We start from the raw sequence: 57,671 nt of genomic DNA on the forward strand, positions 1-57,671 counted from the left end.
GTTTGTATGGAATTTGAGTTATCCTTCGGTTGAGAGGATTGACGGCATGATTCTCTGGAATGGAAATGTAAGCGGTCCGAAAGCCGTTCCGGGAAATTATAAAGCGGTTGTTAAGTATGGAGCAGATTCCTCTGAAGTGAATTTTACTATTAAGGCCGATCCCAATTATAAAATATCTCAGTCGGATTATCAGGAACAGTTCAATTTTTTATCACAGGTTAAAGATAAATTTTCGGAAACCCAAAAGGGAATTAAAGAGATCAGGAATATTCGTTTGCAACTGAACAGATTTACTGAGCGTGGAAAAGATCTTCCAAAACAACTGAAAGACAAAGCTGCCGAAATCAATAAAAAGATCACAAGCATAGAAGAAACGCTTTATCAAACCAAATCCCGAAGCGGGCAGGATGTACTTAATTATCCGATCAGGCTTAACGATAAACTTTCGGGAGTTTTTGATACCGCAAATTCTGGATTTGCAGCGCCAAGCAAACAAGTTAAAGAAGTGTATGCGGAACTGTCCAAACAGATAGATGTGGAGTTATCCAAGCTCAAGGCTGTCAAGGAAACTGATCTCAAACAATTTAATGAACTGGTTATAGCTAAAGCAGTTCCCGCAATAACTGTTAATTAGATATAAAAAATATGCACATAAAAAAACCGGCATCAATTGATACCGGTTTTTTTGTTTAAACTAAAATAGTTTTATAGATGAATTACTTCTCCATAAGCATCAGCAGCAGCTTCCATAATGGCTTCGCTCATGGTTGGATGAGGATGAACAGATTTAACAATATCCATTCCGGTAGTTTCAAGTTTGCGGGCTACCACAATTTCAGCAATCATCTCGGTAACATTTGCTCCGATCATGTGAGCTCCTAAAAATTCACCGTATTTAGCATCGAAAATTACTTTTACAAAACCATCTTTTGTGCCGGCAGCACTGGCTTTACCTGATGCTGAAAATGGGAATTTTCCAACTTTAATTTCATATCCGGCTTCTTTTGCAGCTTTTTCTGTATAACCAACCGAAGCAATTTCAGGAGTGCAATACGTGCATCCGGGAATGTTATTATAATCTAAAGGATCAGGGTGATGACCAGCAATTTTTTCAACACAAATAATTCCCTCTGCTGATGCTACGTGAGCAAGCGCCTGGCCTTTAACAATATCTCCAATAGCGAACACGCCATCGATATTTGTTTTATAATAATCATCAACTACAACCCGGCCTTTGTCTGTTTTTACTCCAACTTCTTCTAAGCCTAAATTTTCTAAATTGGCAGTTACACCAACTGCTGATAATACAATATCACATTCTAAAGTTTCTGTGCTGTTTGCAGTTTTTACCTGCACCTTACAGCCACTGCCAGAAGTGTCAACTGATTCAACATTGGCACCAGTCATTATAGTTATACCGGCTTTCTTTAAACTGCGAAGCAATTGCTTGGATATATCTTCGTCTTCGACAGGAACTATATTATTTAAATATTCTACTATGGTAACCTTGGTGCCAATGGAGTTATAGAAATAGGCAAACTCAACGCCTATTGCACCTGATCCAACAACAACTAAAGACTTTGGCTGCTCCGGCAATGACATCGCCTGACGGTAACCAATAACCTTTTTACCATCCTGTTTAAGGTTAGGTAACTCACGTGAGCGACCGCCGGTTGCAAGAATTGTATTGGTGGCTGAATATTCTTTTATTGATCCATCAGAACCTTTAACTTCTACTTTACCGCCTTTTTTAATTTTGGCAGTTCCCATAATCACGTCAATTTTGTTCTTTTTCATCAGAAACTGGATCCCTTTGCTCATACCATCAGCAACATCGCGACTTCTTTTTATAATGCTATTAAAATCTACTTCTGCACTCTGGACTTTAATTCCATAATCGGCAGCATGAGTTATATATTCAAAAACATTTGCGCTCTTTATTAAAGCTTTAGTTGGAATACATCCCCAGTTTAAGCAAATGCCGCCTAAAGATTCGCGTTCTACAATGGCAACTTTAAGTCCCAACTGAGCCGCACGTATGGCTGCAACATAACCACCGGGTCCGCTTCCTATAACAATGATGTCGTAATTCATATAATTAATGAGTAATAGAACAAAATAATTGAGCGCCAAATCTAAGAAAATAGAATTCTAACAAGAAATGTTTAAGCGCATAAGCCTGTTTAAATTACAAAAATGAAGTTTTTATGGAAATGTCTAAAAATAAGCGCATTGTTAACATTAAGTTAACATGATATACCTTCTTTTTTTGAAAAACCTGATTATCTTTGCCGAAATTATAAAAACCCACAGGTAGATTTAAATCTAACAAACAAAAAACAACATGAAGAAAATTTTACTCTCTACGCTTGTTTTGTTATTGACGGCATTTAGCATGTATGCCCAGGTAACAACAAGTAGTTTAACCGGTACGGTGTCTGATGAAAGAGGCGAATCCTTACCTGGTGCAACAGTAATAGCAGTTCACAATCCATCTGGAAGCCGCTATTCTACTTCAACAAATGTTCAGGGAAAATATACTGTTCCCGGCATGCGTGTTGGTGGTCCTTATACTATTACTGTAAAGTTTATAGGTTACAAAGATCGCGTAATTGAGAATGTGAGTTTAACTTTAGGAACAGCTTCTACTGTTAATGCGAAGTTAGATCCGACTACCACTGAATTAGTTGAAGTTATGGTAACGGCTAGTCCTAAGAATGCAATTATTTCTTCAGACAGAACAGGAGCAGCTACTAACATTGGCCGTGAAGCAATTGCAAGTCTTCCAACTATCGGAAGAACAATCAATGATTTTACACGGTTAACTCCCCAGGCAAATGGTCAGTCATTTGGTGGACAGGATAACCGTTTAAATAGTATCACTGTTGATGGTTCATTATTCAATAACTCTTTTGGATTATCCGGACAGCCGGGTGGCCGTACAGGTGTTGCGCCAATTTCTTTGGATGCAATTGATCAGATTCAGGTTAACATCGCACCATTTGACGTTCGTCAGTCTGGTTTCGTAGGAGCCGGTGTGAATGCGGTTACTAAATCAGGAACTAATAATGTAACCGGTACGTTTTTTTACAATGTTCAATCAGAGCAGTTTGTAGGTGATAAAACAAAAGAGGTTAACCTGGTAAAACAAAACTTTAACTCTACGCAGTTCGGTTTGAGTTTAGGTGGCCCTATCGTAAAAAACAAATTGTTTTTCTTCGTAAATGCTGAGAAACAAAAAAACAGCACGCCAGCATCTTCTTTCTTCGCACGTGAAGCAGGACAGACAGCCGGAAATAATATTTCTTCAGTTTCTTCTTCGGAACTAGCTTTGGTAAGTAACCAGTTAGCATCTTTAGGTTACGAAACAGGAATTTATCAGGCATATAATTTTCAGACTAAAGGTGATCGTTTCATCAGCCGTTTAGATTGGAATATAAATGATAAGAACAAATTCTCTATTCGCTATAACTATTTGAATTCATCTGATGATAAGCCGGTTTCTAATTCATCTTCTTTAGGTTTTGGTAATCGTTTTAACGGATCAAGATCAATGAGTTTCCGTAATTCTAACTACAGTCAGAACGAAAAAATTCATTCAGTAGTAGGAGAGTTAAACTCAACTTTCGGTAAATTTTCAAATACTTTTATAGCTGGTTACACTTACCAGAATGAAGATCGTGGATCTGCAGGAAATCTTTTCCCATTAATTGAAATACAAAATGGAGGATCTACCTATATTACTGCGGGAACTGAGCCTTTCACACCAAACAATAAATTAAGTTACAGTACCTATCAGGCATCAAATAACTTAACTTACTATGCTAACAAACACACGTTAACGGGTGGTATCAGTGTAGAGCGCTTAGAGTTTGCAAACGTATTTTTCCCGGGTTCACAGAGTGTTTACGTATTTAACAGTCTTAATGATTTTAATACTGCTATTAATTCTTATAAAGCCAATAATAGCTTAACTACTTCACCTGTATCTTTAAGACGTTTCCAATTACGTTTTTCAGCTTTACCAGGTGGTGCAGAGCCAGTTCAGGAAACCAAAGTTTGGTATACAGGAGCGTATGTTCAGGATGAATTCCAGGCAAATGAAAATTTCAAAGTAACCGCAGGATTAAGAGCCGATATTCCGGTTTTCGATAAAACAGGTTACTTCAATGCAAATGTTACTCCTTTAACATTTAAAAATGGTGCTGGTGAAAACGTACAGGTTAGTACTGATGAATTGCCGGCTTCTAAATTATTATTATCTCCAAGAGTTGGTTTCAACTACAATGTAAAAGGAGAAAGTGATCTTCAAATTCGTGGTGGATCCGGATTATTTACCGGTCGTCCTGCTTTCGTTTGGATCTCTAATCAAATCGGAAATAACGGTGTATTATCAGGATTTGAATCTATCGACAATACTACAAATCGTCCTTTCAGTCCAAATCCTGCTCAATATATCCCGGCAAATCCTTCAGCTGGTTTACCAACCACATATGAGCTAAACGTTACTGATCCTAATTTTAAATTCCCACAGGTTTGGAGAAGTAACTTAGCATTTGACAAAAAATTATTTGCCGGTTTAGTAGGTACAGCTGAGTTCTTATACTCAAAAGATATCAACGCTGTTGATTACGAGAATATCAATCAGGAATCTTCAACTGGTTCATTTGCCGGTCCTGATGCTCGTCCAACCTACCCGGGTTTAGGATTAAGCAGTACAGCATTTAATAATGCATCAAGAATTAATGATAACATTACCGCTTTATATTATTTAACAAATACAGACGAAGGATATTCTTATTCTGCAACTGCTGCAATTGAACGTCCTTACAGAAAAGGTGTTTATTTCAAAGCTGCTTACACTTACGGAAAATCTAAAAACGTACTTAATGCAGGAAGTAACGCAAGTGGTTCTTACAACAACAACGCAATTGTTTATGATGCAAATAATGCTCCATTAGCATTTGCTGCTGACGATCAGCGTCACCGCGTAATTGCTACCGCTTCTTATAAAAAATCTTATAAAATCGGTTCTTCTGAAATATCTGTTTTCGGCGAAGGTCGTCAGTCAGGTAACTTCAGTTACATTTACTCAGGAGATTTAAACGGTGATGGTAACACAAATGATTTAGTTTACATTCCAAACAATGCATCTGAATTAAGATTTGTTCCAAGAACTGTTACTGTAGGCTCTGGTGCAAATGCGGTTTCACGTACTTTTACTGCTGATGAGCAAGCTCAATTATTTGATCAGTATATCAGCCAGGATGATTATTTAAGCAAAAATCGTGGTAAATATGCAGAACGTAATGGTGCTTTGTTCCCATGGTATTACAGAGCTGATGCTGCATTCATCCAGGAATTCAACATCCGTGATAACGGTAAAAACAATATTTTGCAATTCCGTGTGGATGTGTTCAACGTTACCAATATGATCAACAAAGATTGGGGTGGTGGTAAATTTGTAAATCAGTCTAGAATCTTATCACCACGTGGTACTGATGCTTCCGGAAACCCAACTTACCAGTATAACAACTTTTCAGGAACAACTCCTGTAACTTCAACTTTTGGAAATACTACTTCAATTGGTGCTGATACTTACCGTGCTCAATTTGGATTCCGTTATATTTTCAATTAATTAATATCAACTAATTTGAAACCCGCTTCAATTATTGAAGCGGGTTTTTTTATGGCTTAAAAATTGACTAGTTGTGTAATCAAATACATTCATTGTTATCTTTGTTAAACATTAAATTATCAGCATGAGAAAAATGAAATTAATAGCCCTCTGGGCTATCGCTTTTGTACTGCTAACCGGCAACATGGTTAAGGCAGACGAAGGAATGTGGCTTCCGATGCTTATCGGAAAAAACTATGAACAAATGAAAAAGGCGGGATTTAAATTAACTCCCGAGGATTTGTATAGTGTAAACAAAGCCAGTTTGAAAGATGCCATCGTATCGTTTGGAGGATTTTGTACTGGTGAAATTGTATCTAAAAATGGATTAATTTTCACTAATCATCACTGCGGATATGATGCCGTAGCTTCTAATTCAACTCCGGAAAACAATATGCTGGATAGTGGTTTCTACGCTAAATCATACGCACAGGAAAAGCCTATCCCTGGATTATTTGTTCGTTTCCTGGTTCGTATGGAAGATGTAACTCCTAAAGTTATGGCAGCCATTAAGGGTGTTCCCGAAGCAGAAAAAGCGGCTAAGATTGCAGAGGTATCCAAGCAAATTGCAGCCGAAGCAATGGGTGGAACTACCCAGGAAGCAGAGGTAAAAGATATTTATAAAGCCAATCAATATCTTCTGTTTGTTTACAATCGTTTTAATGATGTTCGTTTGGTAGGAGTTCCTCCTCAGTCAATCGGCAAATTTGGTGGCGACACTGATAACTGGGAATGGCCCCGTCATACCGGAGATTTTTCAATCTTTCGCGTATATGCTGACGCAGAAAACAAAGCGGCCGCATATTCAGTAAATAACAAACCATATACTCCTAAAAAATCTCTTCCGGTTTCTATCAAAGGCGTTAAGAATGGCGATTTTGCTATGGTTTACGGATATCCGGGCAGAACAGATCGTTTTTTAACATCTTACGGAGTTCAGGTTGCCACAGATAAAACGAATCCGGCAATCGTAAAACTCAGAGATATTCGTTTAAAAGCCTGGAAAGAAGAAATGGATAAAAGTGTGGATACACGTTTAAAGCTTTCTTCGCAATATGCTAATATTGCCAATTACTGGAAATATTACATCGGGCAAACCGAGCAGTTGAAAAGACTTAAAATTTACGAAGAGAAGCAAAAACAGGAAATGGCTTTTACAAATTCTGTAAAGGGTAATCCCGAGTATGCTAATTTATTAAATAATTATAAGACTGCTTATGCTGCTTATGAACCTTATGCGGTACACAGCATATATGCCGGCAGCAATGGTTTGTTAGCGTCAACCTGGGTTCGGAACGCAAATAATTTTTCAAGAGCTTTAAGCAGTATATCAGCCAGAAAAGATGATCAGGCGTATGCTTCTCAGGTAAATGCTACCGTTAAAAATATACTGGCTGATTATGAAAATACGTATAACGAAATTGCAGATAAAAAGATCTTTGCAGGAATATTAACCGCATTTTATAATGATGTTCCTAAATCTCAGCATCCGAAATTTATTACTCTGATTGTTGAAGATTACTGGAAAGGAACACCTGAAGCTACTTTTTCTAATTATGCAAATTACCTGTGGGATAAAAGTGTTTTGATAAAACCTGCTTCTCTCAAAACTTTCTGGGAAAAACCAAGTCAGGAGATTTTAGAAAAAGATCCGGGATATTTATTTGCCAAAAACCTGAACTCTGCTGATTATGTAAAAGCCAATTTCGGTTCAATTTTATCTGATTTTGAAACTGCTAAAAATAAATTGGACAATATCTATTTGAAAGCACTTTTAGAAAACAATAAAGGTAAGTTGATGTATCCGGATGCTAATTCTACAATGCGGATTACATACGGACAGGTTCAAAATTATTCTCCTAAAGATGGAATTACATATGATATTTCCACAAATATTGACGGAATGGTTGCTAAGTATCAAAAGGGTGATGATGAATTTGATCTTCCGCAGTCTTTATTAGATGCGTATGCAAAACGTGATTTCAGAGAATATGGAGAAAACGGAACTCTTCCAGTCGGATTTATTTCTAACAATGACATTACCGGTGGTAATTCAGGTTCTCCGGTTATCAACGGAAATGGCGAACTTATTGGTCTTGCTTTTGACGGTAACTGGGAAGCTATGAGTGGGGATATTGCATTTGATAAAAACTACAAACGCACTATTTCAGTTGATGCCCGTTTTGTTTTATGGTGTATAGATGTTTTGGGAGGCGCTAAGAATATTATCAATGAACTTGATATTCGTCGTGATAACATGGTTGCAAAACCTAACAAGTCTACTTTGAAAATGAAAAAATAATTGAGATAGTTTTAATGAAAAAATCCTCTTTAGTATTTAGCTAAAGAGGATTTTTTTTTGATGAATGTTGATTTAGTGATAGACAAATTCTCCATATTCAGAAAGTATGGTTACCTGTTTTTTATCCGCCTTTTCTACACGCCCAACTATTTGAGCATCAATATTAAAACCTTGGGAAATACGAATAATCTCATCAGCAATCTCAGCAGGAACATAAAATTCCAAACGATGACCCATGTTAAATACTTTATACATTTCTTCCCAGGAGGTGTCAGACTGGTCTTTAATCAGCCCGAACAGGGGAGGAACAGGGAATAAATTGTCTTTAATTATATGTAGGTTATCAATAAAATGCAGAATTTTAGTTTGTGCACCGCCGCTGCAATGCACCATTCCATGAATTTGATTCCGGTAATTTTGCAGTATAGCTTTTACAACAGGAGCATATGTTCTTGTAGGTGAAAGAACCAGCTTACCAGCTGTAATTTCGGTATGATTATCAATTTGTATTGTATCAGTAAGTTTTTTATTTCCGGCAAAAACTAATTCATACGGAACAGAGGGATCATAACTCTCAGGATATTTTTCGGCCACATATTTATGAAAAACATCATGCCTTGCGGAGGTAAGTCCATTAGATCCCATCCCTCCGTTATATTCCTTTTCGTAAGTTGATTTGCCGTATGAAGCCAGCCCAACAATTACATCTCCTGGTTTGATATGATCATTAGAAATTATATCCTCCCGTTTCATTCGGCAGGTTACGGTAGAATCTACAATAATGGTGCGTACCAGATCGCCAACATCGGCAGTCTCACCCCCTGTTGAATAAATGCCGATTCCGGCTTCTCTTAGCTCAGATAATATGTCTTCTGTTCCATTAATAATTTCAGCAATTACTTCAGCAGGAATCAAATTTTTATTCCGGCCAATGGTTGATGATAAAAGTATGTTATCAGTTGCTCCAACACATAAAAGGTCATCCAGATTCATGATAATTGCATCCTGTGCAATTCCACGCCATACAGATAAATCCCCGGTTTCTTTCCAGTAAACGTATGCGAGAGATGATTTTGTACCAGCTCCGTCTGCATGCATAATATTACAATAATGATCATCGCCCCCTAAAATATCCGGAATGATTTTGCAAAATGCTTGTGGGAAAATGCCTTTATCTATATTCTTAATGGCATTATGTACATCTTCTTTATCGGCAGAAACGCCGCGTTGATTGTATTTGGAATTAGACATGGGGGCAAAGTTAAGTTTTAGATTCGAAATTGGGATTTGAGATTTGGCTTAAAACGACAAATTTCCGTCTGGACGGAAATTTGTCGAATTCAAATAAAATTCTGATATGATTTTATGGATCTCTGGGATCTATTTTATAAATAACATTTCTCTGAATTTTGGTAAAGGCCACTGTGCGTCATCAACTAATTGCTCCAATTTATCAACGTGATAGCGAATCGGGTCGAAATATGTTTTAACAATTTCGTCATAAGCGATAGATTTATCTCTTACATCTTCCAACTTATTGGCTTTTTTACGTTCTTCAATCATTTCATCTACATTGCTTTTAATAAAGTTGATATGCTTGGAAAGATCATTGATTATTTCCATCTGACCTTTATAAGAATCGGCATTCATTCCCAGATCTTTCAATCCGCGAACGTTTTCTACCAGTTTACTTTGGTAAGATATAGCAGCAGGAATAATTACGCTGTTAACCAACTCACCCATAATACGGGCTTCAATCTGAAGTTTCTTATAAAAGCTCTCCATTCTGATCTCATAACGGGCATGAGCTTCGCGATGGTTAAATACACCTGTTCTTTCAAACAACTGCATTGTTTTTTCAGCAATATCAATATCCAAAGCTTTTGGAGTAGTTTTAATATTGGATAAACCACGTGATTCGGCTTCTTTTTCCCATTCCTCACTATAGCCATTTCCTTCAAAACGGATATCTTTTGATTCCTTAATATATTTTTTCAGAATGATCAGAATAGCGATATCCTTTTTCTCTCCTTTTTTAATTAATTTATCAACCTCTGCTTTGAATTTAACAAGCTGATCTGCAACAATAGTATTTAAAACGGTCATTGCTGCCGATGAATTTGCAGAAGAACCTACTGCTCTGAATTCGAATTTATTTCCAGTAAAAGCAAAAGGAGAGGTACGGTTACGGTCGGTATTATCTAATAGGATCTGAGGTATTTTAGGAATTCCTAACCATAGTGAATTATCTTCCTTTATTTTTTTACTGATTCTTGAGGTTTCCACTTCATCAAGCACATCACTTAACTGACTTCCAAGAAAAGTTGAAATAATAGCAGGAGGAGCTTCATTGGCGCCTAATCGATGATCATTGCTAACGGATGAAATAGAGGAACGTAAAAGATCTGAATGCTCATATACAGCTCTTATTGTGTTAACAAAAAATGTAAGAAACATCAGATTGTTTTTCGGGGTTTTACCCGGCGATAATAAGTTTTTACCTGTATTGGTAATTATGCTCCAGTTATTATGTTTTCCTGAACCGTTAATTCCCGCATATGGTTTTTCGTGAAGTAAAACCTTAAAATTGTGACGTTTGGCAATTTTGTCCATCAAATCCATAAGCAATTGGTTATGATCAATTGCAAGGTTGATCTCTTCATAAATTGGTGCACACTCAAACTGTGAAGGTGCCACTTCATTATGACGGGTTTTTAAAGGAATACCTAATTTCAATGCTTCGGTTTCAAAATCAAGCATGTAAGCATACACTCTTTCTGGAATAGTTCCAAAATAATGATCTTCAAGCTGCTGTCCTTTGGCAGACATATGACCGAATAAAGTACGACCTGTCATTAACAAATCCGGACGTGCATTATATAAAGCCAGATCTACTAAAAAGTATTCCTGCTCAATACCCAGGGAAGCCGTAACTTTAGTAATAGATTTATCAAAATAACCGCAAACATCTACAGCAGCTTTGTCTAAAGCAGAAAGTGCTTTTAATAATGGAGCTTTGTAATCTAAAGCCTCACCTGTATAGGATACAAAAACGGTAGGAATACATAACGTTTTACCGGATTTACTTTCCATTATAAAAGCAGGCGAAGATGGATCCCATGCGGTGTAACCACGTGCTTCGAACGTATTTCTGATTCCGCCGCTTGGGAAACTGGATGCATCCGGCTCTTGCTGAACTAACGCATCTCCTGAAAAATGCTCAATAGCAGAACCATCTACTGTAGGCTCAAAAAATGAATCGTGCTTTTCAGCAGTAGTACCGGTTAATGGTTGAAACCAATGTGTATAATGAGTAGCACCTTTGGCCATGGCCCAGGCTTTCATAGCTGTTGCAACTTGTTCAGATACTTCGCGATGCAAAGGCTCACCTAAGTCAATTGAATTATTAATACTTAAGAATGCTTCTTTGGATAAAAAGTCTTTCATTTTCTTTTTATCAAATACATTTACTCCAAAAAAATCAGAAATTTTTGAAGAAGGTGTTTTTACTTCAGGAATTACTCTTGAAAGCACCGCGTTTAAAGCTTGAAATCGTAAACTCGACATATTTTTCTATGGTTTTTTGATTAATTAGTCACAAAAGTACTGTTCTTTATTGCAAAATCTAAAAATTTGTCTAAAAAAAATAATAAAATCGAATAATATTTCTTTAAAATTTAGAATCTTACTCATCGATTGAGATTTATTTACTGTCATATTTTATAATTTCAGCTTCTTCTGGTACAAGTATTGTTCATTAACAGCAGAATAAACTAATAATTATGATTAAAAATTATCTAAAAACTTCAGCTTTGGCTGCGGCTATTTTATTTTCAGGCAATGTTATGGCCCAGGATAGTACGAGCTCTGCTACTTATTTAAAACCTTTTTCTTCAGGAAATTCTTTCAGAACCTGGTCTGTTGGTTTTAATGGTGGAGTTTTAAGCCCTGTAGTTCCATTTGGTAAAAATGATTTTACAACCTGGAAAGCTGATCTGGGTTATGGAGGATATATTAAGAAGCAAATAATTCCTGCATTCGGTATTCAGGCTAATTTTTTGGCCGGTAAACTTAAGGCTGATAATTCAGAACCACTGGGCAATGGAACATCTTTGAATAGTCCGTTTGCATCTTATGTTACCAAACTTGAATACTCAGGTAGTTTAAGCGGTAATTTAAGTTTAGGAAATATTTACTGGATGCATCGTCAGAATGTAATACAGCCTTATCTTACTGCTGGTGCAGGAATTATGAGTTATACTACTAAATTAACAACAACTTCCGGAGAGCAGGTTGACTATAAGCCTGGTGATAACATTCGTGAATTATTTATCCCGGTAGGAGCAGGAATGAAATTTGTCTTGTCTAAAGGTGTTAATTTAGATCTGGGTTATACCATGAATTTTGTAGATGCAGATAATGTAGATGGTTATCCGAATATCCCCCAAAACGATAAATTTTCTTTTGCTCACATTGGTTTGGAATTTGCTTTGGGCCCGAAATCAAAACCTCAGCTGGCAACTTATAATCCGGTGGCAGCCATGGAAGCAGATTATATTTCCAGAAATGCCTCGTTAAGAGAAGAGTTAGCTGCAGAACGGGCAAATAATGCCCAGCGAATGGCTGAAATAAATGCTGAGTGGAAAAAATTCCTGAATGATGCCGATAAGGATGGTGTTTCGGATCATTTTGATAAATGTCCGGATACTCCCGCCGGAATTCAGGTTGACGGAGCAGGCTGTCCATTGCAGATTACTGTAAATAATCCTGTAAAAGTAATTGTTACTGAAGAAGATAAAAGAGTGGTTGCAGAAGCCATCCGAAATCTTGAATTTGATTTTGGTAAAGCCAGTATTCGTTCTACCTCTTTTGAAAGTTTAGACCGTGTTGCCGGAATATTGGTAAACAAAAACTTTAGTTTACAATTGGCAGGTCATACTGATAATGTGGGTAATGATGCATCAAACATGAAACTTTCTAAAGATCGTGCAGAATCTGTAAAATCTTACCTGGTCAGCAAGGGAGCTAATCCTTCCCGGATTTCGGCAACAGGTTTTGGAGAAGGTCAACCTATTGCCTCAAACAAAACTGAATCAGGTCGTCAGCAAAACCGGAGAGTTGAATTCACTCTTTACTAATAAAGAATAGTTAATTAAATAAGAGACAGCCTGCGCTGTCTCTTATTTTTTAAATTGTAATCCAAGTTGCAAACCCTAAAGAATGTATTTAAAACAGGGAAGGAGTGCTGCCTGGTTTTATTCTGTTAAGGTGCTTGTACGCATTTTCGGTACATTCTCTCCCTCTTGATGTTCGCATCAGATAGCCCTCCTGAATTAAAAAAGGTTCATAAACTTCTTCTATGGTTCCTTCATCTTCTCCTACAGCAGTAGCAATTGTTTTTAAACCAACAGGTCCGCCTTTAAATTTGTCAATTATAGTTAGCAGGATACGATTATCCATTTCATCCAAACCATGCGTATCTACATTCAGAGCATTTAAAGCATACTGAGCTATTTCTGTGTCAATGCTTCCGTTCCCCTTAATCTGAGCAAAATCTCTGGTTCTTCTTAGTAATGCATTCGCGATCCGGGGAGTACCCCGGCTTCTTCGGGCGATTTCATAAGCTCCTTCATCAGAGATTGGAGTTTTTAAAATTTGTGCTGAACGAAGAACTATTGTGGTAAGCAATTTGGCATCGTAATATTCCAGACGGCTATTAATTCCGAAACGGGCACGCAAGGGAGCGGTAAGTAATCCGGATCGGGTTGTAGCGCCAACTAATGTAAATGGATTTAATGATATCTGGACGGAACGGGCATTAGGACCTGTTTCAAGCATAATGTCAATTTTAAAATCTTCCATTGCAGAATACAAATATTCTTCAACAAGCGGGCTCAGCCGATGAATTTCATCGATAAATAAAATATCACCCTCTTCCAGATTAGTAAGTAAGCCGGCAAGATCACCCGGTTTATCTAACACCGGACCAGATGTTATCCGGATATTAACGCCCATTTCATTCGCTATAATATGCGACAAAGTGGTTTTCCCCAGTCCGGGAGGACCGTGCAAAAGCACATGATCTAAAGCTTCGCCACGTAATTTTGCTGCCTGAACAAATATTCTGAGATTAGCCATGATCTTAAACTGACCCGTAAAATCTTCAAAAACCTGCGGCCTTAATACTTTTTCTATTTCACGTTCAACAGGTGAAAGATTTTCCTGACTCGCATCTAAATTCTCGTTCATTTTATCTGGCTACTTTTAAATTTAGAATTGAGTTCAATTTAACCTTGCATTTTGTTTTTCTGCAATTGGTTTCTCATATTTTCTAAACCAGCTGTTAATTTTAATCTGAATAACCCCCAAAAAAGCTTCTCTGAAGATATGCGTACTCATTTTTGAAGTTCCTTCTGTACGGTCGGTAAAGATGATAGGCACTTCAACAACTTTAAAACCATGCTTGATAGCAGTAAATTTCATTTCAATCTGAAAGGCATAGCCAATAAATTTTATTTTTTCCAGATTAATGGTTTCTAAAACTCTTCTTTTATAGCATTTAAAGCCGGCTGTAGTATCCTGAATATCAATTCCGGTTATAAAACGAACATATACTGAGGCAAAGTATGACATTAATACCCGACTCATAGGCCAGTTTACTACATTAATTCCTTTAATGTAACGGGATCCAATGGCTACATCGGCTCCTTCTGTACAGGCTATTTTTAATTTAATCAGATCTTTAGGATTATGAGAGAAATCAGCATCCATTTCAAAAATATAATCGTAATTATGCTTGAGTGCCCATTTAAATCCATGGATATAAGCTGTTCCCAAACCTAATTTTCCTTTTCTTTCTTCAATATGCAGTTTACCTGAGAATTCGCCCTGTAAATGTTTTACAATATCCGCGGTTCCATCAGGAGAACCATCGTCAATAATCAGAATATGAAAAACATCGGGTAAAGAGAATACCGTACGAATAATATTTTCGATATTTTCCTTTTCATTATAAGTAGGAATTAGTACCAGGCTATCAGATAACACGTATTTATTTTTAAAAAGCGAATATAAGTGTTTAAAATAAAAACCTTGCGTAATTAACCGGGACTGTTAATTATAAAAACTATTAAAATCAAAAAGACTCATAACCGGAGCTATGAGTCTTATTGATACGATAATATATTTTAAGGATTATCTGGGTTTTAAAGCCGGATTCAATTCAATTTGTTCTGTATTTGCATTTGGTATAGAATCTTCTGTGAAATCTTCAGCGCCATGTGCAAGTCTTTTCAGAGGTTTTAGCATTAATAAAACTAAACCTCCGATTAATGTACAGAATATTGCGATTCCGGTAAATATTTCCAGTTCACCTGCAGTTTGTGACCAAACACCAACCCAGCCTGCAACATAATTACCCAGACCGGTAGCAGCAAAATAAACACCCATCATAATAGAAGAATATTTGAGTGGTGATAATTTAGTAATATAAGATAATGCAACAGGAGAAGTACATAATTCACCAACTGTATGGAATAAGTAAGCTAATACTAACCAGTACATAGCAGATGAACCCTCGTTTTGAAATTGGAAAGATGCAGCTGTCATGAATAAAAATCCCCATCCCATAATGATTACGCCAATTGCCATTTTTAATATAGAAGATGATTCTTTTCCCTTTTTCTTGCGGTTATACCAAAAAGCTGCTATTGGAACTCCCAGAGTAATAATGAAAAATGCATTAACAGACTGGAACCACGTAGCCGGAACCTGCCAATTCAGCATAGCTATTGTACGATCGGTTTTTTGATCTGCGTATAGATTCATTAATCCTCCGGCCTGCTCAAAAGAAGCCCAGAACACAATGATCAGCAGGAAAGAAATAAGCATTACAATAATACGGTCTTTCTCAACTTTACTGAGAGGAGTATTTTTCACTTCGCCTTTTACTTCTAAAGATCTAAAAGATTCACCAACACCAACTAAGTATTTCTGACCGGCCATGAACACGATTTGACCAAGAGCCATACCAATACCTGCTGCTCCAAATCCATAATGCCAGCCATAGGTTTCGCCAATATATCCAACAATTAAAGCGGATAAGAAAGCTCCAACGTTTATTCCGATATAAAATATGGTGAAACCTTTATCGCGACGATCGTCACCCTGAGGATACAATCCACCAACCATGGTTGAAATATTTGGTTTTAAACAACCAACACCTGCGATGATAAAAGCCAATCCGGTGTAAAACGCCCACAAAGCCTGATAAGCCAAAATACTATGACCAATTACTAACAATAAACCACCAATAAATACGGTTTTCTTTTGCCCTAGCCATTTATCAGCAATAATTCCTCCCGGAATGGAAGACAAATAAACCAGGAACGTGTAGATTCCGTAAAGTTTTAAAGCTTCTGATTCTGTCCAGCCGTAACCGGGATTATCTCCATTAACTGAAGCTACAAGGAATAAAACCAACAAGGCTCTCATTCCATAATAACTAAATCTTTCCCAGAGTTCTGTAAAAAAGAGAATGTACAGTCCTGCCGGATGACCAAATAGCTGTTTTTCTTGTTTCATATAGTTAATATGGTTCTTAAAGTTTGAATTAATAATTGGATTCAAATCGCAAAATAAGAAGGATAATTGATATATCTTTTATCAGAGCTTATTAATTTGCATAGGTAAGAAATTATTTAAGATTTTTTAATCTATAACACGTGTGGAACTAATAAATAGGTTGTTAAAAAGCAATTCAACCATTTACAAATTGGGTATTGCAAAATTTAATTATTTATTGGTGCTATAGTGCCCATTTTTTTAGGATCATTGAATTCATTATCCTTATCGGTAGGTGGATTTTTAAGTTCTAAATCTGTAACAAATTTCCATCTGCCATTTACCAGTTTATACCCATCGTAAGAGAAATCAGGACCGTAAAGTTCGTATCTGCCGTTAAGCTTTGGGTCGGGTGGGGCCAGATGATCAAATACAATCATCGCTTCATTCAGATTAAAGTTTAAAAACATACTTGCCTTACGGGTATATTCAAAAATAACCCGTTTTTGTGCAGGGCGATCTTTATCGCCATCAAATACAGGCATTCCAAAATGTGCTTTGCCATCTTTAAAATAAAGTACGTCAATAACTTTTTTGGTTGATTTAATATTATTTCCTTTCCAGCCCAATAGAATATAATAGGGCGTTTTAACATTATTTAAAACAGGAATTATCTTATAATACTGGGCACCATACCATTTATCATTATTAGTTAACGTATCGGCAGGATTTTTAATTCCTGCCGAATAATCTACTAAGGGGAACATTTCCAGTTTTCCATCCGGATTGTTCATTTGAACCGTACCATAAAATCGATAGCTACCGTCATTATTCATAACGTTCCAGCTAAAGATGCGGAAACGTGAATCAGGAGAATTTTGAACGGATACAGATTTTAAGGAATCAAAGCTAAAGTTATATGACCTTGAAATTTTCAAGGCACTTACCAATGTACGGATAAATGTATAATTTGCATTATAGCGCTCCGGCTCAACCGAATTATTAATGATTTTATAACTGAGCGATTTGAGGCTATCCTGAAAAGCAGCTAATTGTTTTCTATTGCTGCTATCATCAGAATGCTGAGCACGGGCGGCTGTGCTGCATAATAAGAATATTCCCAGAATAGCGATAAAGTGCTTCATCAGTATATTTTGTTATTGCAAGTTTTCTATAACCAATGCACTTGCACCACCACCACCGTTGCAAATACTGGCAACACCTATTTTTCCATTATTTTGCTGCAGTACATTTAATAAAGTAACAACAATACGTGCTCCGGAAGCTCCCAGCGGGTGTCCCATAGAAACAGCTCCACCATTTACATTCACTTTTTGTGCATCAAGTTGTAATTCTTTATTGTTGGCTAAAGAAACTACAGAAAAAGCTTCATTAATTTCATAAAAATCAACCTGTTCAGCAGAAATGCCAGCGTTTTTCAAAGCTCTTGGAATTGCTTTTGAAGGAGCGGTTGTAAACCATTCCGGAGCTTGCTGAGCATCTGCATACCCTATAATTTTTGCCAAAGGCTTTAATCCAAGTTCTTCGGCTTTTTCTTTACTCATTAAAACTAAAGCCGCAGATCCGTCATTTAACGTAGAAGCGTTGGCAGCGGTTACAGTTCCGTCTTTTTTAAATACAGGTTTTAATGAAGGAATCTTGTCAAAGTTAACTGCGTTAATTTCCTCATCTTCATTTATTTGAGTAATGTCACCTTTACGTCCGGTAATTTCTACGGGAGCAATTTCATTAGAAAATTTCCCTGCTTTTTGTGCAGCCTGACTACGTTTGTAAGATTCTATAGCATATGCATCCTGATCTTCACGACTAATTTGACAATCTGTAGCACATAATTCTGCTGCAGAACCCATATGGTAGTTATTGTAAACATCCCATAAGCCATCTTTAACTAAACCGTCTATTAACTGTCCATCGCCTAAACGGTAACCGGTTCGTGCTTTATCAAGATAGTATGGAACGTTACTCATGCTCTCCATACCACCTGCAACCATAATATCATTGTGACCCAATGCAATACTTTGAGCTGCAAACATGATGGCTTTTGTTCCCGAAGCACAAACTTTGTTTACTGTGGTTGTAGGAACATCTGGCAGTCCTGCATACTTTGCAGCCTGCGTTGCCGGGGCCTGACCCAGGTTGGCAGAAAGCACATTTCCCATTATAACTTCCTGTACATCTGATGGTTTAATTCCGGCTTTTTCAACAGCCGCTTTAATGGCTATAGCTCCAAGTTTGGTTGCAGACAATGAGGATAAACTTCCACCAAAACTTCCGATTGGTGTGCGTACAGCAGATATGATATATACTTCTTTCATTTAAATAAAAATTGATTAGACATCGCAAGTTAGGTATTTGACCTGAAAACAATTTTAATAAAAAACGCCGGAAAAACTTCCCGGCGTTGACCATTTAATACTATTTAAATTTTTTAATACTTTTTATTAATTAAAATATTGTTGTGCTAAAGTTTTATCATGACCATAAATATCATCACGGAAGTGAACCTGACCGCTTTTATCTGTCCATGCAGTAAAGTATACCAGATAAACCGGCAAAACCTGTTTTAGAGAAACGTGTTTTTCTTTACGTAAGGATATTGTATTCATGATATTAGAACGGTCGTAACCTGGTACATTTCTTAATAAATATTCCGCCAGATCAATTGGCTTTTCTACACGTACACAACCATGACTAAAACCTCTTTTAGCCTGACTAAATAATTCATCATGAGGGGTATCGTGAAGATAAATGTCTTGAGAATTAGGGAATATGAATTTAACATCACCAAGATCATTTTTCGGTCCCGGCCGACGACGAAGGATGTATTTAAAATTCTTTTCATTTACTGAAGACCAATCGATAGATGAAGGATCTACCTGTGCACCTTTATTAGTCACAACTTCCATATCCAAATGATCCAGGTAATTGGGATCACTGGCAAGTTTAGGAGCAAGTTCTTTGGTTATAATACTCATCGGTACATTCCAATAAGGAGAAAGAACTACATACTCCATTTTATCGCTGAAAATCGGTGTGGAATTCAGTGTTTTTCCTACAATTACCCTCATGTCAAATTTTTCCTGACCTTTCTCAAATACATGAAGTTTAAATTCAGGGATATTTACAAGTAAGTAGTCCGGTTCAAAGCTTTTTGGAATCCATCTCCATCTTTCCATATTTAATATAATCTGCTTAATACGCGAATCCACAGATATATTTAAAAATTTAATTGTTTCAGGTCCCAATGATCCATCAGCTTTCAGTCCATTTTGTGCCTGAAATTGTTTAACAGCAGATACTAAATTTTCATCGTAAACTGTATGAACGCCCGTATCTGCTTTTGCAGTTGACCCCAATAATCTTTTGTATAAAATATCAACAGTAGGAGAGTTTTGACCCGGCTTAATTTTAGTTCCCGAAGGGATTACAGGCCATCCCCCGGCAGCCTGTATTTTTCTGTAATTTGCCAGTGCAATTTTTAAGCGGGAATAATCTTCATGTAAAGGCTTAAAATCAGCATATGAATATTTGCTTTCTCTTTCTCCCAAAACAGTTAATAAAGCTTTGTGAAGTTTAATTTTATTACGCTTTACATCCCATTCAATTTCTTTATTTTCTTTTGGAACTACTACGCCACGGTAATAATCAGATGCCCACACAAAATAAGTAGCGGATAAAGACATGTCAATTTCTTTCTCCATAGTAATATATTTTGAGGAATCTTTAATTGAAGCCTTTAACTCAGCAAATAATTTATCAAAATCCTTGATTTGATAATCTTTAGGATCTAAACCTTCTTCAGCAGATTTTTTAATAACATTCAGCATTTCCTCTGCCTGCGGTACAAGCTGATGATCTTTAAACCACCCAAGTTTAAAGTCTCTCTCCTTGTAAAATTTTTTCGCCCAATCGGTCTGTTCTTTAAACTTTGGAGTAGTACTTAAATATTTAACAATATATATACTATCTACAGTGGGTTGAGGACCCATATTCTTTAATGCTTTTAATTCTTTAGCATCGTTGGAACATGATGTAAAAAATATAAACATCGAAATTCCCATCATCCATGAAACACTTTTAAATAGAAGTTTAGAAACCCGAATTGATTGTTTTTGTTTAAAGGATAGACTTTTAGTAGGCATAATAGTACACTTTGCGATCATATTTATTTGATTGAGATAGTATTTTAAGTAAAAATTACTAAACACATATTATAAGGGTGTATTTAGTTTACGTATTCCGTTTTGCAAACAATGTGCCGTCCTTTTTAATTTTATAAATTATATACTTCCGAAAACATAGTACCTATTCTGCACAGTAGTGATTTACTTTTAAAATGACATTATAAAGGCAAAAATATTGGCATTATCCATGGTTTTATAATCCATGGATTGTATTTTTGCATCGGTCAATTTATAATTCATGAAGATAGAAGAAGAGTTAAAGCATCATTTCGAAAGTCCTCAGCAAAGGGCGGCTACCAACATCATATTTACATCTAATTGGATTTTAAATAAAATAGCCATAGCATTAAAACCGACTGGTTTATCATTACAGCAATTTAATGTGCTAAGCATACTTCACGGACAGGAAAAGCACACAGCACCTGTGAATTTAATTAAAGACAGGTTAATTGACCGGATGCCTAATGTATCAAGATTGCTAAATAAACTCATGGAGAAGGGCTTAATTGAAAAGGAGAGAAACTTAACAGATCAGCGTGTAGTGTATATTAAACTTACCTCCAGGGGTTTGCTCTTAAAAGAGCAGGCCAGAATAATAATTAATGAGGGCGTTTTTAAATTGAGTGATCAACAATCTGATTCTTTAAACAACCTTTTAGAAATCATTAGAAAATAGTCCAATTTCTTATAAGAAAATATTGAAAATATGAATAAAGTAATCCTGTTAGCTAAAAGACCGGTTGGAAAACCAGTTTTAGAAGATTTTGAGTTAATTACTGAAGACATACCGCAAGCCGGAGAGGGAGAAATTTTATTAAAAACACTCTATGTCTCTGTAGATCCTTACCTGCGTGGTAGAATGAATGATTCTAAGTCATACGTTCCTCCATTTGAGATAAATAAACCCATTCAGTCTGGTTTAATAGCTGAAGTTGTGGCATCTAATAATTCTGAATTTACTCCGGGGGACTTTGTATCCGGAGTGTTGGAATGGAAAGAATTTCAAATTTCAAAAGGAAAAGGATTGATTAAAGTGGATGAAAAAGCGGCTCCATTATCAGCTTACCTTGGAATTTTAGGGATGACAGGGTTAACAGCTTACCTTGGATTGACAGAAATAGGTAGTCCAAAGAACGGAGAAACTCTTGTTGTTTCAGGAGCTGCAGGTGCGGTTGGAAGTGTAGTTGGGCAAATTGGAAAGATTTTAGGCTGCCGGGTTATTGGTATAGCGGGATCAGACGAGAAAGTCGAAACCCTGAAATCAAAATTCAAGTTTGATGAAGCAATAAATTATAAAACCACCAGCGATATCAAACAAGCAATTAAAAAGTTTTGTCCTGATGGAGTAGATATTTACTTCGATAATGTAGGTGCTGAAATTTCTGATGCGGTTTTGGCTAATATAAACAGATATGCACGGATCCCAATTTGCGGAGCCATATCTATTTATAATGAGACACAACCCCTTTTGGGACCACAAATTCAGCCTGTTCTTTTGGTAAAAAGTGCCCTGATGCGTGGTTTTATTGTTTCAGATTTTTCTGATAAGTTTCCCGAAGCAATTCAAAAACTAAGCACCTGGTTAAAGGAGGGAAAGCTTACCTATTCTGAAACTATCGTTGAAGGCTTTGATAATATTCCCCGGGCTTTCCTTGATTTATTTGAGGGGAAAAATGAAGGTAAAATGATTGTCAAAATATAAAAAATGCAAAAAACTATTAAGATAGATATTGTTTCAGATCTGGTATGCCCATGGTGTTATATCGGTCAGAAAAGACTAAGTGATGCGATTAAACAAAGTGAATATAAGTTTGAAATTTCCTGGAAGGCATTCCAACTTCATCCCGAATTAGGGAAAGATGGGATGGCAAAAGATGAATTTCTGCAGAATAAATTTGGGCCCGAAGGTGAAGGTATGTTCGATAAGTTAAAAGACATCGCAGTTTCAGAATCTCTAGATATGAATCCGGAGTTAATTACTAATATTCCGAATACAATTGACGTGCATCGCTTAATGATCTTAGCCAAAAAACACCAAAAAGATCATGAATTGGCAACCTTGCTATTTAAAGCTTATTTTGTTGACGGTAAAGATTTTAGCAAAACAGATACACTTGTAGAAGTAGGTAAATCGTGTGGTCTAAGTAAAACCGAAATTTTAACTTTCCTGAAATCAGATGAGGGTAGAAAGGAAGTGCTTATGGAAGAGGAAATGTACCGGGAGTCAGGAATTAACGCGGTGCCTTCATTTATAATAAATAACAAATACATGATTGAGGGTGCTCAATCTGCAGATGTTTTTTTAGAAGCATTTAAACAATTAGAGCAGTAATCGGGATATACCAAAATCCTATAATTAATAATACGATATGTTAAATTTTGAATTTAAAAATCCAACCAAGATAATCTTTGGAAAAGGACAGATTAAAAATCTTTCTAATGAAATTCCAAAGGATGCAAAAATATTGATGCTTTATGGGGGTGGCAGTATTAAGAAAAACGGAATATATGAGCAGGTGATTAATGCACTTGAAGGGTTTCAATTTATAGAATTCGCAGGTATACCGGCCAATCCAGAATATGAAGTTTTATTAAAAGCCCTTAAGATTATCAAAGATGAAAATATTACTTACCTACTTGCAGTAGGAGGTGGTTCTGTAATTGATGGGACCAAATTTCTTTCCTCTGCCGCACTTTTCAGTGGAGAAAACCCTTGGGATATCCTGGTAAATAATATTAAAACTGAAAAGGGAATGCCTTTCGGAACTGTTCTTACTATCCCTGCCACAGGTTCAGAAATGAACTCAGGTGCTGTTATTACCAGGGCCGAAACTCAGGAAAAATTTGGAATGGGTGGCCCGGGCTTATTTCCTCAGTTTTCAATTCTTGATCCTGAGGTTATAAAATCACTACCACAACGGCAACTGGCAAACGGAATTACGGATGCTTTCACTCATGTTCTGGAGCAATATATGACTTATCCTGCTCAAGCATATTTACAGGATCGTTTTTCTGAAAGTATTATGCAAACTCTGATAGAAATTGCTCCACGCATTTTAAAAAATCCGGCTGATTATGAAGCTGCATCCAATTTTATGTGGAGCTGCACTATGGCCCTTAACGGTTTAATTCAAAAAGGAGTTCCTACAGACTGGGCCGTACATGCTATAGGCCACGAATTAACCGCTTTATTTGGTATAGATCATGCAAGAACGCTAGCCATTATTGCACCCAGTCATTACCGGTATAATTTAGAGTCAAAAAAAGACAAATTGGCTCAGTATGGAAAACGTGTATGGGGAATTAATGAAGGTTCAACAGAAGAGATAGCGAAACTTGCAATTTCCAAAACCGAGGAGTTTTTTCATTCTATGGAAATTAAAACTACTCTTTCTGAATACACAACAGATTATAAAGGAACAGCTCAAAAAATTTCAAGCCGTTTTACTGATAGAGGTTGGGCAGGCCTGGGAGAAAATAAAAATTTAAAACCTTCTGATGTAGAAAAAATTGTAGAAATGAGTTATTAATAATAAAAAAAAGATGAAAATTATGAAAGTTCTTATTGTATTAACATCGCATAGCGATTTAGGAAATACCGGAGAAAAAACCGGATTCTGGATTGAAGAATTTGCAGCACCATATTATGTAATGGCTGATGCAGGGGTAGAAATTACAATTGCCTCTCCAAAAGGCGGGATGCCGCCTATTGATCCGAAAAGTGAAGCACCAGATGCACAAACTCCTGCTACTAAACGTTATGATAAAGATCAGGATTTACAAAAAAAATTGGCTGCATCTGTAAAACTGAGTGAAGTAAACCAAGCTGATTTTGATGCAGTTTTTTATCCGGGAGGACACGGCCCCTTATGGGATTTAGCGAATGATGAAATTTCTATTTCTTTAATTGAAAGTTTTTATAAGAACAATAAGCCTATAGCATTTGTATGTCATTCACCTGCAGCGCTTGTTAAAGTTAAAGCTCCTAACGGAGAGCCTTTGGTTAAAGGAAAAGATATTACCGGTTTTTCTAATACAGAAGAAGATGCCGTTCAGTTAACTGATATTGTGCCTTTTTTACTTGAAGATGAAGTTAAAAAACTGGGAGGAAATTATAGCAAAGGGGCAGATTGGGGCTCATATGTTAAAAAAGATGGTCTCTTGATTACAGGCCAGAATCCGGCTTCATCAGAAGAAGCTGCAAAACTTCTTTTAGAAACTCTTCAAAGGAAAAATTAAGTAACTCATAAAGTAATGGCCGGATTTAATTTATCCGGCCATTTTTTTAATTTTTAATTCTGCATGTTTATCAGTTTGTTGATGAATAATTTCTCCGTCAACAAAATACATATCAATTTCTCCAACGTTTTTGGCCATAATTTTACCCCTGTAGGTACAATTATAAATATGTTTAATCAGTTGATGCGTGGCTGATGAAATATTAACCTGACCCGGCACACCATTACTTTCCATTCTGCTGGCAGTATTAACAGTGCTTCCCCAAATATCATACGCATATTTCTTACGGCCCACAACGCCTGCTACAACCGGACCGGTATTAATTCCAATACGTAATTCCCATGGTAACAATCCTTTATTTTGCCTTATAAGATTTCTTTCATAAACAAATTCCCGAATCTCCAGACTCGCTTTTATAATATCAATAGGATGTGTATCATTTTTAGTAGGTATTCCTCCTGCGCACATATATGCATCACCAATAGTCTTTATTTTCTCCAGGCTGTATTTTCCAATGATTTCATCAAAAGCGATAAAGCAGGCATTTAATTCCAAAACAACTTCTTGCGGGGATAAAACATCTGCCATTTGGGTAAAATTTTGGAAGTCTGTGAACATTACCGATACACTTTCATAAAAACGGGGAGTTGCTACGCCGTCTCTTTGCAGTTCAACAGCAACTTCGTCAGGTAGAATATTTGAGAGTAAGTTTTCTATTTGTGCTTTTTGATGATCAAGCAATTTATTAGTTTTTACTTTTAATCTGTAATTTCTGAAAATTATAAATGCAATTATAAAAACGAAGAAAATGCCGGCAATCAGCGAATTCTTAACTAATCTTTGTCTGTCGAGCTCTGATTGCTGTAACTTTCTGTTCTTAACCAAAAGATCAATTTCACCCTGTTTTTTTTGAATATCAAAGTCGTATTGCAGACCGGCCATTTTTTTATCGGCTTCAATATTATACAAGGTGTCCTTTAGATTGGTTAATTTACTCTGATAATTAAACGCATTTGAATAATCGTTTAATTGAGCATAAGAAGTAGCCAGTCCTTTGTAGGTATCTTTCAGATCATATAAAGATTTTATATCCTGTGCTAAGCGTTCTGCTTTTTTATAAAATGAGATTGCCTGTTTTTCATCACCCATTTCTAAGGTTGCATTGGCTATTCCCAAAAGCGATTGAGTAATTTCTAGCTTTCCGCTTAGCTTTTCAGCAATGCCTAAAGCTTGTGTGTGATTTTTAATAGCTTCTTCATAATCTCCCTTTTTTATATACACTTTTCCGATTGCATTTAATGCATAGGGCATATTTTCTGAATCCTTATAAGCATTTAGAGATTTTTTAAAATAAAACAGAGCCAGGGAGTCATTTCCATTTTCAAAATAGATTTCGCCAATATTTGCATTTACAGTGCCCAAAGAATTATTATCCTGCGTTTCTTCAATAAGCGGCAGGGCTCTTAAATAAAATTTTAGTGCTTTATCATGTGTTGCAGGCTTGTTGTAATATATAGCACCAATATTCACCAGGGCAGTTGCAATTCTGAGCTTGTTATTTATTTTTTCTGAAACCTTTAATGATTTTAGGTTATACTCCAGAGCTTTTAATTCATCGGCCTGATTAAAATAAATAGAACCGATATTGCTTAATAGATTGGCTTCGCCAAGTTCATCATTAATAGACTGGAAAGTTTTAAGTGATTGTTGCCAATAATCCAGAGTTTTTTTATAATCACCCTGAATATAATAAGCAATTCCAACATTTTTCAATGCGTATGCAACTCCCTTAGTAAACTTAATATCTAAAGCCATATCCCTGGCTTTTAATCCTAGAGTTACAGCTTTTGCAGGATCAGAATTAAAAAATGTTTTGCCTTCTTCAAGTAAGGTATTTACCTCCGTTGTGTCTTGCTTAAATGTTATTTGTTTTGCCTCAGGTAAGGCATATGCGGAATTGAAACTTTGAAGAGTTAGGTATAATGATAGAAAGACATAAAGTTTTAAATCCAACATATTAATAGTTAAATATGTGATGATTGAATCTTAAACACATGGCCCGGTTTTTAAATGAAAAGAAGGATTGTCATCCGTCATAACGATTATGTTGTAATTTCAAACACAGAATATTGTAGCTCGTATTTAGGAAAATTATTGATCACCTAAATACGAGTTAAATAAATTTACGAAATTTAATGAAGCTGTTAAAGTTTAATAAACCGATAAATAGAATAAGTATCTAAAATTTTAATTTTTACCATGTAGATTCCGGGTAAAAGCCCGGATATATTTATTTTAAATTCATTATCGCTTGTTTTTTCAGGTTTATCTAAAATCTGCATTCGTCCGTTAATATCAAATAAACTGATGTCTTTTGTTGAAACAGAATTTTCAGCTATTGAAATTTTTAAGTGATCAGCTGCTGGATTAGGATATATTACTACGTTTGGTTTATTGACCGGCTGATCTGAAATTTCAAGTATTCTTTCAGTATTTAAAGATGACTGACTATCGCCGGCAAGCATTAATAATTTGTTTTGGCTTGCTGACGACAATATTGTCTGGCAACTTGCTGAAGTCGAGCTGGCTTCTGTAATTACCGAACACTTATGATAGTTTTCATAGCTGCTTACTTTCCATGTAATTTTTAAACCATCAAAGTAAATATCAAATTTTCCGGTTCCCGGAGGAAATAATACCGGTTGCTTACCTGAATGTGAGCCAGTCGACGCGATCATGTTATCAGTACCTACAGGTATGTACAATGTTGTGGCATTTGCATTAGAGTAAGAGAAATGTGCAACATACTTAAAACCAGAGGGATGGTTAATTAAAGGTTCTACACAATCAAGACTGCTTGTAATTTTTTTAGCACCTTTTCCCTTGGGATTAACATACAGATTGCCTGATGTATAGCTGATTTTGTAATTATCAGGTTTTACTAATTTCAAATCATATGGTATAATCTTATAAATTCCGGCAGCCCCATTATAATAAGGTTGGATGTTATATCTGGGCGATGAAATAATAGTAGATGCGTCATTATTTTTAAAACCAGCGTAGCTGGAAGTAAAAGTACAAAGCGGGTCTCCGCTGTAAATCATTTTATCATCTGCCCTAACTTTTAATGAAGCAGGTTTAATAGTGAGGGAACCAGCGAAATTCTCCATCAAATAGTTATCTGAAATACCTCCTGTTAAATTTATAGGATAGGTTCCTGCATCTGATAATTTAGTCGCCATCGTGGTTGCCACAGGTGGAGTTATACTTTCAGGTCCATCATTATTTAAAAACCCTTCATATCTGATCTTAAAAGCTGGATTAGAATTTCCGTAAATTCTGGTAGTATCTATGACTATCGCTTTTAATAAAGCCTTTTTAACCTGATATAGAGCTGTTTTATATTTTACGATATAACTGGAAGGAGGAATTAAAGGTAAACCGTAAGGTGATATTTTATAAGATCCAACCGGAGGGGAACCTTTTATAACTTCATTATTTTCCAGATTTATTAACCTGTATAGTGGAGGTCCGGAGGTGACAGAACTCAGGCTGTCATCATATTTAAAGCCAGTAATGGAGGATGTGAAAGGAAATTTCAAATTTCCATAAAATCCTGAAGTATCTTTTGCTGTGACTGTTAAAATAGCAGGTTTTATTTTCAGGTTACCCAGTCCATACGTAACACTAAAGTTATCCGATAAAAAAGCTCCGGGAACAATAGCATGTAAACCTGCTGTAATTCCTGTAATCATATTTATCGATTTAAATAGAAACAAAGTGTCATTTTGGGGTGCACTCACATCTTCTGAATCAATAATAACAACTACATTTTCGTTACTTAAACCATCAATTGAAGAACCGTTAACTATGGCAGAACCATTTACAATGGGCCTGGCATTTACTAATGCGGTTCCATTTATTATGGCTCTGGCATTTATAATAGCTCTGGCATTGACCAAAGCTCTAGCACTTACTAAAGGTGATGAAGCTGAATCGAGCTGATAATTAAAAATGGATTCGGCTGCAACATCTACAACGTTTAATGTATCATTAACAAATCCATTTATAATTGCCCTGGCATTAATTATTGCACGTGCATTTACAATTGACCTGGCACTGGCTAAAGCGCTCATGTTTATTAAATCATTGTTGGTCAATGTTCTTCCGTTTACTATGGCTCTGGCATCAACAAAAGCGATTACATTTCTGGCTAGATTTTCTTCATGTGATAATTTAATTGAGTTTAGAAAATTGGCCTGTTCTAATGGATCTATATTGCTGTTTGAAAAATCATATTTAAATTGAAGCTTATCTATTTTTTGGCCGTAAATTAGTGTGGTGTCATTAGGGGTAATGTTTAAAGGCATTTTCTCTATTTTTAAAAGGCCATCGTTAAATATATAAGAGTACATTTCCAATAAACCTACATCGGTTGAATCAGACATATCAAGAGTTCTCATTTCCGGCCTTATAAAGTAATTTCCGGTGTTGCTGTTATTGGTTGCCGGTGTGATATATCTTATTGAGTCAAGGCCAAGCTGAGCTAAAGTTAGACCCGAAACTTCTAGTGGGATACTATCCACTAAGATGACAGAGGTAAATTCAGGAAGCTTCTCACCATATTTTTTACTTTTATTATCAGCCGTAACAATGATTTTTCTTTTAATGGGAGTAAAGAAGTAAGTAGTATCTGAATAGCCACCATCGTTGGCATTTGCTGCTATCGGCGGAGTAAAAATTTGTATGGGCGGATTTCCTGTAAATGGTGGTATTATTGCAATTGCTTCTGTAGAACTGAGTACGGTGGTTTGTAAAGGATCTCCTCTAAATAAGATTACTGATTGATCATTTAAAAATTCTCCCAGTACACTCAATTGAAATGCTGCAGTACCGGGAACAAAATTCTCAGCTGGTAACTGAAGTTTAATTAATAATGGAGTTGGAGATGCAAAAGTTTTTATAGCGGAATCAGCCTGAATTAATCCAAATCCTGTACTAAAATCAAATCCGGGAACTGACATATTGATTGAGGTTGATTGTAGTAATGTTCTGATTTCCATTGGGCTGACATTGGTATTTGAATATTTTGATTTTGCTTCAATCAGCAACGCGGCAACAGCAGCCGCATGGGGCGCAGCTGCTGATGTACCAAAGAAATTCGGAAAAGCATCTCCTTCAATATTCAACCCACCTAAATTCACAGTTGTATTTATGCCGTTTGGGGCAGTAAAATCGGGCTTATTTCTTACCACACCATTTACAGGTGTTCCACCGGTAGAAGAAAATGATGCTATCGTTGGAAGATTGCCCGAGTATGCGGGCGTATTACTGTAAAGAACAGCTCCAACAGCCATAGCTCCGGCAGCATTAGCCTGTCCAACTATGGTAGAAGTTCCGGTATTAAATTCATTAAAAGTTGATTCACCCCTAAACACTATATATTTAAAACGAACATTATTATTACCGGATGAATTGACAATTAATATATTAGTCGTTGTATTTGCAGTAACTGTAAATGGCAGAATTTCCAGGGGATCTCCACCCAGGTTATTTCTGTTAAAACCGAACAATGTTGATCCATTATTATCTGTTAAATATATATCCAGATCATTTAAAGTTCCTGTCTGACTTTGTCCTAATGAGTAGATTTCATCTTCCCACTGAAGTACAATTGTGTAGGTACCCGGATTTAAAGATAAATTCTGATAAACATCGCCACCTCCAAAATTATGTGCCATACCGGTTATACTGCCGGGAGCAGTAATAGGATTGAATGTATTTGCATGCGATTTATTACCGTAATTTCCTGCAGCTGAAAAATAAGAAACTCCCAGATTCGTAACCTGATCTACTGCCTTAGCCACCACGCCATCCTGGAAAAATGGTTCGGTAATAAAAGTTACGTCATCTACAATTACGTCGCAATTATTTTGTTCGAGCTGCAAAATTCCCTGCGCAAAATCACCGGCACTTATGAAGCCGGTTCTAAAAGCCAGACTGGCCTTTGGCGCTATATCATGTACAACCTGAAGCATGGCTCTGCCTTCATCCGTTCTCCTTCCAAAGGGATAATCTTTAAGTACCTGCACCGGAATTGTATCCTGCTGATTTCCGTTACCGGGTAAATCACCGTTTAATACATCGGTAAGCGCTGGATTTCCCGGAATTGTATTATAACTATCGGATATTACTCCGACTTTAACTCCTGAACCTTTAACGTCATATCCATTTCTTATAAAATCAGAATGGATAGAAATATCTCCCTGGGTTTTTGTTACACCGCTGTTACTCAGCGGAGGAAAAAGCGGACGGCAATAGTCGATCAGCAGAGGCAGGCTATCTAATTTCAGAAGATTTTTTATCGGATATAGTCCTGTTATTATTAGTGTATTAGGACCATTGTCAAGCAAATTACTCATGCCATAATCGGCTTGTTGAAGAAGGGCTGATAACTCGTTGAACTTTCCAACTAATGCAATAACCTCAATCATCACACTGTCACCCTTAATTATAAATATATTTTGCTCTGAGTCTGTAACACTATCTGAATAGAGGTATAATGAGCTTAATTCAGCCCCAACCGGATTAGTAACTTTTCCATCAACGGGCGGAGGATAATAAGGGAAAATGCAGCCCGAATACTTTACTGAAACTGTATCTGTATTGGAAGAAGAACAACTTAAATCTGTTACAGTTAATATATAAGTGCCACCTGCCGAAACTACCGGATTAGCGGTATTGGCTCCTGATTTAATTACTCCGCCATTTATTGAAGTCCATTTAAAGGAAACGTTTTTTGTTTTGGAGTAACCATCTAATTTTACGGATGTAATTTCGCAGTTTAATTTCTTATCAGATCCGGCATTTGCATTGGGAGGAGTGCATTCTTCTAAAGGAGCATGCTTTAGGATAACACCACACTGTATATTTACTTTTTCTCCGCTCCACAGCGCACCTGTAATAGAACTTGATCCGGTACCTGATCCAATATTTATAGATCCATATGGTGCCCAAACAGTTCCAAGCCACCTGGAAGTATTCTCTCCTGATGATCCGTTTGCGATATTAAAAGCATATCCAGCTTTTTGTGTGGATCCATTTCCATGAACTTCTGTGTAAATCCGTCCCGGATTTCCCCCATTGATGATTTTTACATTTATTTTGCTGATGTCGGCATCGCCATGCACAAATATTTTATAAATCCCCGAAGGATCATTTTTAAAGTCGAATATGAACTGGTTAGATCCAGCATTTTTTATCGAATTGAAAACATATATTCCCGGACGGGCAAACCTAAGAATCTTGTTCCCGCTTAAATTCAGTGATCCAAAAATGCCTGTAGAAATAGTTTTGCTTTCCATAATATTCCCAGAACCTTTCTCCGGGAAGTTGGTTATGGCAGGCATAAAAGGAAGCAGTGGCAGAGCGGGTTTGGCGATAATTTCACCATTTGAGGGTGAGGGGCCTTTATAAAAAGTGCCTTTGGGATGAGTTATACTACCGTTGACAGCACCATTTTTAATAACAGCATTACCATTAACATAAATATTTCCATTAATAGTAGTATTTGCACCTGCTCTGAAATTTGTAACAGGGGCAGATAACAAATTAGAAATATAAATATTTGCATTGACCGTATTTGCATTGGCTAGTTCGGTTGTTCCAGCGCTGTGAATGCTACCTTTTATAAGCGTACTTCCAGAAGTTTTAATAAAATTATAACTACCTGTTGCACCGCTTACGATTGTAGATCCAGAGCCTATCTGAATGGAATTTTTTGCAGAGTAATGAACGGGAGATGGATTATCAGGATCACCGGCAAATAATACGAATTCTGAGATCTTCTTCTGTTGAGCCCACACCGTTTCAGGTGAAATTATCAGAAAAGAAGCAACACTTAAAACGATTGAAGTCTGAAGAGTTAATTTGTAAATTTTTTCCATACTAAAAGATTTTACATATGTGCTTACTGAATTATGAAGAGCAAAAAAATAATTGTGGAAATATATTTGTAAGAAATGGGAGAGGCTCCAATACGACCTTAATAACTAAAAGGTGTTTTTAAATAGCAGGAATCGGGAATAGTTGATAGTAATTGTTGACTATCTAAAGTTAATCACAACACAACAGAAGTAGTTGTACAAAAACTGTGTATTCAATCACAATTTAAAATTTTATTCAAGAGGAATAAATAGTATACCTTATGACATGGGCATATAAGGAACTGATAATCTGTAATTTGTATATTCTGTTTTGTATATTTAATTAATTGTATGAAAAATAGAATTCATTCCATATTAAACATTCGGTTTTCAGAATCAAACCAGGTTTTTGACCTTTTATTGATTCAGTTTTTTATAGGTTTAGCTAATTCATTTGTCAATATATTAGCTTTCACACTCTTTTTATACACTTTTTCTATAGATATGCTTCCTCTGGCATATATCATAATAGCTGTAAGTCTGTTAATAATTAACTTATTTTATGAAAAGTTGGAGCATCATTTTTCGCCTCTCCAATTATTAAAAGTTATAATTGGCATTTCTGCGGGTGTACTATTTGTAATCTGGCTTGGATTATTTCTTGATAATCCTAAGATTTTCATTTTCATTCTGTTGATTTGGAGCACATTATTTTACATGATCTCCGGATATGCATTCTGGGGATTAGTTTCTTTAATTTTTAATATTCGTGAAAGTAAGCGGGTATTTTCTGTTGTAGGAGCAGGGGATATTCCGGCCAAATTAATTGGATATCTGGCTGCACCCTTATTTATTTCACTTTTTGGAACCAATAATTTAATCTGGCTTTCAATCATTTCATTAATAACCGGATTTGTAGTTTTTTCTCGTTTTCTCAAAAAAAAGAATTGGGAAAAGCTTGAGGAGAAATCCCTGTCCTCTAAAATTCATGATCATAAACCCGAACAGAAAACTGAAATAATTGGATTTGTTTTCAAGAGTGAACTTATTTTTGCAATATCTATCATATCCCTTTTAAGTTACAATGTTTTTAATCTGGTTGATTTTACATTTTTAGCTCAGGTAAAACATAAATATGCAGATATCGCAGATCTTGCCATATTCATTGCGGTTTTCTTTGCGGCAGGACGGTTTATAGCGCTCATTCTGAAACTCATATTCACAAGCAGAGTGATTGAGAAATTGGGTATTATTTATTGTCTTTTTATTACTCCACTTGCATTACTGATATTCTGTTTTTTATTTTTTATCTACGGAAAAGATTCAGAGCTTAATATTTACATTTTTGGAATGATGGCTCTTTTCGCTGAAGTGTTGAGATCCACCATGCAGGAACCTGTTTTCTTCGTGCTTTTTCAGCCACTAAAAGAAAAGCTTCGTTTAAAGGGACATTTAATTTCAAAAGGATATATGCTGGCACCTTCACTAATTATTGTAGGATTATCATTGTATTTTCTCCCTCAGCTTGGATTCCCTATTACCATATTATTAACCGTTAAAATTTTACTTATAAACCTGGTTATATGGGCATTATTGATATTATATGTAAAAAAAGCATATCTCAAAACATTAAGATCATCTATTAGTAAAGGAGTATTCAGTAGTAGTGATATTCATATTCATGACCAGCAAACCATAAATATTCTACTCAACAAAATTTCAGCGGGCAGAAAAATGGAAATAATTTACGCCCTGAAATTATTAGAAAACGCCGAATATGCTCTTATTGATGAACTTCTGGAAGAACAATTATCAAATTCGTCAAATGAGGTTAAATTATATGCATTAGAAAGGCTGGATACACGGCAAACAATTAATACAACTTTTTTAAAATCACTTTTGAAAGATGAAACCATTGAATTAATTAAAGAGAAGATGGTTTCAATTCTTTGTCGTTATGATTCCCAATACCTAAAAGAGCTCTCTGAAAATATCTCTGAGCAGGAAGATTCCATTAAAAAAGTTGTCATTATTAGTTTGTTAAATCAACGTGAGTTTAAGTATTTGCTTACAGCCGGGAATGAAATAAACAGCCTGATTTATTCTTCTGAGAGCCGCCAAAGAGAACTTGCCCTGTCCATTATATCAGAATTAAAACATTTACAATTTACAGATGTAATAGAAAATCTGATCAACGATCCGGATCAATCGGTTAAAAAAAATGCGATTTTGATCGCATGCAAGCTTAATATTAGTAATTTATTACCTTACATAATAAGTCTTCTTGATAGCCCTTCGAGCAGATATTTAGCCCTACAAGGTCTGCAGCAATATGAAGATGTATTATTCAGAGATATAATTAAGCTTGATCCGGCATATATTCAAAAATATTTATCGGATTTAATAAAGGTAGCGGCCAAGGTGAACGGTGCGCATTCCATTTCATTTTTAATTTCGGTATTGAATGATCCGCAAATAAGGCAGGACAAAATTATTCATGCCTTGTGGATTAAGCAATTCGAATCAAATGCCAGCAAAATAACCAATCGATTTAAAGAACTTCTTACAATTTATCTTAAGAATGCAAAGGCCAAATTAAGTAATTACTATGAAGTTCCAGAACACAGTGAAGCTTTATTAATCAAAAACTCTTTGTTCAACGAAGTTAAAAATGACCTCATTACTTCATTAAAAATCTGCTTTATATTACATCAAAGAGTTGAAATAAACAGATTAATAGAATTGCTTGATATTGAAAAAAGAGACAAGATATTTAATGCGATGGAAATGTTAGAGATGGTCTTACCTAAAAAAACTGCCGGTGAAATAAATTATCTTCTTGACTTTATTCTGGATCCTGCCGGCATAAACAAAATATTTATGAAGTCAGATCTTAATGAACTCTTTAACAGAATAATAACTAAGCCACAAATGTTTAATTCTTGGACTGAAGCTATTGCCATATATAGTTCCTGGAAAACTAATCAAACCTCTGTTCTTAAAAATATATCTGATGTTAAAATTGAAACCGGGGATTTAATTATTTCCGAAACGAGAAGCTATGTTTTATCACGACTAAAATAATTATATAATGCTTATTATAGAAAAAGTACTGCTGTTAAAAAATTCTGATATCTTCAAAAACTGTAAAGAAGTAGATCTGATAGAAATTGCTTCCATCAGTTTTGAAGAAAGTGTTGATCAAAAGGCGCTAATATTTAATAAGGGCGAACAGGGGAATTGTATGTACTTCATTTATTCCGGTCAGGTAATTATACATGATAACAACCATCAGCTGGCTGTTCTTTCTGAAAATGAAATTTTTGGTGAACTTTCATTACTAGATTCAGAAACTCGGTCAGCAAGCGCCACAGCTTTATCAGATTGCATTCTTTTGAGGATAGAACAAGATCTGTTTTATGATGTGGTTGCTACGAATACAGACATTTTAAAGGGAATTATGAGAACGCTTTGCAAACGTTTAAGGGAGCAGGACAGGGTGAATGTAGAGTTTAAAACTTTACAGGCTTCAAATTCTTAAAGTAGCTTATTGAAATTTAGTTGCTTTTTAGGCTCTCTTAATTTTTGAGAGGAGGGAGTATGATAATTGTGATTTTGGAGAAAATATATTTGAAGTTTATTCCATTCATCATCATTATTTACAATTTTATAGCTTAGAAATTCTTTTCGGAGGGATTCTCCGATACTAAAAAAATCATTTCTGCCTAAATAATCCAGATCGGCATCGCATATAATACGCTCTAATAAAGTTTTAGGCATTTGTGGTATTTGTGTGGCCATTATCAGATTGACTATAATATCTTTTTGGGCTCCACTCAATTTATACTGATCTGCATCGGCGAGAAAAAGTTCGCAGCTATTTTTTTCATGCAATGCGTACGTATTCAAAAATCCTGTATCATGATATAGAGCAGCTATTTTCAATAAAAAAAGTTCCTCATCATTATCAATACCTTCTTCAGATGCTATTCTTAAAGATTGTTCAAGAACATCTAAAGTATGTTCTACACAATGATAAGTTAAGTTTGGATTTAACTTTTCGAGCATAGCCAATACATTCTGTTTTACAGGTTCAAAAGCATTCACAGATACAGAGCTTAATAACATACAATGTTGTATTTATATAAATTTAAAATAAATTTCCAAAGAATAACTACACAACAAGTTTTACATTTTACAAGGTAATCTACGTAACAACTTACAATAAGTTCAAAAAAATTATACAAGTAAAATGTCCTATAATTAATATTATGTTAAATAGAAGTTTTTTAGTTGTACTCTAAGACTCGAGGGCATTAATAAATAAAATAGTTATGATATTTAATTTTAACCATTAATTGATTGATTTTGGAATAATGATTGCTTACAATAAACTACTTAAGTTTTTGATCGTTTTTCACTACGCCAAAATCTTAATCAACTAATAGTCAAATTTGGCTGCTGTAACTTCTATTAAAAATAAAGCCTATATGTCTAAACGTGTACTGATTTGTGATGATGATCCTGATATACTTTCTATTTGTAAATATATTTTAGAAGAATCGGGACTTGAAGTACATACCCGCATGACCTGTAATGATATTTTAGAAGTTATTGATGAAGTTTGTCCAGATGTTATTTTGATGGATAATTGGATTCCGGATACTGGCGGTATAATAGCCACCCGAATTATTAAAAAACATCCTGTATACAGTAAGATTCCTGTAATATACTTTTCTGCAAATACTGATATTAAATTACTGGCTAAAGATGCTGGAGCTGATTCTTATCTTGCCAAGCCATTTGATATAAATCAACTTACCACAGCTGTTTTTACAGCAAGTAATCAAAAACTATAAATCTGGCATCGGCCTTAAAAACCATTTCTTTAAGATTTTGTTTTTATGATACATTATTTAAATAACGCTTTTATACAAAGCAATTAATACGTATCATGAGATCTATTTGGAAAGGTTCTATTGGCTTTGGTCTGGTAAATATTCCCGTTAAGTTATATTCTGCTGTACAAAATAGCCGACTTGATTTAGATATGCTTGACAGCAGAGATCATGCTCATATAAAATTTCAGAGAATTAACGAAAACACAAGAAAAGAAGTTCCTTTTGACAAGATTGTAAAAGGTTATCATCTTGATGATGATTATATAATTCTTGAAGATCAGGATTTTGAAGATGCCAGCCCGGAGAAAACCAAAGTTATCGAAATAGAGAATTTTGTTAATCTGGATGCTATTAATCCCATGTATTATGAGACCTCCTATTATTCAGAACCCGAAACTCAGGGAAGGAAGGCCTATGCCCTACTCCTTCAGGCCTTAAAAAAATCTAAACAGGCTGGTGTAGCACGATTTGTTTTACGGAGTTCAGAAAATCTTTGTGTTATCCATCCTGTAGAGAATGTCATTGTCATTACTAAAATTCGCTTTGCGCAAGAAATCCGATCATCGGAAGATATTTTGAGCCCTACGGATATAAATATCAGCAAAAAAGAACTTGATGTTGGGCTTGCCCTTATTAAACAATATACTTCGGAATTTAAAATTGATCAGTTTAAAGATGAGTATACAGATGAACTTCTGAAGATTATTAAAGCCAAATCTAAAGGTAAGCGCCCTACAATTAAAAAGATGAAAGTAGAGAAGCCAAAAGGTGATGATCTTTATGACCAGCTCAGGGAAAGTTTAACCAAAACCAGAAAGGGAGCTTAATCAAATTTTTGCGTAACATAAAAAGGCCTTATTCTATAAAGAATAAGGCCTTTTGGCATTTGTCAACATTTAAATTATTGCAACGCTGTTATTTTTTTACTGATTTCATCAACTTTAGCCTGATTCTTCTTAATTATATAATAAGTTTTAAGGTTGTCTAAAGCTATTCTTGATTTTGGATTTAAATCAGCGGCTTTCTGAAGATAAGGTAACGCATTATCAAATTCTGAATTTGCCTTCTTCATCATTGCATCATATTCTTTTTGTTTGCTTTGGGGTAATTTGTTAGCAGAATTATATAACTCAATTCCGCTGTTTAAAATCAAACCACCAAGATTTAAATTAGCATCAGCATAGTCAGGATCTATAGCTAGAGCACGCTTGTATGCGTCCATAGATTTTGCATTATCATTGGCAGCATTGTAAGCAATACCCAAATAAAACGGGAATAATTTATTTTTAGGTTCTTTTTGCTCCTGTGCAGAAATTTTGGTAATAACTTGATTCTGCTTTCCGCTAATTAAACTTAACTCAATCTCCTGAGTTGCCAAAGCTGAGTTCTGAGAATATTTTTTAGCTCCTTCAGCAGCAATTTGAATGGCTTTAGCAGTATCTCCCTGCATCGAATATAATCTTGAAAGATCAAGATAAATTTGTGGATTAGAAGAGAAATTAGTTTTTGTTAAAGCTTCATAATTTGCAATTCCAGCTTTGTAATTCTTAGCATTAATAGCAGAAAGACCAGCATAGTAAGTAATAGTTGTATCGCCTGGACGGTAATTTAAAGAATTGCTGAAGGATTTATAGGCATCCTCAAAACGATTGCTTTGATAAGCCTTTACTCCCATATTTAACTCGTATTGAGCTAAAATAGCATTGGCAGCATCAATTTGTACCTTGGAAGAACCAGCTTTATCTAGTTCTTTCGCTTTGTTTACAGCTGCAAGTGCCTCAGTAATAATTGGTGCAGCTGTCTCTGGAACAGTATCCAAAACTGCCATGTCTGCATAAATAAGTGCTTTATAAGCCCAAGCGGATGCATCACTCATTGTTTTCTCATGAGCAACAGCTTTATCGATAGATGCTTTAGCATTTTTTAAACTTGTAGCTCCTAAAACTGCAGATCCGGCATCTCTAAGCTGAACATATTTGTCATAATTAGTCTTAGCACTTGATAATTCACCTTTTTGAGCAAACACCATCAGACTAGAGCCGGAAAAGATGATTGCTAAAGCCAAAGATTTAATTTTCATAATTTAATTTAATTTAAGTTGGTTAATCTTGTTATTGATTTTTCTTAACTGATTTTCATCAGCAGTATAATTATATAATACTGCTAATGACTGTAATGTTTTTAATTGGTTTGGATCTATTTCCATGGCAGTCAGTAAAAATTGTTTTGCCTTGAAAAGCAAATCTATCTTATTAGAATCCATAGCATAGGATGTTAAATAAAGTAAACCTAACGCATAATTGGCGTCATAATTATTAGGCTTAATATTTAATACTTTTTCATAAAATTCTTCAGCCCGTGCAGAATTACCCAATACTTCAAACGAAAACCCTGCCAAATAATTTATATCTGTATTATACTCATCTAACTTTAAGGCTTTTGGGATTAATTCCGATACTTTATCAAATAGTTTTTTCTCTGCAAAGTAATTCAATTCATAAAAAATCATATCCTTATTATCCGGAAATTTCAACCGTCCTTTTTGCATGATGTTGAGTGCAAGCTGATCTTCACCGCTCAATTCATAGAGGTAGCTTAACATTAAAAAATAATCAGCATTGGGAGAATCTTTAATCAAATCTTTGTAATACTCAATTGCCTGGGTTGTATTGCCTATTCTCTGATGCAATAATGCAATATTGTGATTTATTGAATTATTTTTCCCTGTTAATGAATCTATTTTTTTAAAAGCGGTCACCGCACCTGAATAATCATAGTATGATAAATGCTTTTTAGACTGGTATAAATATGATTTGGAAAGCCGGGATTTAATATAACTAATCTCTTCCTTAAAATCAGAACTTAGTTTATTGTCATTAAGCTTATTTAAACAATCTAAGGCCTGTATTGCAGGATCCTGGGTGTACTCATATTTTCTATTTGAATCTAAATGAGCAAGAGTAGAATAGATAAGACCTTTGGTAAGATTGTTTTTAAATGAAAGAGAATCTTTCGGAGTTTTATAGGCCTCATCAATTTTTTTCCTTGATAATTCCAGATCTTTAATATCATGAGATCTGTTAAACCGGGCAAAGGAATTCATGGCCTCCTTAATCAAAGACTGTGCTTCAACATTCGAAGTTAAAATACTTAAGAATAGAAAAACAACTATCGATAAGACTTTATGCATTATAATTAATTGAACAAAAAAACTGCCTGGATACAAATTTCTTATATCCAGGCAAGTTTACTGTAATTTTAATAATACTAATTATTCGTTTTCAGGTTCAGAAGATGTTGAATCATTTCCTTCATCAGAAAGTGGTGAATCGTTATCCTTCTCAGGAGTTTCAGTTCCATCATTTTCTTCCTCTTCTTCATCTTCATGCGTAACCTTTGCAACCGAAGCAATAGAATCTTCACCTTTGAGTGTGATCAATCTAACACCCTGAGTTGCACGGCCCATTACACGAAGCCCGCTCACACCTATTCTAATTACAATACCTGATTTATTAATAATCATCAGATCATCAGAATCGGTAACGTCTTTAATGGCAATCAATTCACCGGTTTTATCTGTGATATTAATGGTTTTAACACCTTTTCCTCCACGATTTGTAACGCGATAATCATCAATGTCGGTACGTTTTCCATATCCTTTTTCAGAAACAACTAATACGGTCGTCTCCGGATTATTGATGCTGATCATCCCTATAACTTCGTCTTTCTCACTGGCTAAAGTAACACCGCGTACCCCGGTTGCTGTACGTCCCATAGGCCTAACAGTTGATTCGTTAAATCGTATAGCTCTGCCTGAACGAAGTGCCATTACAATTTCACTTTGACCGTTTGTCATACAAGCTTCCAGTAACTGGTCGCCTTCATTAATATTAATGGCGTTTATACCATTTGAACGCGGACGAGAATAAGCTTCTAACGAGGTTTTCTTAATTGTACCTTTCTTGGTACACATAATTATAAAGTTGTTTTCCAGGTAATCCTGATCTTTAAGATTGACAACTTTAATGTAAGCTTTAATATTTTCCTCTTTCGGGATGTTGATCACGTTTTGGATAGCACGACCTTTACTGGTACGTGTTCCTTCCGGGATTTCAAAAACTCTTAACCAGAAACAACGTCCAGACTCGGTAAAGAACAACATGTAATTGTGATTAGACGCAATAATCATGTGTTCAATAAAATCTTTATCGCGGGATTGTGATCCCATCGACCCTTTTCCGCCTCTGCCTTGCTTACGATATTCGGTTAATGCAGTACGTTTTATATATCCTTCGTGAGAAATTGTGATTACTACTTCTTCATCCACAATAAAATCTTCCATGCGCATGTCTTCTGCAGAATGGGTAATGGAAGTTCTGCGTTCATCACCAAACTTCGTAAGAATTTCAAGTAACTCATCCTTGATGATTTTCATCCGTAAGCTTTCATCAGCAAGAATTGATTTTAAATAATCAATTGTCTTCATCAGTTCAGCATACTCTTCTTTAATCTTATCTCTTTCCAGACCTGTTAAACGACGTAAGGTCATATCCAGAATCGCTCTGGCTTGGATATCGGATAAGCCAAAGCTTTCCATCAAACCGGTACGAGCATCTTCAGGAGTATCTGAAGCACGGATTAATTTTATTACCTCATCTAAATGATCCAGAGCAATGAGTAATCCTTCTAATATGTGAGCACGTTTTTCTGCTTCGGCCAAATCATATTTAGTACGACGAATTACCACCTCATGACGATGATCAACGAAATGACGAATCATATCCTTCAGATTCAGCATCATCGGGCGACCGTGAACCAAAGCAATGTTATTAACGCTGAATGAAGTTTGCAGCGCAGTATATTTAAACAGATTGTTTAATACGATGGATGCATTTGAATCACGCTTAATTTCGTAAACAATGCGCATTCCATCCCTGTCAGATTCATCTCTTATTTCTGAAATACCTTCCAGCTTTTTATCATTAACCAGGCCAGCAGTTTGCTCGATCATGTTAGCCTTGTTCACCTGGTAAGGAATTTCATTTACAATTATTCTCTCACGGTCATTACCATAACTTTCGATTTCTGCTTTGGCACGCATAACGATTCGGCCACGACCAGTTTCAAAAGCATCCTGAACTCCTGAATAACCATAAATGATACCACCTGTCGGGAAATCTGGAGCTTTAATGTGCTGCATTAATCCCGGGATATCTATTTCATTATCATCTATGTAAGCAACTGTTGCATTGATTACTTCTGTAAGATTATGCGGCGGCATATTCGTAGCCATACCTACTGCAATTCCGGAAGCTCCGTTAACCAGTAAGTTTGGAATACGGGTTGGAAGCACTGTTGGCTCGTGAAGTGTATCATCAAAATTAAGCTGGAAATCAACTGTCTCTTTGTTAATATCTGCTAGCATTTCCTCCGCAAATTTCTTTAAACGAGCTTCAGTATAACGCATGGCTGCCGGGCTGTCTCCATCCACAGAACCAAAGTTTCCCTGACCGTCAACCATGGGATAACGCAAACTCCAGGGTTGGGCCATACGAACCATTGCAAAATATACAGAAGAATCACCGTGCGGGTGATACTTACCTAATACATCACCCACAATACGGGCTGACTTTTTATGAGCTTTGGTACTTGTTACACCAAGATCAAGCATTCCATATAAAACCCTGCGATGAACTGGCTTTAATCCATCACGTACATCTGGTAAGGCACGCGAAACAATTACCGACATCGAATAATCGATGTATGCGGCTTTCATTTCTTCTTCTATGTTTATAGGAATTATTCGGTCGTTAGGTATTAGATCTTCGTTTTCTATATCTTCAGCCATTTTGTAGTTAGGTTCTGATTGAAAGTGTAAATTGCATTATGCCGCATTTGGCGAATGCGAAGTTAGCAAAATTAGTGATTTTTGAAGCCGCTGTTGAAAAAATTAAGGTTTAGAAACAGCTATATTATTCATAATCAAGGTGGGTTTAAACCTGAACTATTTTACTTTTTTCCAATACTCTTCTACATTCATCCCGTTAGGTAAAATTCCATTGATAGTTAGCTTATCTTTTTCCAGTTTATATTTATAGGAAATGGTTTTACCAATTAACTGAGAAGGCTGGCTGCTGAATTCGCTGGTAACTAAAAACTCGTTTCCTTTAATTTCATAACGACCGGTTGCATATTTTTCAGGCTCTTCTGTACCTTCTATAATATAAGCTTCATACTTACCTTCTGTGTAAGTCCTTTGCATTTTAAAATCAGCTGATGCGTTTTGTACTTTACCATCGTAAATTCCACCATCATACTGCCAGGTTCCTTTAAGAGTATTGGATGAGCAAGCTACCTGGATCATTATAAAAATACCGAAAATGCCTTTGGTTATAACTTGAGTTTTCATTTGAAATTAATATTGAGGTTGTTTTTTAAATTAGATATCCGGATAATTTATATCCAGCTGATTCCTTTTTTTAAGAACTGTAACGTTTTTTCTTCTTCGCTATTGGGTGTTGCTTTAAAATCATATACCCAATTTGCCTGCGGTGGCAAACTCATTAGTATGGATTCAATCCTGCCATTTGTTTCCAGACCAAACTTTGTCCCGGCATCGTAAACCAGGTTAAATTCGGCGTAACGACTGCGACGTTGGAATTGCCACAATTTTTGCTCTTCAGAATAATCCCTGTTTCTATTATTTTGGATTAGAGAAGAATAAATTGGTAAAAACGAGCGTCCCAATGATTTAGAAAATTCAAAAATTTCTTCCCATCCTATTCCGGCAGTTTCAGGATTCAAACGGTCATAGAATATACCTCCAATGCCGCGTGTTTCGTGTCGATGCTTAATATAAAAATAATCATCAGCCCAGGTTTTAAATTTGCTGTAGAAATTGGCGTTGAAATGATCACACACATTTTGAAGGCTTTGATGAAAAAATTTTGCATCCTCTGGAATAACGTAATGAGGCGTTAGATCAATGCCCCCACCAAACCAGCGAATTTCATCTGACATTTCAAAATAACGGATGTTCATATGGATAATTGGAATCCATGGATGATTCGGATGGATTACAATTGAAACTCCTGTGGCAAAAAAATCATTCTGTTCAACAGCAAAGGTTTTTTTTACAGCGTCGGGCAGCTGACCATATACAGCCGAAAAATTAACACCGGCTTTTTCAAGGATGGAACCGTTTTGCATAATTCGCGTACGGCCTCCTCCACCTCCATCACGTTCCCATAATTCTTCCTGAAATTTGCCTTGTCCGTCAGCTTGCTCTAATCCAATACATATTTCATCTTGCAATTGCTTATATGCATCTGCAATTTGTTCTTTAGTAATCATGCTGCAAAAATGAGAATTTTAAGAAAAAACTTGACCCTATTTATTGAATTAAAAAATTATGACAATTAAATTCCCGTTCTCCCGGATGGCTCAATATAGTCCAGATCCTTCCCAAAAGTTTCATCCAGCTGATATAAAGCTAAATAGGCAATTATAACAGTAACACTGCCAACAATTAATGCCGAATTTATTATCCCAACATGATACCGTAAACTGGTAAATAAGAAAGTAACGATAATTAATGATCCTCTAACAAAATTCGGAGCGGTAGTGGTTACAGTTGCTCTTAAATTTGTTCCAAACTGCTCGGATGCCATGGTTACAAATACAACCCAATAACCGGTAGCTACGCCAAAATACACGCAAAGCATATAAAATGCTGTGGCCGACAATCCATTTGAAAACAGGAAAAACAGAATTCCGGCATAGGTTAATGTAATGAAAATGAATACGATCTTTTTACGGGTTCTAAATAACTGACTCAGAGTTCCGCTTAGAAAATCGCCAAGAGAAATACCGATATAGGTAAACATTATTCCCCGGCCTGTATTAATTGGTTCATTAATTCCAAGTTCTTTGGCAAATTCAGGAGCTATTCCTACCAGGATACCCACTACAAACCACACCGGCACGGCAATTAAAATACTGTTGATATATTTTTTGAACCTCAATCTATTATTAAAAAGCATCATAAAATTACCTTTTTCAACTGTATTGTTTTTCAGCTTTGCAAACATTCCCGATTCAAAAACCCCGATCCTCAGGATAAGTAATAGCATTCCCATGGCCCCGCCAACAAAAAAAGCAACCCGCCAGTCGAATTTATCTCCCACATAATAAGCCGCTACGGCACCCATTAATCCTATTGTAGCTACTATCATTGTTCCATAACCGCGTTTTTCTTTACTCATGCTTTCGCTGATGAGTGTAATGCCAGCTCCCAGCGCACCTGCTAAACCAACTCCGGCAATAAATCGAAGTACAGCATATGTATTTATATCCTGTATAAAACCATTTGCAATATTAGCCAGCGAATACATAATAATAGATCCGAATAAAACTGATAGCCGGCCTTTTTTATCTCCAATTATGCCCCATAAAATACCTCCGGTAAGCAAACCTGCCATCTGCCAGTTCATAAGCCAAAGACCTGTATCCGTAATTGCATCAGGCATCACGCCAAGGCTTTCCAGGCTTTTATTTTTGATGATCAGAAAAAGAAGGAGGTCATAAATATCTACAAAATAACCAAGTGCAGCCACCAGGATTAATAAGGTTATATTTCTATTCGGAAGATTTTTTTTAGTCATTTACAGGTTTTTTGGCTGCTTAATCTACAAACATTTTAGAATTTTAATTCTAACTGGTGTATGGTTTTTTAAATAAATATTCACCATCATAATTAATAAAAAAAAATCTTGCTAATTAACCTTCCAATGATGACTTTTAAGAATGAATAAACACGTTGTAAGTATAGTTGACAGTCATTACCTTAATAAAGACTTTAAACAATTTGTACTGACAAAGCCTAAAGGCTATAAATTTATTCCCGGTCAATCAGTTTATGTTTCAATTAATACTCAGGGGCAACAAAATGACATCAGGCCTTTTACTTTTACAGGGTTAAACAATTGGGATACCCTTGAATTAATTATTAAAATACATTCCGGGTACGATGGTCTGACTAATAAACTTGATAAATTACCTGTAGGATCAGAATTATTGATTACGGACGCTTGGGGAACTTTTAGCTATAAAGGAGATGGTGTTTTCATTGCCGCCGGATCTGGAATAACTCCTTTCATTGCCATTTTAAGAGATTTAAAAGAAAAAAATCAGATAAGTGGCGATACACTGATCTACTCTAATCAGATGAAGGATGATGTTATAATGGAGAATGAGCTGAGTTATTTGCTGGGACCTAATTTACATTTTGTTTTTACCCGTCAAAATGTTATTGGCTTCAGAGAAAATCGAATTGATGAAATTTATTTGAAAGAAACCATCAAAAATTTTAACCAGCATTTTTATGTTTGCGGTCCGGCAGAATTTGTGCAAAATATTATTAGTATGCTCTCAAATCTGGGAATAGAACCCCAGACAATTATATTCGAGAAAAAAGGAACAGGAATTAAACTTCCGGATGTAAAGCCTAAAACTTAAAATTTACCAATTAGCTTAATTTTTCCATAACAAGCTGATCCTGATCTTTTTTCAAACTTCGATCTAAAACAAAGGTTGCCAGAGGAATTAAGGAAGCAATTAGAGCAACTGCAATTTTTGTGAGATTCCATTTTAGGTAATAAGCAGTTTTTAAAACTGCCAGAATGTATGCTATAAATAAAATCCCGTGAATCCATCCGTTAACTTTTACGGCCATAGGATATTGGAAATAATACTTCAAAGGCATGGATATCAGCAACAACACCAAAAAGCTAATGCCCTCTACATTCCCTATCCATCTTAATTGCTGTAAAGTACTAATTTTCTTTTCCATATTGGCACAAAGATAACCCGCTAAATTTCAGAACAAAATTCATTTCCAATTCTTTACCTTAAAGGAACATTATCCAATCAATTTAATAAAATAGTACCTTTGACGCATGCAAGAGCCTTTTGATATAGAAATTAATGGAATGATTTATTCTGTATTCCCCGAAGAAGATGGTATATATACTATTTTTAAAGAAGGTGTAGAATATCTTAAAATTCAGAAAGATGCAGAAAATCACTGGTTAAAACTAGATGAGATTACCGAGATTCCTTTGTTTGATGCTGATCCTGAAGTTGATCTGCTTGGCAAGGAAATTTTACTTTATCAGGAAGAATAAAAATCTACAAACTTATTTTTTACGAAGTGTAATATGAGTGATTTCCGGCCAGATTCCGATTCTTCCTGCAAATCCTAAAAAGCCGAAACCACGGTTCACATACAAATATCTGTCATTTTCTTCTGCTAGTCCGGCCCAGTTGGGATACCGGTATTTAACCGGACTCCATTTGAATTTGCCAATTTCGATTCCAAACTGCATTCCGTGGGTATGACCAGAAAGTGTCAAATGTATTTTAGAAGGATGTTTTTTAATCTGGGCATCCCAATGAGATGGATCGTGAGATAACAAAATTTTAAAATCATCAGCATTTACATTGTTTAATGCTTTCCTTAAGTCTCCTCTTTCACCGAAACCCTTCCCCCAATTCTCCACTCCCAGCAAGGTAATCTGATCTTCTCCTTTTTTAATCAACGAGTGTTGATCCAACAGTAACCTAAAGCCAAGTTGTTGATGATACTCTTTTAATAGCTTTAAATTATTGATTTTTTCATGAGAATCTGGCCAGCTTATATAATCCCCGTAATCATGATTGCCTAAAATAGAAAATTTGCCGAATGGAGCTTGTATGAGCTTGAAAATTTCCAGGTAGGGAATTATTTCTGTGGCTTTATTATTTACAAGATCTCCGGTGAATACAAACAGGTCGGGATTTAATGAGTTGATTAAATCAATTCCTTTTTTCACGGCTTTAGGGTTATCAAAACTACCGGCATGGATATCAGAAATTTGAACCAGTGTAAAATTGTTGAATTCCTCGGGAAGATCTTTATGAAATAAAACAACCTTCCTGACTTTGTAGTTATATTTTCCGAAAGTTACGCCAAAAATAAATGAACAGAAAGGTATAGCACATAGGATTAGTGCAAATTCGCTGATCAACAGAGACCTTTCAGGAATAGAATAACCATCTAAAAATGAATGATATAGTGCTGTTAGAAACCGGAAAATATCCTCCAGAAACAAAACCAGTATAAATGCCAGTTTGCTTACAAAGAGTGTTAAAAATGAATTAAAAGAGAAATTGAAAAGTTTTGTAAACTCCCGTGAGGGAAATACTTTAGAAAGTAAATATACAAATGAAGTAAGTACTGTAATTGAAATAATCCAATAAAGAAACCTAATTATGAGGCTATAATCAAGGTTTTCTGTAAGTTTTTGAATTCCCTGGTAAACATAAAGATCAATTAAAAATGAGACCAGGATCAATATGAGTAGTGGAAAATAATTTCTTTGACGCATCATTACTATCAAATTGCTTCTAAACAAAGAAAGCCTTTCCATTTAAAAATGAAAAGGCTTTGAATAATAAATTACGGAGATATTATTTTGGCAATAATACTGCATCAACCACATGAGTAACTCCATTGCTTGAAATTACATCAGCAATAGTTACTAATGCATTGTTGATCATTACTTTTCCGTCTTTAACAGATACCTTTAATTTTTGACCCTGAACAGTGGTTAATTCCATTCCGTCTGTTAAATCAGCAGCACGTAATGAACCGGAAACCACATGATAAGTTAATACTCCCTGAAGATCTTTTTTCATTTCGGGCTTCAACAAATTATCAACCGTTCCTGCCGGAAGTTTATTAAATGCATCATTGGTTGGAGCAAATACTGTGAAAGGGCCGGCAGAACTAAGTGTTTCTACTAATTCACCTGCTTTTACTGCGGCAACTAAAGTGGTGTGATCACTTGATCCCATTGCATTCTCTACAATATTTTTTGATGGAACCATCATTGCGCCACCTACTTCAACTCCTTCTTCTGTGGTCATGGAATCAGTCATGGTGCTGTCCATCATTGAAGAATCAGAATCAGTATCTGCAGTGTTAGATGAATTACAGGCGCTGAACGCTAAAAAGCTAACACCTAAAGCGATAGTTAAAAATTGTTTTTTCATTTGATTAAGTTTTGTTTGGTTTTAAGCAGTCACATACGAAACTTTTTTAAGCTTGGATTTTAAAAAATGAAAAATATTTTAAGCACCTTTTTTTAGTGCCTCTATATTAAATTTTAGAGATATATTTAATATTCTTGCTTTTTACAAAGCGTTTAGATTAATTGAATATAAAAGGTGTATTGAATTAAACATTGCTAATTTTAGAGAATTACTGACTAGAAGAGATTTAATCCTTCATTAATATTTTATTACACCTGATGGAAAATTTTGAGTTAAATAATCCCACGAAAATTATTTTTGGAAAAAACTGTATTGATCAAATACCGAATGAGATACATTGGAAAAAAGCCTTGGTAATTATTGGACAGGCATCTGTTAAAAAGAATGGCTTTTACGCCAGGGTTATTTCATTATTAAACATGTCAGGAATGCATCATGTAACTTTTGAAGGTGTTCCATCAAACCCAACATCCGAACTTGCAGATAAAGCTATTTCGATTGCCAAAAAATTTCAGGCTGAAGTGATTATAGCTATTGGCGGAGGATCTGTAATTGATACGGCAAAGGCAGTAAGTGTTGGATTTTATGCCGAACATCCGGTTTGGGATTTTTATACTAAAAAAGCAATTCCAACAAAAGCATTGCCGGTTGTATGCATTTTAACTCTGGCCGCTTGCGGTACTGAAAATAACAGTTTCAGCTATCTGCAAAATAATTCCCAGGGTTTAAAAATGGGCTTTTCATCACTATTGTTATACCCACATTCTTCCTATCTCGATCCAACAATAACTTTTTCAGTGGATACTGACTGCACAGCGTATGGTATATCTAATTTAATAGCTCATACTTTAGAACAATATTTTGCAGAAGGCGACTCTCCGCTTTCTGATTATTATGCCACGTCAATCATAAAACTTGCCATTAAATATGGTAAAAGGGCTTTGGAAAATCCCGATGATTATGAGGCAAGAGCGAACATCATGTGGTTATCTGCTAATGCTCTTAACGGCTCATTATTAGCCGGTAAATTAAAAGCAGATTGGGGTTGTCACGGTATTGAGCAAACCCTTAATGTTCTTTACAATACCCAGCATGGGCGGGGTTTATCAATTATTTATCCTGCATGGTTAAAATATTTTAAGTTGAAAATTTCTGATAAAACATCCTTTCTGGCCAGAGAAGTGTTTGAAATTGCAGAACCTGATCCGGTTAAAGCTTCCGAGCTTTTCATTTTGAAACTCGAAGATTTCTTCAGATCCATAAACTGCCCTACCCGATTATCTGATTTAAATATTGCTCCATCACAAAATGAAATAATCATTGAAAACTTAATTGCTAATAAGGTTTCGGGTAAAGCTTTTCGTTTAGGGAAAGCAGATTACGAAGGTATTCTGGAATATATGTCTTAATGCTTTTATTCTTGAAGAGAGTTTTGCATATTTAACCAGATATGCTTATTTCAGAAAACACCCTTAAGTGGGCCATGCGCTTTTATCCTCCCCTTTTTTTTCAACGTATTTGGGTTAAACAGTTCGATGCTGGTTTTACCGGTGTAGAAGTTAAGATAGCCAAAAGCATATTAAACAGTAATTACAATCGTTCTATTTTCGGAGGAACTATTTTTAGCGCTTCAGATCCTTTTTACGCCTTACTGTTTGATCAGCTATTGCAGAGAAGAGGATTTAAAACCAGAGTATGGCTAAAAAGTGCAGAAATTAAATATTTAAGGCCTGGCCGGTCGCATCTTTATTTTAGAATTCAATTAAGTGAAGACCAAATTGAGGAAGCGGTAACTACTCTGAAAACTGCTGGTAAATTTGTAAAAGCTTTTCCGATGGAAATTAAGAATGGAGACGGAGAAGTTTGTGCCACAGTCATGAACGAGGTTTACATCAGAAATTTATTTAAAGGCGAAGAAGATACTGTTGCATATTAGGTAAGAGGTATGGTTACGAATATCAGGAAGTTAATTTTAGAGGGTGAAGGCACCTCTCTGGATTTTAAAAATACTATTACAAGCTGTGAAAAAATAGCCAGAACTTTAGTTGCCTACGCAAATAATAAAGGCGGAAAACTGTTAATCGGAGTTGCTGATGATGGCAGAATTGTTGGCGTAAAATCTGAAGATGAAGAAAAATATATGATCCTGAAAGCCGCTCATTTTTATTGTCGGCCGGCTCTGGAACCTTCTTTTGAAGAAGTTTACATCGATGATAAAATTGTACTGGTTGTAGATATCCGCCCCAGCGATATGAAACCTCATTCATCATTATCGGAAGATAAAAAATGGTGGGTCTATATCCGGGTTAAGGATAAAAGTGTTTTAGCAAGCAAAATTGTTATAGATGTTTTAAGACGCAGTAATAATCAGGAAGGAGTTTTTTTGGAATATTCTTCTAACGAAGAAGCTCTGTTAAAATACCTCGATGAAAATCAACGCATTACTGCCCGTGAATTTAGCAGTATGCAAAAACTTTCACGCCGCCGTTCTTATCGTATTATAGTCAACCTGGTTCTTTCAGGCCTGATTAGAATTCATACAACAGAAAAAGAAGAATTTTACACGGCTTCTTAATTAATTATATCGTTCTATTTTTTTAGCGTAAGTCAGAAAATAAGTGACCTTTGCACAAAGCAAAACATGAAAGAATTTTACGCTAAATATAGTCTGCATTACAGGAGCAATTTAAAACTGGCTATTCCTGTTGTAATATCTCAACTCGGTCATACTTTAGTTCATACTGCTGACAGCGTGATAGTTGGTCATTTTGCCGGAACTATTTCTTTAGCTGCGGTTTCTGTGGTAAATAGCATATTTACTATTGTATTAGTTATTGGAATTGGTTTGTCTTTTGGTTTGACACCCTTAATTGCCCAGGTAAGTGCAAAAAAACAATATGACGAATGCGGAAAGTTGTTATCAAACAGTCTTGCCATAAATGCCATAGCAGGAGTAATTTTATACATACTCGTTTATTTCGGTTCATTGGCCGTCATAGATAATCTCAATCAGTCGGCAGAAGTTGTAAGGGAAGCAAAGCCTTATCTTAATTTACTGGGTTTTTCCATCATTCCCCTGATGATATTTATGACTTTTAAGCAATTTGCAGAAGGGTTGGGATTTACCAGGCAGGCTATGGTTATATCAATTTGGGGCAATGTTTTAAATATTTTTCTAGGAATTACATTTGTAAAAGGGCTTTTCGGCATCGAGCCTATGGGTGTAAGTGGTGTGGGCTGGAGTACATTAATAGATCGAACCATTATGGCCTTCGTTATGGGTATTTATATTTTAAAGTCTAAATACTTTAAGCACTATCTTCAAAATTTCGGTCTAAAATCCATTGATCGAATTCGTTCATTTAAAATCTTAAAGATTGGAACTCCGGTTGCAATGCAATATACTTTTGAAATAAGTGCTTTTAGCGGAGCTGCATTATTAATAGGCACGATGGGTGCCGTGCAGCTCGCTTCTCATCAGGTGGCAATAAGTTTAGCTTCAATGACCTACATGATGGCAAGCGGTATTTCTGCTGCCGCTACTATTAAGACCGGCAATAACTTTGGTATAAAAGATTTTACTCAGCTCCGTCTTTCTGCCATATCAAGTTATCATATTGTTTTAGTATTCATGTCTATAACCGCTCTGATATTTGTTGCTTTGAATCAATATTTACCATTTATTTATACTTCAGATACAGCTGTCATTTCTATTGCTGCTCAATTACTTATAATAGCAGGATTTTTTCAATTGTTTGATGGAGCTCAGGTAGTTGGACTTGGAGTTTTAAGAGGAATGGGTGACGTGAATATTCCTACCATAATTACTTTTATAGCTTATTGGGTGATCGGTTTGCCTGTAGGTTATTTGTTAGGAATAAAATTAGACATAGGAGTTTATGGCATTTGGTTCGGTTTAACTTTGGGACTTTTTGTATCCGCCGCTCTTTTATTTATCCGGTTTCAATTTTTTAGTAAAAAATTACAGCTTTCTACTCATCATAAAGTATAAGATAGCTAGATCTATTATTGATCTAAAGGAATTTGTTTCTTGTGTTCAACTAACCAGCTTTTGAAGCTTTTCAATTCGGGATTCAGTTTTTTTGAAAAATCAATATTGCGTGACTCACAACAAACTTGCTCAAAGTCGCGGTTAAACTGGAACATGTTTCCTAAATCATCGGCTCCGGGAAATCCAAATTGTCGGTAAGCTTCGGGAGTAACTTCGTTGTAAATAATCTCTTCGCCAAATACATCGGACATCTCCGAGGCCATCTCTGCTCCTGTTAATTGCTCACCACAAATTCCTACAGTTTTACCGATGTATTCATTGCTGTTTTTAAATATGCCGTAAGCGCATTTACCAATATCTTCTGAAGCCATGCTGCACAATTTTTTATTTCCAATAGGCAACGTTATTCCCAGCTTCCCATCCTTACCCTTTTTAGGACCCATGCCGAAATAAATAAAGTTCTCCCAGTAAAAACTTGTCAATAAAAAAGTTGTGGGTACTCCGGCTTCTGTGAAAAATTTGTTTGATTCACCTTTAGCATCAAAATGCGGAACTTTATATTTATCCATTAAGGTAGGCATGCGGTCATCGTTGAGCGGAATCCAGTTGCGTGTATCCTCTAAGGTAGACCATATAACGTGTTTTAAACCAGTTTTTTTGGCTGCATTCGCCATCGTTTCAGCTTCTTTTAATTCTTTTTCCGGAGAAAAATGCTCCCAGAAAAAAGTAACAAAATATGCCCCATAACAGCCATCCAAGCCTTTTTTTAAGTTTTCCGGATCGTCTATATTAACCTCAAAAATTTCGGCACCCAATTTTTCCAACTCTAAAGCTTTTTCTGAGCTCCTGTTCCTGGTAAATGCCCTAACCGTAAACTCCGAATTCGGGTCATTCAAAATAGCCCTTGCAAGTCCTCCGCCCTGAGCACCTGTTGCTCCTGTGACGGCAATTATCTTTTTATCAGCCATGATAGTTTTTCTTATAAATTTAATTAAAAAATAAAAGTGATTTCTTAATTAAAAGTATGATTTACTGATCTTTGGAAATTTAAAGTATTAATTTTTATCAGCAGGACAATTTGGAGGGTTTTACTGTATTATTTTTATTTATGATCCTGTCAGAAAACTGAGAAATATAAATGACATAAAAAAAGCGGGCTATTATGCCCGCTTAATATAGATTATTTATAAGCTTCATTATGAACACTCTTAATGGCTCTGCCTGAAGGATCGTTCATTGTTTGAAATGAGGCATCCCATGCTAAAGCTTCGGGCGTACTGCATGCAACTGATTTAACAGAGGGTACGCATGCTGCTGCAGAATCAGATGGAAACAGTTCACTAAAGATTGACCTGTAGTGATATTCTTCCTTTGACATTGGAGGATGGATTGGAAATCGAAACTTAGCATTCGCAAGATCCTCATCACTTACTTTTTGCATGGCCGTTTCTTTTAATGTGTCAATCCATCCATATCCCACACCATCAGAAAATTGCTCTTTCTGACGCCAAACAATGCTTTCCGGAAGGTAATCTTCAAAGGCTTTTCTTAATATCCATTTTTCCATTTTACCATCCCCGGCCATTTTATCTGCCGGATTTAAACGCATGGCTACATCCATAAATTCTTTATCAAGGAAAGGCACCCTACCTTCTATTCCCCATGCAGCAAGGGATTTATTGGCTCGCAAGCAATCATAAAGATGAAGTTTGCTCAACTTACGAACAGTTTCTTCATGGAATGATTTCGCATCGGGAGCTTTGTGGAAATATAAATATCCGCCGAATAATTCATCGGCACCCTCTCCTGACAATACCATTTTTATACCCATTGATTTTATTACACGGGCTAGCAGATACATGGGAGTTGAAGCTCTGATGGTAGTAACATCATAAGTTTCGAGGTGATAAATTACATCGCGTATAGCGTCTAAACCTTCCTGGACGGTGAAATTAATTTCATGATGTACCGAACCGATATGATCTGCAACTTTACGGGCCGCAATAAGGTCGGGAGAACCAACCAAGCCTACTGCAAAAGAATGTAATTGCGGATACCAGGCAGTTTGTGTGTCATTACTTTCTACTCGTTTCGACGCATATTTTTTGGTAATGGCAGAAATTATAGATGAATCTAATCCACCCGAGAGTAGAACGCCGTAAGGCACGTCAGACATTAACTGGCGGTGTACAGCAGCTTCTAGAGCGCTTCTTAATTCATTTATATCCGATTTGTTATTTTTAACATTTTCAAAGTCGGTCCAGTCCCTGGTATACCATTTTTTAAGTTCATGCCCCTCTTTACTATATAAGTAATGGCCAGGCAAAAACTCCTCTATTTTATTACAAACTCCTTCCAGAGCTTTTAATTCTGACGATACATAAAATTGTCCAAATTTATCCCAGCCCATGTAAAGCGGAATAATACCCATATGATCTCTTGCAATCAGATAACAATCATTCTCTTTATCATATAAGGCAAAAGCAAATATGCCGTTCAGATCTTCAATAAATGAAGCTCCTTTTTTGCGATATAATGCAAGAATTACCTCGCAATCTGAATGCGTAAGAAATGTATAATCTGAAAGGTCTTTACGAAGATCCATGTGATTATAAATCTCGCCGTTAACTGCTAAAATTAAATTTTGATCCTCACTGTACAATGGCTGCCCGCCCGACTGAGGATCTACAATTGCTAAACGCTCATGCGCCAGCAAAACATTGGTATCACAAAAAATACCTGACCAGTCTGGCCCTCGATGCCTGATTTTCTTAGACATCTCCAAAACTTGAGGACGAAGTTTTTGTGAATCATTCTTAATATCAAATACGCCTATTATCCCGCACATTATTTTATGAATTTATAATTTTCGCTAAATTATCATAATAATAGTATGTTTTTATCAAAAAATCATTTTAATTTTTATTTAAATGTCAATTTTTACATTGATATATTAAATATATATTTATCAATCATCGATTAAAGACAGGATTAATTGAATTTCTTTTTGAGCTGCGGAGACGATAGATCTCACTTCTTCATCATTAAATTCAATAAGCTGTTCGAGCATATTAGAGATTCTGGCAAGTTCATTCAAACCTGCTGCCACCGATGTTCCATATAATTTATGACCATTTGATTTTAAAGCTTCCAGGTCTTTGTCTTTATAATTATTTTCCAGCGTTTCTGAAGCTACAATCAGCTCCTGAGCTGTCAGCTTCATCATCTGGGTTAATACATCCGAGTCATTTCCAATAAACTGAATAATTTTATCGGGATTAAAATGAACGGTAATGTCTTTTTTATCTGATCCGGCTTCCAGGTCTGATGGATTCATTAAGTGCCCAACCCATTTGTTAAAAACTTTAAGAAGGATTTCTTCATTAATAGGTTTTGGAATAAATTCATCCATTCCCAAAGACAAACACTTTTCCTTTTCGCCGCTTACATTTCCAGCCGTTAATGCTATGATCGGGATGTTTCCGTTTTTCATTTTTCGGATTGAGGTGGTTGCTTCATAACCATTCATTTCAGGCATCTGAATGTCCATCAAAACAATATCGGGCATTCTTGTTTCGCATAAAATTACTGCTTCACTTCCATTTATAGCTTCCTGAATGATCGCATTGGGTACGATTCTTTTAATAATAATTTTAACAAGAAGCATGTTAACGGCATTATCCTCAGCAATTAAAATTCTGAAAATAGAAGATTTTACTTCAGGAAACTGGATTTCACTTACAGTGTTATTCAGG

General features: G+C 35.7%; 43 protein-coding genes (2 of these 43 only partly in view). 19 read left to right on the top strand and 24 right to left on the bottom strand.

Annotated elements, in window-relative coordinates; all coding sequences use genetic code 11:
• A protein-coding gene (locus G521_RS0109625; protein WP_026898349.1) for a VPS10 domain-containing protein crosses the window boundary here: on the top strand, positions 1–634 show its final stretch. Its footprint begins 2,483 nt before the window's first position; 634 of the gene's 3,117 nt are visible here — the last part of the coding sequence; its start codon lies off the left edge, out of view; it ends in the stop codon at positions 632–634.
• A gap of 71 nt (positions 635–705) precedes the next feature.
• Here G521_RS0109625 and lpdA read toward each other — a convergent pair whose 3' ends face one another.
• Complete coding sequence (lpdA, locus tag G521_RS0109630) at positions 706–2,094, bottom strand: dihydrolipoyl dehydrogenase (RefSeq protein WP_036678827.1); 1,389 nt, start codon at positions 2,092–2,094, stop codon at positions 706–708.
• 250 nt (positions 2,095–2,344) lie between these two features.
• On the opposite strand from lpdA, the gene G521_RS0109635 reads away from it, so the two are divergent.
• Positions 2,345–5,638 (top strand): TonB-dependent receptor, encoded by a 3,294-nt coding sequence (locus G521_RS0109635; protein WP_026898351.1) that lies wholly within the window; start codon positions 2,345–2,347, stop codon positions 5,636–5,638.
• Between the two features lie 133 nt (positions 5,639–5,771).
• The gene (locus tag G521_RS16900; protein WP_155975769.1) at positions 5,772–7,979 is read left to right on the top strand and encodes a S46 family peptidase; all 2,208 of its coding nucleotides are present in this window, start codon (positions 5,772–5,774) and stop codon (positions 7,977–7,979) included.
• Between the two features lie 72 nt (positions 7,980–8,051).
• Here the strand turns inward: G521_RS16900 and G521_RS0109645 are convergent, their stop codons facing one another.
• Both G521_RS0109645 and G521_RS0109650 read right to left on the bottom strand, forming a co-directional pair.
• A complete protein-coding gene (locus G521_RS0109645) occupies positions 8,052–9,230 on the bottom strand; it encodes an AIR synthase related protein (protein WP_026898352.1) in 1,179 nt (392 codons plus the stop codon).
• Positions 9,231–9,359: 129 nt separating this feature from the next.
• Positions 9,360–11,546, bottom strand: coding sequence for a glutamine synthetase III family protein (locus G521_RS0109650; RefSeq protein ID WP_026898353.1), 2,187 nt, complete (start codon positions 11,544–11,546; stop codon positions 9,360–9,362).
• A gap of 215 nt (positions 11,547–11,761) precedes the next feature.
• On the opposite strand from G521_RS0109650, the gene G521_RS0109655 reads away from it, so the two are divergent.
• A complete protein-coding gene (locus G521_RS0109655; protein ID WP_026898354.1) occupies positions 11,762–13,117 on the top strand; it encodes an OmpA family protein in 1,356 nt (451 codons plus the stop codon).
• 88 nt (positions 13,118–13,205) lie between these two features.
• On the opposite strand, the gene ruvB is transcribed toward G521_RS0109655, so the two are convergent.
• The 6 genes from ruvB to G521_RS16905 form a co-directional block, all read right to left on the bottom strand.
• Positions 13,206–14,228: a Holliday junction branch migration DNA helicase RuvB gene (gene ruvB, locus G521_RS0109660; protein ID WP_026898355.1), complete on the bottom strand. Its 1,023-nt coding sequence runs from the start codon at positions 14,226–14,228 to the stop codon at positions 13,206–13,208.
• A gap of 33 nt (positions 14,229–14,261) precedes the next feature.
• The gene (locus G521_RS0109665; protein WP_026898356.1) at positions 14,262–15,026 is read right to left on the bottom strand and encodes a polyprenol monophosphomannose synthase; all 765 of its coding nucleotides are present in this window, start codon (positions 15,024–15,026) and stop codon (positions 14,262–14,264) included.
• Between the two features lie 147 nt (positions 15,027–15,173).
• Positions 15,174–16,562, bottom strand: a complete 1,389-nt coding sequence (locus G521_RS0109670) for a peptide MFS transporter (RefSeq protein WP_026898357.1) — start codon at positions 16,560–16,562, stop codon at positions 15,174–15,176.
• Positions 16,563–16,768: 206 nt separating this feature from the next.
• Positions 16,769–17,686 carry a hypothetical protein gene (locus G521_RS0109675; RefSeq protein ID WP_026898358.1) on the bottom strand — a complete coding sequence of 306 codons (918 nt, stop codon included), beginning with the start codon at positions 17,684–17,686 and terminating at the stop codon, positions 16,769–16,771.
• 12 nt (positions 17,687–17,698) lie between these two features.
• On the bottom strand, positions 17,699–18,877 hold the full coding sequence (locus G521_RS0109680; RefSeq protein WP_026898359.1) for an acetyl-CoA C-acyltransferase: 1,179 nt from the start codon (positions 18,875–18,877) through the stop codon (positions 17,699–17,701).
• Positions 18,878–19,003: 126 nt separating this feature from the next.
• The gene (locus G521_RS16905; RefSeq protein WP_220096063.1) at positions 19,004–20,725 is read right to left on the bottom strand and encodes a L,D-transpeptidase family protein; all 1,722 of its coding nucleotides are present in this window, start codon (positions 20,723–20,725) and stop codon (positions 19,004–19,006) included.
• A gap of 259 nt (positions 20,726–20,984) precedes the next feature.
• Here G521_RS16905 and G521_RS0109695 point away from each other — a divergent pair, with 259 nt between their 5' ends.
• The 5 genes from G521_RS0109695 to G521_RS0109715 are packed head-to-tail and all read left to right on the top strand — an operon-like array spanning position 20,985 to position 24,985.
• The gene (locus tag G521_RS0109695; RefSeq protein ID WP_026898360.1) at positions 20,985–21,422 is read left to right on the top strand and encodes a MarR family winged helix-turn-helix transcriptional regulator; all 438 of its coding nucleotides are present in this window, start codon (positions 20,985–20,987) and stop codon (positions 21,420–21,422) included.
• A gap of 30 nt (positions 21,423–21,452) precedes the next feature.
• Positions 21,453–22,448, top strand: a complete 996-nt coding sequence (locus G521_RS0109700) for an NADP-dependent oxidoreductase (RefSeq protein WP_026898361.1) — start codon at positions 21,453–21,455, stop codon at positions 22,446–22,448.
• Positions 22,449–22,451: 3 nt separating this feature from the next.
• Positions 22,452–23,078: a DsbA family oxidoreductase gene (locus G521_RS0109705; protein ID WP_026898362.1), complete on the top strand. Its 627-nt coding sequence runs from the start codon at positions 22,452–22,454 to the stop codon at positions 23,076–23,078.
• Between the two features lie 37 nt (positions 23,079–23,115).
• Positions 23,116–24,276 carry an iron-containing alcohol dehydrogenase gene (locus G521_RS0109710; protein ID WP_026898363.1) on the top strand — a complete coding sequence of 387 codons (1,161 nt, stop codon included), beginning with the start codon at positions 23,116–23,118 and terminating at the stop codon, positions 24,274–24,276.
• 22 nt (positions 24,277–24,298) lie between these two features.
• Positions 24,299–24,985: a type 1 glutamine amidotransferase domain-containing protein gene (locus tag G521_RS0109715; RefSeq protein WP_026898364.1), complete on the top strand. Its 687-nt coding sequence runs from the start codon at positions 24,299–24,301 to the stop codon at positions 24,983–24,985.
• Between the two features lie 30 nt (positions 24,986–25,015).
• On the opposite strand, the gene G521_RS16910 is transcribed toward G521_RS0109715, so the two are convergent.
• Entirely contained in the window at positions 25,016–27,001 is a 1,986-nt protein-coding gene (locus G521_RS16910) for an adenylate/guanylate cyclase domain-containing protein (protein ID WP_051189643.1), read from the bottom strand.
• Between the two features lie 188 nt (positions 27,002–27,189).
• Complete coding sequence (locus tag G521_RS17775; protein WP_051189644.1) at positions 27,190–32,931, bottom strand: MBG domain-containing protein; 5,742 nt, start codon at positions 32,929–32,931, stop codon at positions 27,190–27,192.
• Between the two features lie 330 nt (positions 32,932–33,261).
• Between G521_RS17775 and G521_RS0109730 the strand changes: the two genes are divergently transcribed.
• Complete coding sequence (locus G521_RS0109730) at positions 33,262–35,994, top strand: MFS transporter (RefSeq protein ID WP_026898365.1); 2,733 nt, start codon at positions 33,262–33,264, stop codon at positions 35,992–35,994.
• Positions 35,995–36,001: 7 nt separating this feature from the next.
• Positions 36,002–36,451 (top strand): cyclic nucleotide-binding domain-containing protein, encoded by a 450-nt coding sequence (locus tag G521_RS0109735; RefSeq protein WP_026898366.1) that lies wholly within the window; start codon positions 36,002–36,004, stop codon positions 36,449–36,451.
• Here the strand turns inward: G521_RS0109735 and G521_RS0109740 are convergent.
• Positions 36,448–37,038 carry an HD domain-containing protein gene (locus G521_RS0109740; protein WP_051189646.1) on the bottom strand — a complete coding sequence of 197 codons (591 nt, stop codon included), beginning with the start codon at positions 37,036–37,038 and terminating at the stop codon, positions 36,448–36,450. The two genes, G521_RS0109735 and G521_RS0109740, sit on opposite strands and share 4 nt — an antisense overlap.
• A gap of 326 nt (positions 37,039–37,364) precedes the next feature.
• Here G521_RS0109740 and G521_RS0109745 point away from each other — a divergent pair, with 326 nt between their 5' ends.
• The gene (locus G521_RS0109745) at positions 37,365–37,769 is read left to right on the top strand and encodes a response regulator (protein WP_309425079.1); all 405 of its coding nucleotides are present in this window, start codon (positions 37,365–37,367) and stop codon (positions 37,767–37,769) included.
• Positions 37,770–37,864: 95 nt separating this feature from the next.
• A complete protein-coding gene (gene ku / locus G521_RS0109750) occupies positions 37,865–38,638 on the top strand; it encodes a non-homologous end joining protein Ku (RefSeq protein WP_026898369.1) in 774 nt (257 codons plus the stop codon).
• A gap of 74 nt (positions 38,639–38,712) precedes the next feature.
• On the opposite strand, the gene G521_RS0109755 is transcribed toward ku, so the two are convergent.
• From G521_RS0109755 to G521_RS0109780, 6 genes are all read right to left on the bottom strand, one after another.
• Entirely contained in the window at positions 38,713–39,891 is a 1,179-nt protein-coding gene (locus G521_RS0109755; RefSeq protein WP_026898370.1) for a tetratricopeptide repeat protein, read from the bottom strand.
• Positions 39,892–39,894: 3 nt separating this feature from the next.
• On the bottom strand, positions 39,895–41,001 hold the full coding sequence (locus G521_RS0109760; RefSeq protein ID WP_081675049.1) for a tetratricopeptide repeat protein: 1,107 nt from the start codon (positions 40,999–41,001) through the stop codon (positions 39,895–39,897).
• An 81-nt stretch (positions 41,002–41,082) separates the two neighbouring features.
• Positions 41,083–43,659 (bottom strand): DNA gyrase subunit A, encoded by a 2,577-nt coding sequence (gyrA, locus tag G521_RS0109765; RefSeq protein ID WP_026898372.1) that lies wholly within the window; start codon positions 43,657–43,659, stop codon positions 41,083–41,085.
• A gap of 156 nt (positions 43,660–43,815) precedes the next feature.
• The gene (locus G521_RS0109770) at positions 43,816–44,220 is read right to left on the bottom strand and encodes a hypothetical protein (RefSeq protein WP_026898373.1); all 405 of its coding nucleotides are present in this window, start codon (positions 44,218–44,220) and stop codon (positions 43,816–43,818) included.
• Positions 44,221–44,267: 47 nt separating this feature from the next.
• The gene (hemF, locus tag G521_RS0109775) at positions 44,268–45,164 is read right to left on the bottom strand and encodes an oxygen-dependent coproporphyrinogen oxidase (RefSeq protein ID WP_026898374.1); all 897 of its coding nucleotides are present in this window, start codon (positions 45,162–45,164) and stop codon (positions 44,268–44,270) included.
• Positions 45,165–45,229: 65 nt separating this feature from the next.
• The gene (locus tag G521_RS0109780; protein ID WP_026898375.1) at positions 45,230–46,474 is read right to left on the bottom strand and encodes an MFS transporter; all 1,245 of its coding nucleotides are present in this window, start codon (positions 46,472–46,474) and stop codon (positions 45,230–45,232) included.
• A 142-nt stretch (positions 46,475–46,616) separates the two neighbouring features.
• Between G521_RS0109780 and G521_RS16920 the strand changes: the two genes are divergently transcribed.
• Entirely contained in the window at positions 46,617–47,327 is a 711-nt protein-coding gene (locus tag G521_RS16920; protein WP_081675050.1) for an FAD-binding oxidoreductase, read from the top strand.
• Between the two features lie 10 nt (positions 47,328–47,337).
• Here G521_RS16920 and G521_RS0109790 read toward each other — a convergent pair whose 3' ends face one another.
• A complete protein-coding gene (locus G521_RS0109790; protein ID WP_026898376.1) occupies positions 47,338–47,661 on the bottom strand; it encodes a DUF3817 domain-containing protein in 324 nt (107 codons plus the stop codon).
• A gap of 106 nt (positions 47,662–47,767) precedes the next feature.
• On the opposite strand from G521_RS0109790, the gene G521_RS0109795 reads away from it, so the two are divergent.
• The gene (locus G521_RS0109795; protein WP_026898377.1) at positions 47,768–47,995 is read left to right on the top strand and encodes a hypothetical protein; all 228 of its coding nucleotides are present in this window, start codon (positions 47,768–47,770) and stop codon (positions 47,993–47,995) included.
• A 12-nt stretch (positions 47,996–48,007) separates the two neighbouring features.
• Here G521_RS0109795 and G521_RS0109800 read toward each other — a convergent pair whose 3' ends face one another.
• Both G521_RS0109800 and G521_RS0109805 read right to left on the bottom strand, forming a co-directional pair.
• Positions 48,008–49,240 (bottom strand): metallophosphoesterase, encoded by a 1,233-nt coding sequence (locus G521_RS0109800; protein ID WP_026898378.1) that lies wholly within the window; start codon positions 49,238–49,240, stop codon positions 48,008–48,010.
• A 79-nt stretch (positions 49,241–49,319) separates the two neighbouring features.
• Positions 49,320–49,904 carry a fasciclin domain-containing protein gene (locus G521_RS0109805; RefSeq protein WP_026898379.1) on the bottom strand — a complete coding sequence of 195 codons (585 nt, stop codon included), beginning with the start codon at positions 49,902–49,904 and terminating at the stop codon, positions 49,320–49,322.
• Positions 49,905–50,161: 257 nt separating this feature from the next.
• Here G521_RS0109805 and G521_RS16925 point away from each other — a divergent pair, with 257 nt between their 5' ends.
• From G521_RS16925 to G521_RS0109825, 4 genes are all read left to right on the top strand, one after another.
• Positions 50,162–51,313: an iron-containing alcohol dehydrogenase gene (locus G521_RS16925; RefSeq protein ID WP_051189647.1), complete on the top strand. Its 1,152-nt coding sequence runs from the start codon at positions 50,162–50,164 to the stop codon at positions 51,311–51,313.
• Between the two features lie 41 nt (positions 51,314–51,354).
• Positions 51,355–51,840, top strand: coding sequence for a YiiD C-terminal domain-containing protein (locus tag G521_RS0109815; RefSeq protein ID WP_026898380.1), 486 nt, complete (start codon positions 51,355–51,357; stop codon positions 51,838–51,840).
• Positions 51,841–51,849: 9 nt separating this feature from the next.
• The gene (locus G521_RS0109820; RefSeq protein ID WP_026898381.1) at positions 51,850–52,479 is read left to right on the top strand and encodes an AlbA family DNA-binding domain-containing protein; all 630 of its coding nucleotides are present in this window, start codon (positions 51,850–51,852) and stop codon (positions 52,477–52,479) included.
• A 66-nt stretch (positions 52,480–52,545) separates the two neighbouring features.
• Complete coding sequence (locus G521_RS0109825; RefSeq protein ID WP_026898382.1) at positions 52,546–53,916, top strand: MATE family efflux transporter; 1,371 nt, start codon at positions 52,546–52,548, stop codon at positions 53,914–53,916.
• Positions 53,917–53,930: 14 nt separating this feature from the next.
• On the opposite strand, the gene G521_RS0109830 is transcribed toward G521_RS0109825, so the two are convergent.
• The 3 genes from G521_RS0109830 to G521_RS0109840 form a co-directional block, all read right to left on the bottom strand.
• On the bottom strand, positions 53,931–54,884 hold the full coding sequence (locus G521_RS0109830; protein WP_026898383.1) for an NmrA/HSCARG family protein: 954 nt from the start codon (positions 54,882–54,884) through the stop codon (positions 53,931–53,933).
• A gap of 212 nt (positions 54,885–55,096) precedes the next feature.
• Complete coding sequence (gene asnB / locus G521_RS0109835) at positions 55,097–56,764, bottom strand: asparagine synthase B (RefSeq protein ID WP_026898384.1); 1,668 nt, start codon at positions 56,762–56,764, stop codon at positions 55,097–55,099.
• A gap of 120 nt (positions 56,765–56,884) precedes the next feature.
• Positions 56,885–57,671: the 3' end of a response regulator gene (locus G521_RS0109840; protein ID WP_036678836.1), read on the bottom strand. Its footprint extends 2,765 nt past the window's final position; 787 of the gene's 3,552 nt are visible here — the last part of the coding sequence; its start codon lies off the right edge, out of view; it ends in the stop codon at positions 56,885–56,887.

This window comes from Daejeonella oryzae DSM 19973 (genome assembly GCF_000422945.1).
GTDB lineage: Bacteria > Bacteroidota > Bacteroidia > Sphingobacteriales > Sphingobacteriaceae > Daejeonella > Daejeonella oryzae.

Coding starts and splice junctions, on each gene's coding strand:
- G521_RS0109800 (WP_026898378.1), bottom strand. CDS start 49,240: ATGATGCGTCAAAGAAATTATTTTCCACTACTCATATTGATCCTGGTC.
- G521_RS16920 (WP_081675050.1), top strand. CDS start 46,617: ATGAATAAACACGTTGTAAGTATAGTTGACAGTCATTACCTTAATAAA.
- G521_RS16925 (WP_051189647.1), top strand. CDS start 50,162: ATGGAAAATTTTGAGTTAAATAATCCCACGAAAATTATTTTTGGAAAA.
- lpdA (WP_036678827.1), bottom strand. CDS start 2,094: ATGAATTACGACATCATTGTTATAGGAAGCGGACCCGGTGGTTATGTT.
- G521_RS0109830 (WP_026898383.1), bottom strand. CDS start 54,884: ATGGCTGATAAAAAGATAATTGCCGTCACAGGAGCAACAGGTGCTCAG.
- G521_RS0109695 (WP_026898360.1), top strand. CDS start 20,985: ATGAAGATAGAAGAAGAGTTAAAGCATCATTTCGAAAGTCCTCAGCAA.
- ruvB (WP_026898355.1), bottom strand. CDS start 14,228: ATGAACGAGAATTTAGATGCGAGTCAGGAAAATCTTTCACCTGTTGAA.
- G521_RS0109760 (WP_081675049.1), bottom strand. CDS start 41,001: ATGCATAAAGTCTTATCGATAGTTGTTTTTCTATTCTTAAGTATTTTA.
- G521_RS0109645 (WP_026898352.1), bottom strand. CDS start 9,230: ATGTCTAATTCCAAATACAATCAACGCGGCGTTTCTGCCGATAAAGAA.
- G521_RS0109670 (WP_026898357.1), bottom strand. CDS start 16,562: ATGAAACAAGAAAAACAGCTATTTGGTCATCCGGCAGGACTGTACATT.
- G521_RS0109820 (WP_026898381.1), top strand. CDS start 51,850: ATGGTTACGAATATCAGGAAGTTAATTTTAGAGGGTGAAGGCACCTCT.
- G521_RS0109715 (WP_026898364.1), top strand. CDS start 24,299: ATGAAAGTTCTTATTGTATTAACATCGCATAGCGATTTAGGAAATACC.
- G521_RS0109790 (WP_026898376.1), bottom strand. CDS start 47,661: ATGGAAAAGAAAATTAGTACTTTACAGCAATTAAGATGGATAGGGAAT.
- ku (WP_026898369.1), top strand. CDS start 37,865: ATGAGATCTATTTGGAAAGGTTCTATTGGCTTTGGTCTGGTAAATATT.
- G521_RS0109700 (WP_026898361.1), top strand. CDS start 21,453: ATGAATAAAGTAATCCTGTTAGCTAAAAGACCGGTTGGAAAACCAGTT.
- G521_RS0109680 (WP_026898359.1), bottom strand. CDS start 18,877: ATGAAAGAAGTATATATCATATCTGCTGTACGCACACCAATCGGAAGT.
- G521_RS0109815 (WP_026898380.1), top strand. CDS start 51,355: ATGCTTATTTCAGAAAACACCCTTAAGTGGGCCATGCGCTTTTATCCT.
- G521_RS0109730 (WP_026898365.1), top strand. CDS start 33,262: ATGAAAAATAGAATTCATTCCATATTAAACATTCGGTTTTCAGAATCA.
- G521_RS0109650 (WP_026898353.1), bottom strand. CDS start 11,546: ATGTCGAGTTTACGATTTCAAGCTTTAAACGCGGTGCTTTCAAGAGTA.
- G521_RS0109710 (WP_026898363.1), top strand. CDS start 23,116: ATGTTAAATTTTGAATTTAAAAATCCAACCAAGATAATCTTTGGAAAA.
- asnB (WP_026898384.1), bottom strand. CDS start 56,764: ATGTGCGGGATAATAGGCGTATTTGATATTAAGAATGATTCACAAAAA.
- hemF (WP_026898374.1), bottom strand. CDS start 45,164: ATGATTACTAAAGAACAAATTGCAGATGCATATAAGCAATTGCAAGAT.
- G521_RS0109635 (WP_026898351.1), top strand. CDS start 2,345: ATGAAGAAAATTTTACTCTCTACGCTTGTTTTGTTATTGACGGCATTT.
- G521_RS0109755 (WP_026898370.1), bottom strand. CDS start 39,891: ATGAAAATTAAATCTTTGGCTTTAGCAATCATCTTTTCCGGCTCTAGT.
- G521_RS16900 (WP_155975769.1), top strand. CDS start 5,772: ATGAAATTAATAGCCCTCTGGGCTATCGCTTTTGTACTGCTAACCGGC.
- G521_RS0109705 (WP_026898362.1), top strand. CDS start 22,452: ATGCAAAAAACTATTAAGATAGATATTGTTTCAGATCTGGTATGCCCA.
- gyrA (WP_026898372.1), bottom strand. CDS start 43,659: ATGGCTGAAGATATAGAAAACGAAGATCTAATACCTAACGACCGAATA.
- G521_RS0109740 (WP_051189646.1), bottom strand. CDS start 37,038: ATGTTATTAAGCTCTGTATCTGTGAATGCTTTTGAACCTGTAAAACAG.
- G521_RS16910 (WP_051189643.1), bottom strand. CDS start 27,001: ATGTTGGATTTAAAACTTTATGTCTTTCTATCATTATACCTAACTCTT.
- G521_RS0109735 (WP_026898366.1), top strand. CDS start 36,002: ATGCTTATTATAGAAAAAGTACTGCTGTTAAAAAATTCTGATATCTTC.
- G521_RS0109780 (WP_026898375.1), bottom strand. CDS start 46,474: ATGACTAAAAAAAATCTTCCGAATAGAAATATAACCTTATTAATCCTG.
- G521_RS0109770 (WP_026898373.1), bottom strand. CDS start 44,220: ATGAAAACTCAAGTTATAACCAAAGGCATTTTCGGTATTTTTATAATG.
- G521_RS0109825 (WP_026898382.1), top strand. CDS start 52,546: ATGAAAGAATTTTACGCTAAATATAGTCTGCATTACAGGAGCAATTTA.
- G521_RS0109805 (WP_026898379.1), bottom strand. CDS start 49,904: ATGAAAAAACAATTTTTAACTATCGCTTTAGGTGTTAGCTTTTTAGCG.
- G521_RS17775 (WP_051189644.1), bottom strand. CDS start 32,931: ATGGAAAAAATTTACAAATTAACTCTTCAGACTTCAATCGTTTTAAGT.
- G521_RS0109675 (WP_026898358.1), bottom strand. CDS start 17,686: ATGAAGCACTTTATCGCTATTCTGGGAATATTCTTATTATGCAGCACA.
- G521_RS0109795 (WP_026898377.1), top strand. CDS start 47,768: ATGCAAGAGCCTTTTGATATAGAAATTAATGGAATGATTTATTCTGTA.
- G521_RS16905 (WP_220096063.1), bottom strand. CDS start 20,725: ATGATCGCAAAGTGTACTATTATGCCTACTAAAAGTCTATCCTTTAAA.
- G521_RS0109655 (WP_026898354.1), top strand. CDS start 11,762: ATGATTAAAAATTATCTAAAAACTTCAGCTTTGGCTGCGGCTATTTTA.